The following is a 47,045-nucleotide window of genomic DNA, read 5'->3' on the forward strand; positions in this document are numbered from 1 at the left end:
GGGCGGGACGGTGGACGGGCCGCAGACGCCGAAGGCCGGGACCCCGCAGGGCCCCGGCCTCCTGGACAGCGGTTACGCGGTCAGCGCCGCCGCGAGCTTGTCGAACGTGTCGACGTACGCGTCGATCGCGGCGTCCGAGTGGACCACGGAGAGCGTCCACTCCTCCTCGCGGCCCGGCGTCATGAAGATGCCGTGGTTCATGTTCCACAGCCACGCCAGGTCGCACAGCTCGGCGTCCTGCGCGTTCTTGAAGCCCTCGTAGTCCGTGATCTTCTCGGTCGAGAACGTCACGCAGCCCTTCGAGCCGATGCCCACGGCGTAGCCCGGGAGGTCGTACTTCTCGATGACGGCCTGGCAGCCGGCGACGATGCGGTCGTTGAGCTCGCCGAGGCGCACGTAGGACTCGGGCGTGAGCACCTCGAGCAGCGAGGCCTTCGCGGCCGCCATCGACAGCGGGTTCCCGTTGTAGGTGCCCACCTGGTAGACCTTGCCGCTCTCGACGACCGACATGACCTCCTCGGAGCCGCCGATCGCGCCCGACGGCAGGCCGCCGCCCAGCACCTTGGCGAGCGTGACCAGGTCGGGCATGACGCCGAACTTCTCCGTCGCGCCGCCCGGGGCGATCGCGAGGCCGGTCTTGACCTCATCGAAGATCAGCACGATGCCGTGCTTCGCGGTGATCTCGCGCACGGCCTCGAGGTAGCCGGGCTCCGGCAGGACGACGCCGAGGTTCATCATGGCGGCCTCCATGATCACGCAGGCGGGCAGGCGGCCCTCCTCCGCGAGGCGCTCGATGCGGCGCTCCATGGCGCCGGCGTCGTTGAACGGCACGGCGACGGTCATGTCGACGGTCGCCTGCGGGATGCCCGCGCCGTAGGCCAGCGACGCGTAGTTCTCGCGGTCGCCGATCTTGTCGTACTCGACGCCGATCGACACCATGACCGTGTCGTGGTGGCCGTGGTACGAGCCGAAGATCTTCATCACGGTGTCGCGGCCGGTGTAGGCGCGCGCGATGCGGATCGCGTCCATGGTCGACTCGGAGCCCGAGTTGGTGAAGCGCCACTTGGGCAGGCCCCACCGGCGTGCGAGCTCGTCGGCGACGTCGATGACGTCCTCCGTGGCCGCGGCGAAGTGCGTGCCGAGCGGGTAGCGCTTCGCGAGCGCCTCGCCGATCGCGGGGTGCGCGTGCCCCTGGACCATCGAGCCGAAGCCGTTGTGGAAGTCGTAGTACTCGTTGCCGTCGACGTCCGTGATGCGGTCGCCCGCGCCCGACTCGATGTAGATCGGCCACGGGTCGCGGCCCTGGTAGCTGGACGCGACACCGCCGGAGAGGTGCTCCGAGGCGTGGCCGTACATGGCCTTGGACTTGGTGGTGCGCTCGTTCAGCAGCGCGGTCTGCTCCTCGATGAGCTGCGCGATACGGGCGCGGTCGAGCGTGACAGGCATGACTCCTCCACCCGACCGGCCTGGCGACGGGCATCTTCATGAGGTGGTTTCGCGACCGCCCGCCGGCCTGGCGCTGGGGTCGCACACCCGGGGAGTGCAACTACGACGATAGCCCAGGCCGTGTTTCAGTTCCATGACGACGGCCGGACGATGCGTCGCGCGCCCGAGCGCCGACGGGCGCCGTGTCCGGAACGGCCGCGACCGGGACCTCGGGCCTTGCGCGTCCCCGCGCGGGTGGGGTTCGATGCCGCTCAAGCACACCACCGTCAGGAGTGATACCCGTGGTCAGCACGGTCTTCGAGCGCCAGCCCGGCGCCGCATCGTCCATCGCCGCCATGCTCGAGGGCTCGACCCTGAGCCCCTTCTGGACGGACGATGCGCCCGGCCCCGCGCGCCCCGCGCTCGCGGGCAGCCACCGGGCCGACCTGGTGATCGTGGGCGGCGGCTACAGCGGGCTGTGGACCGCGGTGATGGCGAAGGAGCGCGACCCGGAGCGCTCGGTGATCCTGCTCGAGGCGCGCCGCGTGGGCTGGGCCGCGTCGGGCCGCAACGGCGGCTTCTGCGAGGCGAGCCTCACGCACGGCCACGAGAACGGCGCCTCGCGCTGGCCGGAGGAGATCGACGAGCTCGACCGCCTGGGGATGGAGAACCTCGACGAGATCGAGGCGACCGTCGCGCGCTACGGCATGGACGTGGACTTCCAGCGCACCGGCGCGCTCGCGGTCGCGGTCGAGCCGCACCAGGTGGAGTGGCTCGAGGGGGAGGGCGTGCTCGACGCCGAGGCGACCCGCGCGCTGGTGAACTCGCCCACCTACCTGGGCGGACAGCTGAGCCCGGACGACACCGCGCTCGTGCACCCCGCGAAGCTCGCCCGCGAGCTCGCGCGCGTCGCCGAGGAGCTGGGCGTGCAGATCTTCGAGGAGTCGCCGGTGGTGGCGCTCGAGGACGGGCCGGTGGTCCGGACGCGCGACGGCGTGGTGCGCGGCGGTCGCGTCGCGCTCGCGACCAACGTCTTCCCGTCGCTGCTCAAGCGCAACCGCCTCATGACGGTGCCGGTCTTCGACTACTCGCTCATGACCGAGCCGCTCACGGACGCGCAGCTCGCCGATATCGGCTGGGAGGGGCGCCAGGGCGTCGCCGACCTCGCCAACCAGTTCCACTACTACCGGCTCACGGCCGACAACCGCCTGCTGTTCGGCGGCTACGACGCGATCTACCACGCCGGCGGCCGGCTCAAGGCCTCGTACCAGGAGCGACCCGAGTCCTACGAGAAGCTCGCGAGCCACCTGCTCACGACCTTCCCGCAGCTCGACGGCATCACGGCCACCCACCGCTGGGCCGGCGCGATCGACACCAGCACCCGGTTCTGCGCGTTCTTCGGCTCGGCGCGCGGCGGCGACGTGGCGTACTCGCTCGGCTTCACCGGGCTGGGCGTGGGCGCGACCCGCTTCGGCGCGAACGTCATGCTCGACCTGCTGGCGGGCGAGGACACCCCGCGGACCCGCCTGCGCATGGTGCGGGAGCGGCCCCTGCCGTTCCCGCCCGAGCCGCTCGCGAGCCTCGGGATCAACGCCACGCGGTGGTCGCTCGACCAGGCCGATCACCGCGAGGGCCGCCGCAACGTCCTGCTGCGCACGCTCGACCGCCTGGGCCTGGGGTTCGACTCATGACCGCGATGCGGCCGTGATCCCGGCCGGCGCGGGCTGGGTGCTCGCGACCGGCGCCGCCCTCATCGCCGTGGAGCTCGCGCGCGCGGTGCCCGCGTGGCTGCGCGTGCGCCGCACGGGCCGCGTGTCCGGGCTGTCGGCGGTGTCGCTCGGGGTGCTGCTGGGCTCGGTGCCCGCGTGGCTGGCCGTCGCGGTGCTCGCGCAGGCGTGGGGCGTGCTCGTCGCGACCCTGGTGTGGGCGTTCTTCCACGCCCGGCTGTGCCGCGAGGCGGTGCGGATCGACCGGGGCTTCCGCGCGGTCATCCCGCGCGCTGCGGCGGCGACGCTCGCGGGCCTCGCGCTCATCGGCATCGTCGGCGAGGCGGTGGGCCTCCTGCGGGTGTCGATCGGCATGTCCCTCGTCGCGGTGACGGCCGCCTACTCGCTGCCCGCGCTGTGGTCCGGCATGCGCGCCGCCGACGTCGCCGGCATCTCCGTCCTCGCGACGGCGGTGAGCGCGCTCGAGGGCGCGATCTACGTCGTGGTGGGGATGGGCTGGACCGGCACCGCGGTCATCCCGAGCTACCTCGCGTTCGGGGCGCTCGCGATCGCGACCAACGTGCCGCGCTGCTGGCGCGCGGTCGCGCACCGCGCCCGCGAGCGCCGGCTCCCGCGCGCCGAGCCGCTCGGGCTAGGGTTCGAGCCATGAACCTCGAACCCGGCCTGCCCGTCGACCTCCTCGCGCTCCCGCTCGAGACCGAGCCCGTGCCCGCCGACATGGTCGAGCAGGGCGCGCCCGTCGCCGGCGCCGCCGCGCTCGCCGAGATCGCCGAGGTCGAGGTGGGCGTGTGGGAGATGACCGTCGGCGTCGCGACCGACGTCGAGGCCGACGAGGTCTTCGTGGTCCTCACCGGCCGCGCGACCATCGAGTACCTCGACCCCGCGCTGCCCACCGCCGAGGTCGGCCCCGGCTCGATGGTGTGGCTGACCGAGGGCATGAGCACCCGCTGGACCGTCACCGAGACGCTGCGCAAGGTCTACGTCGCGGGCTGACCCCTAGTCGCGGGAGCCGGGACGCGCGAGCAGCGCGATGTGCAGCGCGGTCTGCGTCTCCCCGTCCTCGAGGTCCACGCCCAGCAGCCCCTCGATGAGCTCGAGCCGCTGGTAGAACACCGAGCGCGACAGGTGCGCCGCGCGCGCCGCCGCGGTCCGGTTGCCCGGGTGCGCGAGCGCGGCCCGCAGCACCCGCTGCAGGTCGCCGCCGGTGCGCTGGTCGTGCTCGACGATGGGGGACAGCACCCGCTCGCCGTGGTCGAGCAGGCGGTGGTCGTCCCGCAGCCCGCTGAGGAGCCGCGCGAGTGGCCGGCGGTCGACCCACAGCACGGTGCCCGCGGCGGGCTCTCCCGCGTTGTCGATCGCCTCGTGCAGCGACAGCGTGGCCGCGTCGACCTCGTCGGCCTGGTGGCCCACGGTGATCGCGACCCGCGCGGAGTCCCGCAGCGCGCGCTGGAGCGCGGCCGTGAGGGCGTCGTCGAGGGGACGATGCGCGGGCATGGACAGCAGCACGACGGTCAGCGGGCCGCCGGTGCGGCCCGTCGTGGCGAGCGCGCGGGCGCGCCCGCCGATGCCGAGCGCCCACGCCTCGATCTCCGCGGGCGACGGCTCGCCGCCGCGCAGCGCGAGCCCGTACAGCAGCCGGTCCGTCACGGGCACGCCCGCGGCCTCGAGCCGCGCCGCCATCGCCTCGGGCGTCGCGAAGCGGCCCGCCAGCAGCGGGTCGAGCACGTGGCGGCGCGAGAGCGTCGCCCACTCGTCGCGGCCGCCGTCGGCGAGCCGGCCGAGCGCGAGCGCGATCGCGCCCTGGCTGAGGACGTTCGCCCGTCCGGCGGGGTGCGCGGGCCCGGGCAGCGCGACGAGCGAGCCCCAGCGCTTGCCGCGCGCGTCGACCGGCACGACGACCCAGCCGTCCTCGTCGGGCTCGCGGTGCGCGGCGCGCGAGCGCCGCTCCCAGTCGCCGAGCACGGCCTGCTCGGCACCCGTCGGGATCTCCGCGATGAGCGCCTCGTGCGCGAGGCTCTCGAGCACCACCGGAGCGCCCAGCGCGCGGGCGAGCTCGCGCACCACGTGGTCGGCGGGGGCGCCGCGCAGCGCGAGCGACGTGAAGGTCTCGCGGACCTCGTCGCGTGCCCGCAGCGCGGCCATCTGGCCCGCGATGATCCGGTGGTGGCCGGCCTCGGTCAGCGTGACGAAGCGCGTCTCGCGATGGAGCAGGACGAACGCGAGGCCGTGGCGGCGCGCCGCCTCGACCACGGCGGTGGGCGGCACTGTGTAGCGCGTGCCGAGCTCGAGCACGAGCGCGGCGATGCCGGCCTCGGCGAGGCTGTCGACCAGGCCCGTGAGCGACGCATCGTCCTCGGGCCAGGCCGTCCCCATCGACAGCAGCAGCTCGCGGCCCTCGAGCATGCGCGCGATGTCCGAGCGCTCGGAGGTGTGCACCCAGCGCACCGGGGCCTCGAGCGCGGGTCCGCCGACGACCACCTCGGGCAGCCCGGCGCGGAACGCCGGGTCCTCGAGAAGCTCGGCGACGGTGGGCAGCGCGGCGAGCGCGGCGCCAGCCGGACGATGTGTCGGACTGACGCCGTAATCGCGACGGTCGGAGGGGTCCATCGGCTCATCGTATGTGTGAATCTGAACCTCATCGCACCACCCCCGCGTCGGGCAGAGTGTCCGGCGCGCGTCGAGAGGAGAGCCGTGAGCCTGATCCGTCACCACGTCGCAGGCCAGGAGGCCGGCGCCGGCGAGCGCACCGGCCAGGTCTGGAACCCCGCCACGGGCGAGGTCGTGGGCGAGGTCGCCTTCGCCTCGGTGGCCGAGACCGAGGCGGCCATCGCCGCCGCGAAGGCCGCGCTGCCGGGCTGGCGCGCGACCGGCCTCGTGCGCCGCGCGGACGTGTTCTTCCGCATGCGCCACCTGCTGGTCGAGCGCCAGGACGAGCTCGCCGCGATCATCACGCGCGAGCACGGAAAGGTGCTGTCGGACGCGAAGGGCGAGATCAGCCGCGGCATCGAGAACATCGAGTTCGCCGCGGGCCTCGTGCACCACCTCAAGGGCGAGCACTCGGAGCAGGTCGCGCGCGGCGTCGACGTGCACTCGACCAAGCAGCCCGTCGGCGTGGTCGGCTGCATCACCCCGTTCAACTTCCCGGTCATGGTGCCGCTCTGGATGGCGGCCTCCGCCATCGCGTGCGGCAACACCGTGGTGCTCAAGCCCTCGGAGAAGGACCCGTCCGCGTCGCTGTTCCTCGCCGCCCTCTTCGAGGAGGCGGGCTTGCCTGCCGGCGTCCTCAACGTGGTCCACGGCGACAAGGTCGCGGTCGACACGATCCTCGACTCGCCCGACGTCAAGGCCGTGTCCTTCGTCGGCTCCACCCCCGTCGCCCGCGCGATCTACGAGCGCGGCACCGCGAACGGCAAGCGTGTCCAGGCCCTCGGCGGCGCGAAGAACCACATGATCGTCATGCCCGACGCGGACCTCGACGCCGCGGCCGACGCCGCCGTGTCCGCCGCGTACGGCTCGGCCGGCGAGCGCTGCATGGCGATCTCGGTGCTCGTGCCCGTGGGCGAGGAGACGGCCGACGCGCTCGTCGCGAAGGTCGCCGAGCGCATGGCCACCCTCACGATCGGCGACGGCACCGACCCGGCCTCCGAGATGGGCCCGCTCATCACCCGCGAGCACCGCGACCGCGTCGCGTCGTACGTCACGGGCGCCGAGGCCGAGGGCGCGAGCGTCGTCGTCGACGGCACCACGCAGGCGTTCGAGGGCGACGGCTTCTTCGTCGGCACGAGCCTCGTCGACCACGTCAAGCCGGGCATGAAGGTGTACGACGACGAGATCTTCGGCCCCGTGCTGTCGGTGACCCGCGCGTCGTCCTACGACGAGGCGGTCGCGCTGGTCAACGCCAACGCGTTCGCGAACGGCACCGCGATCTTCACCCGCGACGGCGGCACCGCCCGCGCGTTCGAGATGGACATCGAGGTCGGCATGGTGGGCGTCAACGTGCCGCTGCCGGTGCCGATCGGCGCGTACTCGTTCGGCGGCTGGAAGAGCTCGCTGTTCGGCGACTCGCACATCTACGGCCCCGAGTCGATCCACTTCTACACGCGATCCAAGGTCGTGACGACCCGCTGGCCCGACGCCAGCGAGTCGCAGATCGACCTCGGCTTCCCGAGCAACCACTAGGAGGCGCGATGACCATCGAGAACGACGCGATGACCGGTGCCGAGGCGCGCGTTCGCGCCGACGACCGCGGCCACGTGTTCCACTCGTGGAGCGCGCAGGGCCTCATCGACCCGCTGCCGGTCGCCGGCGGCGCGGGCTCGGAGTTCTGGGACTACGCGGGCAACCGCTACCTCGACTTCGGCTCGCAGCTGGTCAACCTCAACCTCGGCCACCAGCACCCCGACCTGGTCGCCGCGATCGAGAAGCAGGCCCGCAGCCTCGCGACCATCCAGCCGTCCTTCGCGAACGACGTGCGCGGCGAGCTCGCGCGCCTCATCACGGACGTCGCGGGCGACCGCTTCACCAAGGTGTTCTTCACCAACGGCGGCGCCGACGCGAACGAGAACGCGGTCCGCATGGCCCGCCTCGTCACGGGCAAGCGCAAGGTGCTCGCGATGTACCGCAGCTACCACGGCAACACCACGACCGCGATCTCGCTCACGGGCGACCCGCGTCGCTGGCCCAACGAGCCCGCCGACGGCTCGGTGGTGCACTTCTTCGGGCCGTACCTGTACCGCTCGGCCTTCCACGCGGAGACCGAGGAGCAGGAGACGCGGCGCGCGCTCGAGCACCTCGAGCAGACCATCGTCCTCGAGGGCGCATCGACGATCGGCGCGATCGTCATCGAGACCGTGGTGGGCACCAACGGGGTGCTCGTTCCGCCGCCCGGCTACCTCGCCGGCGTCCGCGAGCTGTGCGACCGCTACGGCATCGTCTACATCGCGGACGAGGTGATGGTCGGCTTCGGCCGCACCGGCGAGTGGTTCGCGTTCCAGGGCCACGGCGTGACCCCGGACCTCATCACCTTCGCGAAGGGCGTCAACTCGGGCTACGTGCCGCTCGGCGGCGTGGTGATCTCGGAGGAGATCGCGGCGGCGTTCGACGAGCGCGCCTTCCCCGGCGGCCTCACGTACTCGGGCCACCCGCTCGCGTGCGCCCCCGGCGTCGCCACGTTCGAGGTCTTCCGCCGTGACGGCATCCTCGAGCGGGTCCAGGACCTCGGCGAGCGCGTGGTGCGCCCCATCCTCGAGGGCTGGCTCGAGTCCCACCCGTGCGTGGGCGAGGTGCGCGGCACCGGCCTGTTCTGGGCGATCGAGCTGGTCCGCGACAAGGAGACCCGCGAGCCGCTCGTGCCGTTCAACGCGTCGGGCAAGGACGCCGCCCCCATGGGCGTCTTCGCGAAGGCGTGCAAGGACTCCGGGGTGTGGCCGTTCGTGCACTTCAACCGCACGCACGTCGCGCCGCCGCTCGTCATCACCGAGGACGAGCTGCGGCGCGGCCTCAAGGTGATCGACGAGGCGCTCAGCGAGGTCGACGCGCTCATCGCCTGAGCTCCGACCCCGCGTGCTGTGAGGGGCTCAGTGCCCGATCCGACCTCTTTCGGGCACTGAGCACCTCGCAGCGCCCACCGGGCGCCACGCGGGACGATGCGGCGGCTAGCTGAGCAGCCCCGCCGCGCGCAGCGCCGCCCACACCTGGGCACGGCCCGCCACGGTGGTGAGGTCCTGGCCCAGCAGCTCCTGCGCGGCCGCGAGCCGCGCCCGCACCGTGTGACGGTGCACCCCGAGCGCCCGCCCCGCCGCATCGTGCGCGCAGTCGGCCGCGAACCACGCGGCCACCGTCGCCACCAGCTCGGACCCGTGCTCGGCGTCGTGCCGGGCGAGCGGCTCGAGCGCGGCCCGCGCGACGGTGCGCGCCTCCGCGCCGTCGAGCAGCGCCAGCACGCCCGCGCCGGGCAGGTCCGCGAAGCGCGTCACCGGCGCGGTGCGCCGCTCGCGCGCCGTCCGCGCCTGCGCGAGCCCGGCCGCGACCTCGCCGAGGCCCACCGGGTCGGAGACGCCGGCCGCGCCGCCGTGGCGGAGCACCAGCTCGTCGATCAGCGCCGCGTCCGCCTCCTCCAGCACCATCACGAGGTCGCCGTCCTGCTCGGCGCGCAGCACCGGCACCCCGCGGGTGTCGAGCCAGCGGCCCACGCCGCCCACCGCGGCGAGGCGCTCGTCGGCGATCGCCACGACGACGGGGGAGGAGGGCAGCGGCGCGCCCGAGGCGCTCGCGACGTCGCCCGCGAAGGCGACGTCGCCGCGCACCAGGGTCGCCAGCACCCCCGCGGCGAGCGCGTCACGCGCCTGCTCGAGGTCCTGGCGCTGCTCGAGCGCGAGCGCGGCCATCGCGACCACCGTGGTGACGACCGCGCGGTGCTGCTCGTCGAGCTCCTCGGCGGCGATCGCGAGGACCGCGCGCAGGCGGCCGCGCTGGCCGAGCGTCTGCAGGTGGAAGGCCTGCTCGCCGACCGTCACGCCCGACGTCGCCTGCACGCCGCGGACCAGCAGGTCGCCGGCGTGGCGCTGCAGCGCGGCCACCGTGGCGGCGTCGATGCCGCCGCCGGGGTGCTCGTGCAGCAGCGCGCCCGCGTCGACGAGCCCCACCCACGTGCCCAGGCGTCGCGCCAGCTCGGCGAGCATCGAGCGCAGCCCGTCGGGGCGCAGCGCGGCGACCGCGACCGCGCGCTGCGCCTCGAGCGCCCACGTTCGCCGCTCGTAGGCGACCGCGGCGAGCGCCTCGGCGTTGGCGCGGGCGAGTGCGATGAAGGGAGTGTCGTAGGGCACCTCCCACAGCGGCAGGCGGGCCGCGACGCACGCGGCGAGCAGCGCCTCCGGGATGCCCTCGCGCGCCACCTCGGTGCCGAAGCCGAGCCCGAGCATCCCCGAGCGCGCGAGCCGGCGCACGTACGCGGCGTAGGGCTTGGGGTCGTCGCCCGCGTCGCGGAACTGCGTCCCGGTCGTGAGCAGCACCATGCCGCCCGCGAGGAACGGGGTCGGATCCGCGAGGTCCGAGCTGTGCACCCAGCGCACCGTCGCGTCGAGCGCGCCCGGCGCCACCGCGTCCTCGGGCGTCGCGAGGCGGAGCTTGAGCTCGGGACGCGCGAGCAGCGCGCGGATCGTCGGGGCGGCCATGAGGTGAGCCTGCCACCGTGGACAGTCCGCCGCAAGACGTTGTACGCAGCGGCGAGTGCCCGCGTCCCGCCCGCGCGCCTAGCGTCGACCACATGACCACCCTCGACACCGCCGCCTCCGCGACCACCGGCGGGCCCGCGCTCGCCCAGGAGCGACGCCTCGTCACCGCGATCCCCGGACCGCGCTCCCAGGAGCTGCTCGACCGCAAGGCCGCCGCCGTCGCGGCGGGCGTGGGCCACACGGCCCCGATCGCCGCGGTCGCCGCGGGCGGCGGCGTCGTCGTCGACGCCGACGGCAACTCGCTCATCGACCTCGGCTCCGGCATCGCCGTCACCAGCGTGGGCAACGCCCACCCCAAGGTGGTCGAGGCCGTCCAGCGCCAGGCCGCGTCCTTCACCCACACGTGCTTCATGGTGTCGCCCTACGAGGGCTACGTCGCCGTCGCGGAGGCTCTCAACCGCCTCACGCCGGGCGACTTCCCCAAGAAGTCCGCGCTGTTCAACTCGGGCGCCGAGGCCGTCGAGAACGCGGTGAAGATCGCGCGCAAGGCGACCGGCCGCCAGGCGGTCGTGGCCTTCGACCACGCGTACCACGGCCGCACCAACCTCACGATGGCGCTCACCGCGAAGTCGATGCCCTACAAGAGCGGCTTCGGGCCCTTCGCCTCCGAGGTCTACCGGGCGCCGATGTCCTACCCGTACCGCGACGGCCTCACCGGCCCCGAGGCGGCGGCCAGGGCGCTGTCGGTGATCGAGAAGCAGGTGGGCGCGGACAACCTCGCGGCCGTCATCATCGAGCCGATCCAGGGCGAGGGCGGCTTCATCGTCCCCGCCGAGGGCTTCCTCCCGGCCATCTCCGAGTGGTGCACCGCCAACGGCGTCGTGCTCATCGCGGACGAGGTGCAGTCCGGCTTCGCCCGCACCGGCGCGATGTTCGCGTCGGAGCACTTCGGCCTCGTGCCCGACCTCGTCACCACCGCCAAGGGCATCGCCGGCGGCCTCCCGCTCGCCGCGGTCACCGGCCGCGCCGAGATCATGGACGCCGCGCACGTGGGCGGCCTGGGCGGCACGTACGGCGGCAACCCGATCGCGTGCGCCGCGGCGCTCGCCAGCATCGACGCCTTCGAGACCGAGGGCTTCGTCGAGCGCGCCGCCGAGCTGGGGGAGATCATGCTCGGCCGCATGCGCGCGCTGCAGGCGGAGGACCCGCGCGTGGGCGACGTCCGCGGCCTCGGCGCGATGGTCGCCATCGAGCTCGTCGACCCCGCGACCCAGGCGCCCGCGCCCGCGCTCGCCGGCGCGGTCGCGAAGCGCTGCATCGCCGAGGGCGTCGTCGTCCTCACGTGCGGCACGTACGGCAACGTCCTGCGCTTCCTGCCGCCGCTCAGCATCGGGGACGACCTCCTGCACGAGGGCCTCGACGTCGTCGCGGCCGCGCTCGCCGCGGAGGTGGCCGCATGACCGCCGCCGCCGAGCGCACGCTGCTCGACTCCGTCCCCGGCGCCCTGTACATCGGCGGCGAGTGGACCGCCGCGTCGTCCGGCGCCACCTTCGACGTCCTCGACCCGTCGACCGGCGACGTGCTCGCGAGCATCGCCGACGCCACGCCGGACGATGCGCAGCGCGCCCTGGACGCGGCCGTCGCCGCGCAGGACGCGTGGGCCGCGACGGCCCCGCGCAAGCGCTCCGACATCCTCCGCCGCGCGTTCGACCTGGTGCGGGAGCGCACCGAGGACTTCGCGCTGCTGATGACGCTCGAGATGGGCAAGCCGCTCGCGGAGGCGCGCGGCGAGGTCGCGTACGGCAACGAGTTCCTGCGCTGGTTCTCCGAGGAGGCCGTGCGCATCACGGGCCGCTACGGCGACAACCCCGAAGGCACGGGCCGCATGGTCGTCTCGCAGCGCCCGGTGGGGCCGAGCTACCTCATCACGCCGTGGAACTTCCCGCTCGCGATGGCGACCCGCAAGATCGCGCCCGCGCTCGCGGCCGGCTGCACCGTCGTCGTGAAGCCCGCCGCCCTCACCCCGCTCACGACGCTGCTGCTCGCGAGCGTGCTCGAGGAGGCCGGCGTGCCCGCCGGCGTCGTGAACGTCATCACGACCACCTCGTCGCGTGCGGTGACCGAGCCGATCCTGGCCGACCCGCGCCTGCGCAAGCTGTCCTTCACGGGCTCGACCGAGGTGGGCCGCGCGCTCATGAAGCAGGCCGCCGACGGCGTCCTGCGGGTGTCGATGGAGCTCGGCGGCAACGCCCCGTTCCTCGTCTTCGAGGACGCGGACCTCGACGCCGCCGTCGAGGGCGCGCTGATGGCGAAGTTCCGCAACATCGGCCAGGCGTGCACGGCGGCCAACCGCTTCATCGTGCACGCATCCGTCGCCGACGAGTTCGCGCGCCGCGTCACCGCGCGCGTGTCCGCCATGAAGGTGGGCCGCGGCACCGAGGACGGCGTCCAGATCGGCCCGCTCATCGACGACCGCGCGGTCGCCACCTCGCTCGCGCTCGTGGACGATGCGGTGGCGCGCGGCGCCTCCGTCGCCACCGGCGGCTCCGCCGTCGAGGGCCCGGGCACGTTCGTCGAGCCCACCGTCGTCACCGGCGTGCGGCCCGGCTCCGAGATCCTCAGCACGGAGATCTTCGGCCCGGTCCTCGCGATCGCGACCTTCGAGACCGAGGACGAGGCGATCGCCCTCGCGAACTCGACCGAGTACGGGCTCGTCTCGTACGCCTACACCCGTGACCTCGCCCGCGGTCACCGCCTCATCGACCGGCTCGACACCGGCATGATGGGCCTCAACGCGGGCGTCGTCTCGAACGCCGCGGCGCCGTTCGGCGGCGTGAAGCAGTCCGGCATCGGCCGCGAGGGCGGTGCCGAGGGCATCCACGAGTACCTGTCGACCAAGTACACGCTGATCCCGCACGGCTGAGCGCGACGTTCCCCACCCACCCCACCGAAGGAGAGACATGAGCGGCTACGCAGTAGTGAATCCGGCCACGGGCGAGCGCCTGGCGGACTACCCGACCATGAGCGACGCGGAGGTCCAGGATGCGCTTGCCCTGGCCGACGGCGCCTACCGGGGGTGGTCGCGGACCTCGACGGTGCAGGAGCGCGCCGCGCTGGTGCGCCGTGTCGCCGAGCTCCACCGCGAGCGTCGCGACGAGCTCGCCGCGATCATCGTGCGCGAGATGGGCAAGCCGCTCGAGGCCGCGCTCGGCGAGGTCGACTTCGCCGCTGACATCACCGAGTTCTACGCGGACAACGCGGAGAAGGTCACGGGCGACACCCCGATCGACATCCTCGGCGAGGGCACCGCGGTGATCCGCCGCAGCCCGCTGGGCGCGCTGCTCGGCATCATGCCGTGGAACTTCCCCTACTACCAGGTGGCACGCTTCGCGGCGCCGAACATCGTGGTGGGCAACACCATCGTCCTCAAGCACGCGCCGCAGTGCCCCGAGTCGGCCGCGGCGATCGAGCAGATCTACCGCGACGCGGGCTTCCCCGAGGGCGTCTACGTCAACGTCTACGCCTCGAACGAGCAGGCCGCGGACATGATCGCGGACCGCCGCATCGCCGGCGTCTCCGTGACCGGCTCCGAGCGTGCCGGCTCCGCCGTCGCCTCGCTCGCCGGCTACCACCTCAAGAAGGTGGCGCTCGAGCTGGGCGGCTCGGACCCGTTCATCGTGCTGTCGACGGACGACATGGACGCCGTGGTCGAGGGCGCCGTCGAGGCCCGCATGGACAACACCGGCCAGTCCTGCAACGCCCCCAAGCGCTTCATCGTCATCGACTCGCTCTACGACGAGTTCCTCGAGAAGTTCACCGCCGCGATGACCGCGTGCACCGTGGGCGACCCGTTCGCCGAGGACACCGTGCTGGGCCCGCTGTCGTCGCTCGCGGCGGCCGAGCGCCTCGAGGCGCAGGTCAACGCCGCCGTCGAGCAGGGCGCGATCCTGCACGCGGGCGGCAAGCGCGACGGCGCCTTCTACTACCCGACGGTCCTCACCGGCGTCACGTCCGACATGGACGTGTACCGCGAGGAGCTGTTCGGCCCGGCGGCCGCGGTCTACAAGGTGGCGAGCGAGGAGGAGGCCATCGCCCTCGCGAACGACACCGCGTACGGCCTCGGCTCGTACGTCTACACGACCGACCCGGCGCAGGCCGAGCGCGTCGCCGACGCGATCGAGGCCGGCATGGTCTACGTCAACTGCGTGCTCGCGGACAGCCCCGAGCTTCCGTTCGGCGGGGTGAAGCGATCCGGCACCTCGCGCGAGATGGGTCTGCTCGCGGCGGACGAGTTCGTCAACAAGAAGCTCATCCGCGTCATCTGACCCGCCACGCCCGGCGCGCCCCCGAGACGTCTCTCCTCGGGCGCGCGCCGGGCGTCGTCGCGTTCGGACGTCTCCGCGCCCACGCCGAGCCACATACCCCCTGGGGTATAGTGTCCCGCATGAACCGACGCATCGTCCGTGGCGCCCTCGCCGGCGCCCTGCTCGCCCTCGTCCCCGCGATCTCCGCCTGCTCGACCGGCGTGGACGCACCCGCCGCCGAGGCCGCCGAGACCGTCGCCTTCGACGGCTCGCACGTCTCCGCCGCCTCGTTCGCCGTCGCCGCCGCGGAGGACGGCGTCACGATCGTCGACGTCCGCACGCCCGCCGAGTACGCCGAGGGCCACCTGCCCGGCGCCGTCAACATCGACGTGTCCGCCGCCGACTTCCAGACCCAGGTGGCGGCGCTCGACCCCGAGGCCGACTACGCCGTCTACTGCCGCTCGGGCAACCGCTCGCGCGCCGCGATCGACGTCATGACCGGCGAGGGCGTCGAGAACACGGTGGGCCTCGAGGGCGGCATCGGCGCCTGGACGGGCGACGTCGTCACCGACTGACCCGGGGGCTCACCCCTCGGCAGCCAGCAGCTCGCCCCGCGCGACCGCCACCGCGGTCCGCCAGCCCAGTCCCAGCACGAGCAGCGTCGCCACGGCGAGCGCCGCGACCCCGACCCAGGCCGCGAAGGCCGTCGCGCCGCTCTCGTGCGCCGCGAGCAGCGCCGAGGCCGACGCGGCGAGAGGGAACGTGTACGCCCACGCGCTCACCGCGAACGGCACCTTGCGCAGGTAGCCCGCCTGCGCGGTGAGGAGCGCGAGCTGGAAGATGACCACGCCGAGCAGCATCATCGCCAGCGGGTCGTCCCACGAGCCGCCCAGCCGCACCCACGACAGCGACGCGACCGCGGGCGGGGCCACGAGGACCGCGAGCGTGGGGGCGAGACGCCACGGCATCACGCCCTCCACGAACAGGCGGTTGAGCACCACAGGCAGCAGGCCCAGCCAGAACACGGCGCCGACGCCGTAGAAGTACCAGCTGATCTCCGCGGGCGCGTGCGCGACCCCGGCCAGCGGCGCCACGAGGTTGCCGACGACGGGGATGAACCACGCGGGGTGGACGTGCACGGACTGCACGCGCGCGTCCGCGATCCACGTGCGCATCACCAGCACCGTGATGACGAACTGCAGGGCAGCGCCGGGCCACCAGAGGATCGCGGACAGGGTCTCGGAGATCGGCAGGAACGCGATCGCCAGCACCATCATCGACACGGGGAGCGTCGCGACGAACGCCGCCTTCACGGGATGCGACCACTCCGCCACCGCGGCCCGCGGGTGGCGCGCGACCTTCGCCCCGTAGGCGACGACGGCCGCGGCGAGCACCGCGAGGCCGATCCACGCGAGCGCCTCGTCGACCGGCAGCGCGAGCCCGAAGGCCTCCCCGGCGCGGAACCACGCGACGGCGGTGCCGCCGATGCCCATCACCATGGCGAACACGCCCACGGGCAGGTGGGCGAGGCTGGGTGCGGGAGCGGGCGGCGGCGCGGACGATGCGGCGGTGGGCTCGGCGGTCATGGCTGCCTCCTCGGCGTCGACGGATACCCCGTGGCGTATGGCTTCAGTCTGGCACCGGGGTGCCGGGGGGCAGCCGGGGCCTATGGTCCCGGACTTTCGCGTCCCGCGCGCGGGACGCGGGCCCGGCGTGTCGCCCCGCGTGTCGCGATCGCGCGCGGAGCGGGTCGCCGGGGCGCCAGGCAAGCGTCCCCGGTGGCATTTCCGGGACCCGCGCACCGCCGCATCGTCCCCTATGCAGGTGTCAAATATACCTGATGGGCATACCCCGCGGGGTATAAAATGCCTGGTATTGGGCCCATAGTCCCCGGGACCTCTGCCCCGCGAGATCCCGGCGGCACGCGCCTACCGTGAGGGTCATGGGGATCGAGGCCCGGAGGGGGCCGGCACCCAAGTAAGAGGAGCCAGATCAAATGACCACCACTGCCCCGGAGAGCGCGGCCGCCACCGACGTGGCCGCTTCCATCGACGCGCTGGTCGCGAACGCGCAGGAGGCGCTCGACGCTTACTCCGTGTTCACGCAGGACGACGTCAACCTCCTGGTGAAGAAGGCCTCCGTGGCCGCCCTGAACCAGCACGGCGAGCTCGCCGTGCTCGCGGTCCAGGAGACCGGCCGCGGCGTGTTCGAGGACAAGGCCGTCAAGAACATCTTCGCGTGCGAGCACGTCACCCACTCGATGGGCCCGATGAAGACCGTCGGCATCATCCACGAGGACCCGATCAAGGGCATCACCGAGATCGCGGAGCCCGTCGGCGTCGTCGCCGGCGTGACCCCGGTCACCAACCCGACCTCGACCGCGATCTTCAAGTCGCTCATCGCGCTGAAGACCCGCAACCCGATCATCTTCGCGTTCCACCCGAGCGCGCAGCAGTCGTCGGTCGCCGCCGCCAAGATCGTCCGCGACGCGGCCATCGCCGCCGGCGCCCCCGAGCACTGCATCCAGTGGGTCGAGACCCCGTCGCTCGAGGCCACCAACCTGCTGATGAACCACGACGGCGTCGCGCTCATCCTCGCCACCGGCGGCAACGCCATGGTGAAGGCGGCGTACAGCTGCGGCAAGCCGGCCCTCGGCGTCGGCGCGGGCAACGTCCCCGCCTACGTCCACAAGTCGGCCGTGCTCGAGCGCTCGATCAACGACCTCGTGATCTCGAAGGCCTTCGACAACGGCATGGTGTGCGCCTCCGAGCAGGCCGTCATCCTCGACGAGGAGATCTACGACAAGGCGCTGTCGCTGTTCGACCGCCTCCACGCGTACAAGGTCACCCCGGCCGAGAAGGAGATGCTCGAGGAGTTCATCTTCGGCGTCACCGCCTCGGGCCAGAACTGCGCCGGCGCGAAGCTCAACCCGAACGTGGTGGGCAAGTCGCCGCAGTGGATCGCCGAGCAGGCCGGCTTCTCGGTCCCCGAGGAGACCTCGATCATCCTCGCCGAGGTCTCGACCGTCGGCGAGAGCGAGCCGCTCACCCGCGAGAAGCTGTGCCCCGTCCTCGCCGTCCTCAAGGCGGACTCCACCGAGCAGGGCCTCGACTACGCCGAGCGCATGGTCGAGTTCCACGGCCTCGGCCACTCGGCCGCGATCCACGCGACCGACGACGCCCTGATCAAGGACTTCGGCAAGCGCGTCAAGGCGATCCGCGTCATCGTGAACTCGCCCTCGAGCCACGGCGGCATCGGCGACATCTACAACGCCTTCATGCCCTCGCTGACCCTGGGCTGCGGCTCCTACGGCCACAACTCGGTGTCGAACAACGTCACCGCGGTGAACCTGATCAACGTCAAGCGCATCGGCCGGAGGAACAACAACATGCAGTGGTTCAAGGTGCCGGCGAAGACCTACTTCGAGCCGAACGCGATCCAGTACCTGCACGACATGAACGGCGTCAACCGCGTCACCATCGTCACCGACGCGACCATGACCCGCATCGGCATCGTGGACAAGGTCCTGGACGTCCTCAACCGCCGCGAGAACCCCGTCTCCGTCCAGATCATCGACAACGTCGAGCCCGAGCCGAGCGTCGCGACCGTCCGCAAGGGCGCCGAGACCCTCCGCGCGTTCAAGCCCGACACGATCATCGCGGTCGGCGGCGGCTCGCCGATGGACGCCGCGAAGGTCATGTGGCTGCTCTACGAGCACCCGCAGATCGACTTCGCGGACCTCAAGGAGAAGTTCTTCGACGTCCGCAAGCGCGCCTTCCAGTTCCCGAAGCTGGGCGAGCTCGCCAAGCTGGTCTGCATCCCGACCACGTCGGGCACCGGCTCCGAGGTGACGCCGTTCGCCGTGATCTCCGACCCGGAGAGCGGCCGCAAGTACCCGCTCGCGGACTACGCGCTCACGCCGACCGTCGCGATCGTGGACCCGGTCCTCACCGCGAACCTCCCGTCGCGCGTCGCCGCGGACTCCGGTCTCGACGCCCTGACCCACGCCACCGAGGCCTTCGTCTCGGTCTACGCGAACGACTACACCGACGGCCTGTGCCTCCAGGCCATCAAGATGGTCTTCGAGTACCTGCCCCAGTCGGTGCAGGAGGGCGGCCAGGCCGTCAAGGCCCGCGAGAAGATGCACAACGCCGCGACCATCGCGGGCATGGCCTTCGCCAACGCCTTCCTCGGCCTGGTGCACGCCATGTCGCATGTGACCGGCTCGACCTTCCACATCGCGCACGGCCGCACCAACTCGGTGTACCTGCCCCACGTGATCCGCTACAACGGCAAGGTTCCCACCAAGCCCGCGTCGTGGCCCAAGGCCGAGTCCTACGTCGCGCCGGAGCGCTACCAGGAGATCGCGAAGCACCTCGGTCTCCCGGCCTCGACCCCCGAGGAGGGCGTCGAGTCCTACGCGAAGGCCGTCGAGGACCTGCGCACGGCGTGCGGCGTCGAGCGCTCGTTCAAGGAGCTCGGTGTGGACGAGGCGGAGTTCATGGCCTCGCTCGACACCCTCGCGATGAACGCCTACGCGGACCAGTGCGCACCGGCCAACCCGCGCCTCCCGATCCTCGAGGACATGAAGGTGATGATGGAGGCCGCGTACTACGGCATCACCTGGGACGAGGTGAAGGCGAACCGCAAGGCCGAGGCCATCGTCGCCGACGCGAAGAAGGCCCCCGCGAAGAAGGCCGCCGCGAAGAAGGGCTGACACCAGCTGGCTCCTGGGGCTGATCGCCCCGGAAGTCCCTCCCTCAGGGCCCCGGCACCGATCTGGTGCCGGGGCCCTGTGCCGTCCCCCGGCGGGACGATGCGGCGGTCCGGCCACCCTCCCGGGTTTGCCATGATGGGGGCCATGAACCCGCGCATCGTCCGCACCGCCGTCTCCGCCGCCGTGCTCGCCGTCCTGCTCTCGGGCTGCGGCGACGCCGACCCGCGCGAGGCGATCGCGTCCGCGACCGCCGGCGTCAACGGCGCGATCGAGAAGGCCAACGAGCTCAAGGACGAGGCCGAGAAGCGCGCCGACGAGATCCAGGAGCAGGCCGAGGACGCCAAGCAGAAGGTCGACGACGCGAAGCAGTCGGTCGAGGACGCGGTGGGCTCCGCGAAGGACGCGCTCGACGCCGTCACCGGCGAGTAGGCCGCCCGCGGGCGAGGTCCCGCACTCGCGCCACTAGACTTGACGCTCGTGGCCACCGACTTCGCGACCGAGATCCAGGAGCTCCGCTCGACCTTCTCCCAGATCGAGGCGGTGACGGACCCCACCAAGCTCAAGGCGCGCATCGCCGAGCTCGAGGAGCAGGCCGCCGCGCCCGACCTCTGGGACGACCAGGAGAACGCGCAGGCCGTCACCAGCCAGCTGAGCCAGGCCAACGCCGAGCTCGAGCGCGTGGCGCGCATGGGCTCGCGCATCAACGACCTCGAGGTGCTGGTCGAGCTCGGCACCGAGGGCGAGGACGAGGACACCCTCGCCGAGGCCGAGGCCGACCTCGCGGGCATCAAGAAGGACCTCGCGGCGCTCGAGATCCGCACCCTGATGACGGGGGAGTGGGACGAGCGCAACGCCGTCGTCACGATCCGCTCGGGTGCGGGCGGCGACGACGCCACCGACTTCGCCGAGATGCTGCTGCGCATGTACCTGCGCTGGGCCGAGCGCCACGGCTACCAGACCAAGGTGCTCGACACCTCGTACGCGGAGGGCGCCGGCATCAAGTCCGCGACCTTCGAGCTCAACGCGCCGTACGCCTTCGGCACGCTGTCGGTCGAGGCGGGCACGCACCGCCTCGCGCGCATCAGCCCGTTCGGCTCGGCGGACAAGCGCCAGACCTCGTTCGCGGCGGTCGAGGTGATCCCGCAGATCGAGTCGACCGACCACATCGAGGTCCCCGAGTCGGAGATCAAGGTGGACGTGTTCCGCTCGTCCGGCCCCGGCGGCCAGTCGGTCAACACCACCGACTCCGCGGTGCGCCTCACCCACCTGCCCACCGGCATCGTCGTGTCGATGCAGGACGAGAAGTCGCAGATCCAGAACCGCGCCGCCGCCATGCGCGTCCTGCAGTCGCGCCTGCTGCTCCTCAAGAAGGAGGAGGAGGCCGCCCAGAAGAAGGAGCTCGCCGGCGACATCAAGGCGAGCTGGGGCGACCAGATGCGCTCGTACTTCCTCTACGGCCAGCAGCTCGTCAAGGACCTGCGCACCGGCTACGAGGTCGGCAACCCGCAGATCGTCTTCGACGGCGACCTCGACGGCTTCATCGACGCCGGCATCCGCTGGCGCCGCTCCGAGCAGAACGCCGACTGACCCCGGGCGCCTCTCCACACAGGCGCGCCCGAATCACGCCGCTTCCAGGCACGTTCCCGTTCACATCGGGGGGTTCGTGTGGAGCAGCGCCTCACCCGTGTGGAGAGGCGCACGGGACGATGCGGCAGGTGGTTGGCGTTTTGCGAACCTTTGGCGTGTGACGTACCGGACACGCCCGGAGCGGCGCGCCTCCCCGGGGGCCCCCGCAGGCGTTCCTACGATGCAGACGTGGTGCGGGTCCAACCCCTCGCGCCCGCGCACATCATGATTCGACTCGACAACGCCACCAAGGTCTATAAGCGGGGCGCCCGTCCCGCGCTCGACTCCGTCTCCGTGGAGATCGAGCGCGGCGACTTCGTGTTCCTCGTGGGCTCGTCCGGCTCGGGCAAGTCGACGTTCCTCAAGCTCATCCTGCGCGAGGAGCGCCCCACCGGGGGCGACGTGTACGTCGCGGGCCGCCACCTCAACAAGCTCTCCGCGTGGCGCGTGCCGCACCTGCGCCGCGAGATCGGCGCGGTCTTCCAGGACTTCCGCCTGCTGCCGAACAAGACCGTCTACCAGAACGTCGCGTTCGCGCTCCAGGTGATCGGCAAGAGCCGCCACCACATCCAGTCCACGGTGCCCGAGATGCTCGAGCTCGTCGGCCTGTCGGGCAAGGAGAAGCGCTTCCCGCACGAGCTGTCCGGCGGCGAGCAGCAGCGCGTCGCGATCGCGCGCGCCTTCGTCAACCACCCGCCGATCCTGCTGTGCGACGAGCCCACCGGAAACCTCGACCCGGGCACGTCGGTGGGCATCATGCGCCTGCTCGACCGCATCAACCGCACCGGCACCACGGTGCTCATGGCCACGCACGACGACGAGATCGTCGACCAGATGCGCAAGCGCGTCATCGAGCTGCGCGGCGGCCAGCTGGTCCGCGACCAGGACCGCGGCGTCTACGGGCTGGAGCGCGTATGAGGCTCCGGTTCATCCTCGGCGAGGTCGTCAACGGCCTGCGGCGCAACGGCACGATGGCGCTGTCCGTCGTGCTGGTCACGTTCGTGTCGCTCATGTTCGTGGGCGCCGCCGCGCTCACCCAGATGCAGATCGACCAGCTCAAGGACGACTGGTACGGCAAGGTCGAGATCTCGATCTTCCTGTGCCCCGAGAGCTCGCGCAACGAGCAGTGCGCCGAGGGTCCCGTGACGGTGGCCCAGGAGGACGCGATCCGGTCGGTCCTCGAGGACGGCGCGCTCAAGGACCTCGTCCAGGAGGTCTACTACGAGTCCCGCGAGCAGGCGTACGACAAGTTCGTCGCCAACGACGAGGACGGCATCTGGTCCTCGCTCACCGCGGAGCAGATGCAGCCCAGCTTCCGCGTCAAGCTCGCCGACCCCGAGCAGTACCAGGTGGTCGCCGACGCGACCGAGGGCCTGCCGGGCGTGGACGTCGTGCGCGACCAGCGCGAGATCTTCTCCGAGCTGTTCCGCTTCCTCAACGCCGCCACCGTGGTCGCCGCGGCGCTCGCGGCCGTCATGCTGCTGGCCGCGATGCTGCTCATCACCACCACCATCCGCCTGAGCGCGCTGAGCCGCCGCCGCGAGACCCAGATCATGCGCATGGTCGGCTCGTCGCGCTCGCTGATCCAGATGCCGTTCATGCTCGAGGGCGCGGTGGCCGCCACGGGCGGCGCGCTGCTCGCGGTCGCCGGCCTGTTCTTCGGCGTGCGCTACATGATCGACGACTGGCTGCGCAGCTCGGTGACCTGGGTCCAGTACATCGGCACGCAGGACGTGTGGTCGGTCGCGCCGTGGCTCCTTGTCATCGCCGTCGGCCTCGCCGCGATCGCCTCCCTCGTGACGCTCGGGAGGTACACGCGCGCATGATGGCCCGCCTCCGCCCGTCGTTCATCGCCGCCGTCGCGGTGTTCCTCGTCGCGCTCGCGACGGGCACCCTCGTGTCCGGCGCCGATGCGGTCGGCGGGTTCCAGACGGCGTCGAGCTACGACGACGACATCGACCGGGCGAAGGACAAGCAGTCCGACTACGAGGAGCAGCTCGACGACCTCGAGGCCGCCCTCGAGGACACGAGCGCCGCGATCGTCAAGGCGGCGCGACGCCTGCGCCAGACCGAGGCCAAGCTGCCCGCCGCGCAGGCCGAGCTCGACGAGGCCAAGGAGGCGGTCGCGCAGGCGATCGTCCAGCAGAAGCTCGTCGCCGACAAGCTCGCGGCCGCGCAGGCCCAGGACGAGGCGATCTCCGCGCAGATCGCCGCGGACGAGGACCGCATCGCCGAGCTCGAGGACATCGTCGCGGCGCTCGCCCGCGCGCAGTACCAGGGCGTGGGCGACGACGAGGCGCTCAGCCTCGTATTCGGCGCGAGCACGTCGCAGGAGTTCGTCGACAAGTTCGCGGAGGAGCACAACGCCTCCCGCGTGCAGTCCAACGCGCTCGCCGACGTCGAGGAGATCGCGGCCGTCAACCGCAACCGCGGCGCCCGCCAGGAGGCCGTCCGCGAGTACATCGTGGAGCTCAAGGCCGAGGCCGACGCGCTCGTGGTCAAGACCAAGAAGCTCCGCGAGAAGGCCGCCGAGAAGAAGGCGGCCCTCGACGCGCTCGTGAAGAAGCAGCAGGCGATCAAGGCCGAGCTCGAGGCGCAGAAGAAGCAGGAGCTCAAGCGCCAGAAGCAGATCGCCGCGAAGCAGGCGGCGGTCCGCGACGAGATCAAGAACCTCGTCAAGAAGAAGCTCGCCGAGGAGGAGGCCAAGCGCAAGGCCGCCGAGGAGGCCGCCCGCAAGGCCGCGCAGGCCAACGGCGGCTCGAGCTCGGGCGGCTCGAGCTCCAGCGCCGGCACCGGCAACGCGCTCGTCAAGGGCGTGCTCGCGTGGCCCGTGCCGAGCCACTACATCACCTCGAGCTACGGCATGCGCTTCCACCCGATCCTCCACTACTGGCGCCTCCACGCCGGCACGGACATGCGCGCCTACTGCGGCACGCCCGTGTACGCGGCACGCGAGGGACGCGTGCAGTGGGCGACCTACCGCCTGGGCCTGGGCAACTCGGTGCTGATCGACCACGGCTACGTGGGCGGCAAGTCGCTGATGTCGAGCTACAACCACCTCACGAGCTTCGCGGTCGGCTACGGCCAGTACGTCACCAGGGGCCAGCTCGTCGGCTACGCCGGCAACACCGGCACCTCCGCGGCGTGCCACCTCCACTTCGAGGTCTACGTCAACGGCAGCACCGTCGACCCGATGACCCTGGTGGGGTAGACGGGGCCGCTAGACTGGTGCGTCGCGCCCGGACCCGGGCGCATGGCCGGACACGCGCGAGGAGGTGAGCCATGGCCGAGAGCGGGATCAAGGTGGTGGCGACCAACCGCGCCGCGCGCCACGACTTCTTCATCGACGACGTGCTCGAGGCCGGCATCGTGCTGACCGGCACCGAGGTGAAGTCGCTGCGCCAGGGCCGCGCGGTCATCGGCGACGGCTACATCTACATCGACGGCGGCGAGGCCTGGGCGGAGAACATCCACATCCCGGAGTACTCGCAGGGCACCTGGACCAACCACGCGCCGCGCCGCAAGCGCAAGCTCCTGCTGCACGGGCACGAGATCGAGGACCTCCTGCAGCGCACGCGCGAGAAGGGGTACACGATCGTGCCCCTGCGCCTGTACTTCCTCGACGGCCGCGCCAAGCTCGAGATCGGCGTCGCGCGCGGCAAGAAGCAGCACGACAAGCGCCAGGCGCTGCGCGAGAAGCAGGACAAGCGCGAGGCCGAGCGCGCGTTCGGCACCCAGCGCGGCATCAACCGCTGACGCGGGGACGATGCGCGCCCCGGCCGGGCGCGTGGGGTCACCCGCGCATCGTCCAGCGGGCATGATGGGGCCATGGTCCGCATCGTCCTGTCCCTGCTGATCACCCTGGTAGCCGCGCTCACGCCGGCCGCCGCGCACGCCGCCGCGCCTGACGGCGGCCGCAGCGTCGAGCGCTGGGACGCCACCTACGACCTGCAGGAGGACGGCTCCGCGCGCGTCACCGTCGAGATCGACTTCGACTTCGGTGACGACCCGGGCCACGGCCCCTACTGGCAGCTGCCCATCCGCCAGGGCTACGACGACTCGTGGGACCGCGTCTACGCCATCACCGACGTGAGCGCCTCGTCGCCGTCGGGGGCGCCCGCGAAGGTCTACCTCGAGGAGGGGCAGTACTGGCTCGTGGTGCGCGTGGGCGACGAGAGCATCGGCGACGTCGACGGCGTGCAGACGTACGTGCTCGAGTACACGGTCCACGACGTGATGAACGAGACCACCGCCGACGAGACCGACTCGGGCGAGGCCGGCGACGAGCTCTACTGGAACGCGATCGGCGACGGCTGGCAGACGCCGATCCGCGACGCGAGCGTGACGGTCGTGGGTGCCGCGGACGTGATCGATGCGGCCTGCTGGGCCGGTCCGACGGGCGCCGACACCGCCTGCGACGGCGCGACGGTCGACGGCGCGGATGCGACGTTCACGCAGGCCTCGCTCGAGCCGGGGGAGCCCTTCACGATCGCGGTGCTGTACCCCGCGGGCACGTACGACACCGAGCCCGCGCTCACCGAGAGCAACGACCTCGCGCACGCGTTCCGCCTCAACGTGTGGACCGTGGGCGGCTTCCTGCTGATCCTGCTGGGCGGGCTCGCGATCCTGGTGCGGCGCATCCGCGGCGCCGGCGCGGACGTCGAGTACGCGGACTTCACGCCCGGCGTCGGGCCGGCCTCGGGGGAGGAGGCCGCGGTGCGCCGCCGCGACAAGCGCGCGCCCGTCGCGGTGGCCTTCGCCCCGCCGGACGGGCTGCGGCCCGGGCAGCTCGGCACGCTGATCGACGAGAAGGCGGACACCCGCGACGTCACCGCGACCATCGTCGACCTCGCGGTGCGCGGCTACCTGGTGGTCGAGGAGGCGGGGGAGAAGGACTACCGCTTCGTCAAGCAGCGCGAGGCGGACGCCGGCCTGTTCCCGTACGAGCAGATGCTCTTCGACGCGGTGTTCGAGGGGCGCTCCGCGGTGACGCTCAGCGAGCTCAAGACCACGTTCCACGCGGACATGCAGGCGGTGCAGAAGCAGCTCTACCGCAACGTGACGAACCACGGCTGGTTCCGCGGCAACCCCTCGCACGCGCGCGGCGCATGGGCCGGCGCCGGCATCGCGCTGCTCGTCGGCGGCGCCTTCGCGACCTTCGCGGCGGCGATGCTCGGCACCACCATCGCGCTCGTGCCGGTCGCGATCGCGCTGCTGGGCCTCGTGGTGCTGGCCACGACCAGCGTCGCGCCCGCGCGCACCGCGGAGGGCTCGCGGATCCTCGCGCAGACCCGTGGCTTCGAGCTCTACCTCGACAAGGCCGAGGCGAACCAGCTGCGCTTCGAGGAGGGGCAGGACATCTTCAGCCGCTACCTGCCCTACGCGATCGCGTTCGGCGTGACCGAGCAGTGGGCCAGGAAGTTCGAGCAGCTGGCCGCCCAGGGCGTGCGTCTCGCCGAGCCCACCTGGTACCGCGGCGCCGCGTACGGCATGTTCTGGATGCATGCCGCCGGCTTCGGGCACCGCATGGACCAGTTCGCCTCGCTCGCCGGCGCCGCGATGAGCGCCCCGACCCCCGGCTCGTCGGGCGGCTCGGGCTTCGGCGGTGGCGGCGGCTTCTCGGGTGGCGGCGGCGGAGGAGGCGGCGGTGGTGGCTGGTGACCCGCGCATCGTCGCCACCCAACCGCCACCGACCACCGACACCGCAAGTCACACATCTGACGACCGGTGGGCGGGGATCTCCGCACGATCGCGGTGCCACCGGTCGCGAGAGGTGTGACTTGCGATGGTGAGCGGCGCGTCGACCGTAGACGGCACGAGGCCCGCGCCCCCGGACGGGGACGCGGGCCTCGTGCGTGCGTCGGGCGTCAGGCCTTGGCGGCCTCCGCCTCCTGCTCCTCGTCGGCGTGCGGGACGGGGTGCTCGCGCTCGAGCGCCGCGCCCTCGACGTCCACGTTGGGGAGGATCCGGTCGAGCCAGGCGGGGAGCCACCACGCCTTCTCGCCCACGAGGTGCATGAGCGACGGCACGATGACCATGCGGACCACGAAGGCGTCGAAGAGGACGCCCATCGCGAGGCCCAGGCCCATCGGGCGGATCATCGCGATGTGCGAGAACACGAAGCCGCCGAACACCGAGATCATGATGATCGCGGCGGCGGTCACGACCGCGCGGCCGTGGCGCAGGCCCGCGACCACCGAGCGGCGGGCGTCCATGCCGTGCACGTACGCCTCGCGCATGCCGGTCGTGAGGAACAGCTGGTAGTCCATCGCGAGGCCGAACAGGATGCCCGTCAGGATGATGGGCAGGAAGCTCAGCACCGGGCCCGGGTCGTGGACGCCGAAGATCGAGCTCAGCCAGCCCCACTGGAACACCGCGGTCACCACGCCGAACGCCGCGAACAGCGACAGCACGAAGCCGAGCGTCGCGATGAGCGGCACGATCAGCGAGCGGAACACGATGATGAGGATGATCAGCGACAGGCCCACGACGATCGCGAGGTAGACCGGCAGCGCCTCGTCGAGCTTCTGCGAGACGTCGATGTTGCCGCTGGCCTCGCCCGCGACGCCGATGACGGTGCCGTCCTCGAGCGGGGAGATGTCGCGGAGGTCCTCGACGAGCTGCGCGGTCGACTCGCTCGACGGGCCCTCCTTCGGGATCACCTGGAAGGCGAGGAAGCCGTTGTCGTCGGAGACGCCGGCCGGGGCGACCGCGTAGACGTCCTCGTTCTCCATGAGCGTGTTGACGACGTCGACCTGGGTGGCGAGGAGGTCGTCGTCCGAGACCGCCTCGGGCAGGTCCGCGGTGACGAGCAGCGTGCCGTTGACGCCCTCGCCGAACTTCTGGTCGACCGCCTTGTAGGCGATGTACTGGGTCGAGTCCTCGGGCTCCTGGGTGCCGTCGGGCAGGCCCAGGCGCATCGACATCGCCGGGATGGCGACGATGAGGAGGCCGATCACCGCGGCGGTGAAGCGCAGCAGCGCGCGGCCGGTGCGCATCGGCTCGATCGGGGCCTCGGTGTGCTCGGCGGCGCCGCGGGACGCGCGTGCCTTCTTGCCGAGCACGCGGTGGCCGATGAGGCCGAGCGCTGCGGGGGTGAGGGTCACGGCGACGAGCACCGCGATGCCGACGCCGAAGGCGCCGACGGTGCCCATGATGCCGAGGAACGGGATGCCGGTGATGTTGAGCGCGAGCAGCGCGACGATGACGGTCGAGCCGGCGAACACGACGGCGTTGCCGGACGTGCCGTTGGCGAGCCCGATCGACTCGTGCAGGTCCATGCCGCGCTTGTACTGCTCACGGTGGCGGTTGACGATGAACAGCGAGTAGTCGATGCCGACCGCGAGCGCGAGCATCACGCCTAGCACCGGCGTGACGGAGGACATCTCGACGACGTCCGAGAAGGCGAGCGCGGTCGCGACGCCCACGCCGACGCCGAGCACCGAGGAGATGATCGGCAGCACGGCCGGCCAGATCGCGCGCATCATCACCATGAGGACGACGAACGCGAGCAGCACGCCGATGATCTCGCCGGCGCCCATGACGCCCTCGACGCTCGTGGCGATGTCTGCCGAGAAGTTGACGGTGACGCCGGCCGGGACGGCGGCGCTGACGAGCGCGATGACCTCGTCCTTGTCCTCCTGCACGACCTCGTAGACGTTGGTGTCGAACTGGATCATGCCCAGCGCGGTGGAACCGTCCTCGGACACGCTGCGGATGCCCGCGGTGGCGTCGGCGAGCTGCGAGCCGAGCTCGAGCTGGGCGGACTGAGCCTCGAGCTCCGCGAGCCCGTCGGTCAGCTGCGTCTGCTGCTCGTCGAGCTGGGCCTGCTGCTCGTCGAGCTGCGCCGCGGCGGCGTCGAGCTGCGCCTGCTGGTCGATGAAGGTCTGCTGCGCGAGCAGGTACGTGGCGTCGGCCTTGGCGGCCTCGATGGCCGCGTCCAGCTGCGCCTGGTTCGCGTCGAGCTGCTCGCGGGCGGCGTCGAGCTGGGCCTGGCCCGCGTCGAGCTGCTCCTGGCCGGCCTCGATCTGCGCGCGACCGTCCTCGATCTGCTGCGGGGCGGCCTCGAGCTGGGCGCGCTGCTCCTCGAGCTGCGCCTGCGTCGCGAAGGGGTCGATGACGCCCGTCACCGCGCCGACCTCCTGCGCCGCGGCGAGCGCCTCGGTCACGCCGGCGATCTGCTCGTCCGTGAAGGCCGAGCCGTCCTCCGTCTGGAACACCGCGCGCGAGGTCCCGCCCGCGAGATCGGGGATCTCCTCCTTGAGCTGGTCCGTGACCTCCTCGGTCTCGAGGCCCGGGATGGAGAAGCTGTCGGTCAGGGTGCCGCCGAAGGCGAGGAAGCCGCCGCCGGCGAGGCCGAGGGCGAGGATCCACGCGAGTATCGCGACGATCGGCCGCATGGCCGACGCGCGGCCGATGCGGTACAGGAGGTGCGCCACAGGGGGAGCCTTTCTCATGGGGTCCAGGGGGGACTGGCGACGATGCCGGGGCCGGCAGTCGGCCGCGCGGGCGGATGCTCCGGGACGGGCGGCTGGGCCTGCGGCCAGTGTAGGACAATTCGGCGAGTTCTACGACAGATGTTGGTTATCGCTTGGTGAACCCTGCCGCGAGGTGCCACAATCTCCGCGTGGACGCGCGCATCGTCAAGACCAGGAGACGCCTGCAGGAGGCGCTCTTCGCGCTCGCGCGCGAGCGCGGCGTCGACGAGGTGTCGGTGAGCGACATCGCCGCGCGCGCGGGTGTCAACCGCAGCACGTTCTACCAGCACTACTCCGACAAGGAGACGCTGCTGGCGGACGCGCTCGACCTGTTCGCGGAGGAGGCGGGGGCGCGGCTCGAGACCATCGAGTTCGGCTCCGACGAGCCGCCCGAGGCGCTCGTGGTGTTCCTCCGCCACATCGAGGAGAACGCCGACCTCTACGCACGCGTCTTCACCGAGCCCGGCTACGGCGCGGTGCTGTCGCGGCTGCGCGCGAACGCGCGGGACGCGATCCGCGACCTCGCACCGGTCGCCGAGCCGATCGTGCCGCGCTCGGTCCCGGTCGACGTGGTCGCGGCCGGCATCACCGGCCTCGTGCTCGGCGTGATCGGCGAGTGGCTCACCATGGCCGACCGTCCGCGCGCGGACGATGCGGCGACCTGGATCTGGCGCATCGTCGCCGGCTTCCCCTCGGCGCGCGCGGGCAACGCCCCCGAAACACCCGCGGGCTAGCATCGGGCGCACGCAGGCCCTCCGCTAGGGGCGGGCCCCGCCCCTCGGGTCCTGCGTCGGAGGCCGCTCATGACCGAGCCCACCATCGTCGACAAGTCCGCCGCGGGTCTCGACGCCCGCCAGTACCACGTGGGCCTCGCGCCGGGGGAGGTCGGCACCGTCGCCCTCCTCCCGGGCGACCCGTTCCGCGTCCCCATGATCGCCGAGCACCTCACGGACGTCACCGACGTCGCCCACAACCGCGAGCACCGCACCATGACCGGGTACTACAAGGGCCGGCTCATCACCGCGACCTCGACCGGCATGGGCTGCCCGTCCACCGCGATCGCGGTCGAGGAGCTCGCGCGCGTGGGCGTGACGTCGTTCATCCGGGTCGGCTCGAGCGCGGCGCTGCAGCCCGGCATCGAGCCCGGCGACCTGCTCGTGTCGGAGGGGTCGCTGCGCAACGACGGCACCACCGCCGCCTACGTGCACCCGGGCTTCCCCGCGGTGCCCGACCTGACCATCGCATCGTCCCTGCGCGAGGTCGCCGAGGAGCTGGTGGAGGGCACCGGCCGCGGCGTGTTCTCCGGGATCAACGCGACCGACGACGCGTTCTACGCCGAGGGCCCGGAGTGGATCGCCGAGCTGTCGCGCATGGGGATCCTCAACGTCGAGATGGAGAGCTCCGCGATGTACGTGGTCGCGCGGCTGCGGGGGCTGCGGGCGGGGATGATCTGCGCGTGCTCGTCGAACCTGGTCGCCGGCGCGAGCCTGTACTCGGAGAAGAACGCCGCGCTCAAGGACGGCTGGCACGCGTCGATCGAGGTCGCGCTCGAGACCGCCGTGCAGCTCGAGCTGTAGGCGCCCGGGGAGGGTCTTGGGCGCTGTCGGTCGTCCCGGTAGACTGGTGTCATAACTGCACAGGGGATGATCGGTTTCGACGTGTGTTTACTTCCGAAGGGAAGCGGGCCGAGAACGCTGAGTTATCTCGTAAACGACCTCAGCAAACCAATAGGTGCCGATTCCAAGCGCACCGACTTCGCCCTCGCTGCCTAAGCGAGCGCCATGAAGTCCGTCAGCCCGGGGGTGTTCCCGACCCGGATCCTGGCGTCGACTAGGGAACTTGCTTCAGCCCTTCGTCACCGGGGGCTGCGGGACTCTTAGATGACTGGGCCCGCTCACCACCTGCCTGATGGTGGGTGAGGGGCCGAGAAAACCTTCTTCAGGCTGCGCCCGGAGAAGACTTCGGTTTGGACATGCGGACCCGGGTTCGATTCCCGGCATCTCCACGGTTGGCGGAAGCCCCCGACGCCCTCGCGGCGCCGGGGGCTTCTGCGCGCCCGGGGGAGCGTCGCATCGTCCCTCCGTCGGCCGCGCCGGCCGCGCCGTGCCCGCGGGGCCCACGCGCTGAACGCGAGCCGACATCTCGATGAATGCGGCCTGAACGTCGGGTTTCTCAACTTTTGTCCGAAGCGCGAAGATAGTACGTTTCCTGAGAGACGCGGTGGTCGAAGGCTGACCGGCCCGCTCGCAGACTCTCCGTCCCCGGAGCCTACGAACAGGAGATCAACGCATGATTCACGCATCACGCCGCGTCGCCGGCCTCACCGCTGCGGCCGCCGCCGCGGCGCTTCTCGCCTTGGCCGCACCCAGTACGGCGCTCGCCGCCAAGGGCGGCAACGCGGAGCCGGGCAAGGGGAAGGGATCTGGCCCGCTTCAGAGCGTCCAGCTCCTGTCCTTCAACGACTATCACGGTCACCTCGAGTCCCCCGACACCGACGACTTCTACGACAGCGAGGCGGCCGGAGGTGGCGAGTACCTCGCGACGATGCTCGACCAGCTGCGCGAGGACGCGCCGAAGGGGCGCTCGCTCACCGTGGCCGCCGGCGACCTCATCGGCGGCTCGCCGTTCCTGTCGGGCCTCTTCCACGACGAGCCCTCGGTCGAGTCGCTCGAGACGATGGGCCTGGACGTCTCGAGCGTGGGCAACCACGAGTTCGACGAGGGCACCGACGAGCTCCTCCGCATGCAGTACGGCGGCTGCCACCCGGTCGACGGCTGCTACTTCGCGGACGACCCGTACGACGGGGCCGGGTTCTCCTGGCTCGCGGCGAACGTCGTGAACAAGGACGGCTCCGGCACGCTGCTGCCGGGCACCACGATCAAGAAGGTCGCCGGCATGAAGATCGGCTTCATCGGCATGACTCTCGAGGACACCCCGACGCTGGTCAGCCCCGTGGGCGTGGCGTCGGTCGACTTCCTCGACGAGGTCGAGACCGCCAACGCGGAGGCCGCGAAGCTGCAGAGGCGCGGGGTCGAGGCGATCGTCGTGCTGCTGCACGAGGGCGGCATCCCGGTCGACGGCGGGGTCAGCGACTGCGACCAGGTCTCCGACCCGATCGAGACGATCGCCGCGGGCATGGACCCGTCGATCGACATGCTCGTCACGGGCCACACCCACCAGCCGTACGTCTGCGCGTTCGACGACCCCGCCGGCGACCCGCGCCTGGTGACCTCGGCGGCGTCCTACGGGCGCGTGGTGACCGAGACGAACCTGGTCATCGACCGCCGCACCGGCGATGTGGACCGTGAGCGCACCACCGCGGTCAACCACATCGTCGAGGGCGTCGAGCCCGACCCCGAGATCACGGCCATCGTCGAGAAGTGGGACGCCCTGTCCGGCCCGCTCGCGGCTCGCGTCGTCGGGTCGGTCGACGAGGACATCACGGGCGATGAGAGCGGGGACCGCGGCATCGAGACGCCGATGGGTGACCTGGTCGCCGACGCCATCCTGTGGGGCACCGACGGCGCGGACGAGGGCGGCGCGGAGATCGCCTTCATGAACATCGGCGGCGTGCGTGCCAGTCTGCTGCTCGCACCGAAGTACGAGGAGGCCGACGGCGAGGTGACGTATGCCGAGGCGTACGACGTCAACCCGTTCGGCAACCTCATCGTCACGGTGGACATGACCGGGGCGGACATCGAGGCGGCGCTCGAGCAGCAGTACGTGGCCGACCGGCGTCGCCCGAACCTGGCGCTCGGCGTCTCCGAGGGCTTCTCCTACACGTGGGACGCCACCCAGCCCGAGGGCAGCAAGGTCGTCGAGGGCTCGATGATGCTGAACGGCGAGCCCATCGACCCCGCGGGCACCTACCGCGTCGCGATGTACAACTTCCTCGCGGGCGGCGGCGACAGCTTCACCGCCTTCACCAACGGCACGAACCTGCTCGGCGGTCCCGAGGACCTCGCGAACTTCGTCGCGTACCTCGAGGCCAACCCGGGCCTGATGGCGCCCGAGGACCGGGTCGCCGGGCTCTGACCCGCTGACACCACAGGGGGCGGTGCCGGGCCCGGGCTCGGCACCGCCTTCGTCGTGCCCCCATACGTCCTGCGGTCGCGTGGGTGCCCCGTTGACACTTGGCGGCACGATTCCGGCCGTCAACGTGTGCCCATGTGTCAACGGGAGACGCGGCGGCCCCGCGCGCGCCCCGTCACTAGGCTCGAAGCATGACGGCGGCGATCATCGCGACCCTCCTGGGCCTCGCCGCACTCGCGTGGAGCGCGGACCGCTTCGTGTCCGGCGCATCGGCCGTCGCGACCCACCTCGGCATGGCGCCGCTGCTGGTCGGCATGCTCGTCGTCGGCTTCGGCACGTCGGCCCCGGAGCTCGTGGTCTCGGCCTTCGCGGCGGCCGGCGGGAACCCCGAGATCGCGCTCGGCAACGCCATGGGCTCCAACATCGCGAACATCGGGCTCATCCTCGGCACGACCGCGATCCTCATCCCGGTGATCGTCCATCGCGGCGTCCTCAGCCGCGAGATGCCGGTGCTGCTCGGCATCACGCTGGTGCTCGGGCTGGTGATGCTGGACGGCAGCATCTCGCGCTTCGATGCGCTCATCCTGCTGCTCGTGCTCGGTGCGCAGCTCGCGTGGTCGATCGGCGCGAGCCGCCGGCGCCGGCCCGACGAGCCCGAGGACGAGCTCGCGCTCGAGGTCGAGGAGCGCGAACGCCGGGCCGGCATGACCAGGCGCGCCGCGTGGGCGTGGACGCTCGGCGGGATGGCGCTGCTCGTGGTGGCGTCGCGCCTGCTGGTGTGGGGCGCGGTGGGCATCGCCGAGCGCCTCGGCTGGTCGGACCTCGTCATCGGCCTCACGGTGGTCGCGATCGGCACGTCCGCCCCCGAGCTCGCGGCCGCGGTCGCCGCCGCGCGGCGCCGGGAGACGGAGCTCGTGCTCGGCAACGTGATCGGCTCGAACATCTTCAACACGCTCGCGGTCGTCGGTCTCGCCGCGCTCATCGCCCCCATGGCGGTCGACCAGGTGGCCGTCACGCGGGATCTGCCGGTCCTGCTGGCGATGACCGCCGCGCTGCTGCTCATGGGCTACCGGCCGGGCGACCACGGCCGGATCAGCCGCGGCGAGGGCGCCCTGCTGCTGACCGCGTGGGTCGTGTACACGGGGGCGCTCGTCGTCACCGCGGGCTGAACCGCGCGCCCCGCGCCCGGCCCGCGCGCGGCCCGCGCCGGGACCTCCGTACCTGCTCGGACGCTTCGCGCCCGCTTACCGTGGACGCGTGCTGACTCTCCCCGAAACCGTCGACGTCCACGCGAAGGCCGCGCACGCCAAGGCGACGCTGTCGCGCACCCCCCTGCGCCTCGTCGTGTCGGCGATGCTCGCCGGCATGTGGATCGGCGTCGGCGACGTCCTCATGTGGTCCGCCGCGGGCCCGCTCCACGTCGACGGCAACCCCTTCGAGAAGCTCGTCGCGGGCAGCGTCTTCGCGGCCGCGCTCACCATCGTCGTCTTCGCCGGATCCGAGCTCGCGACCAGCGCGATGATGATCCTGCCGCTCGGCGCCGTGCGGCGCACCATCTCGTGGCTCCGCGCCGGCGGGGTGCTGCTCGGCATCTTCTTCGCCAACATGCTCGGCGCCTTCGCGTTCGCGTGGGTGATCATCCAGACCGGGATCCTCGCGCACGGCCCGGCGGGGGAGTTCGCCGTCGACACGCTCGCCGGCAAGATCTCCCACACGCCCGCCGAGCTGTTCTGGCGCGGCGTCATGTGCAACGTGCTCGTGTGCGTCGCGATCTGGGCCGCCGCGCGCCTCAAGAACGAGGTCGCGAAGGCCGTCATCATCTTCTGGGGTGTGCTCGCCTTCATCGCCGCCGGCTTCGAGCACGTCGTGGCGAACATGACCACGTTCGCGATCGGCCTGCTGAGCGGCGGCGACGTCACGTGGGGCGACTTCGCCACCAACATGACGTTCGTGGGCCTGGGCAACCTCGTGGGCGGCGCGATCGTGATCGGCTTCGCCTACGCGTACGTGGCCGGCAAGCTCTCGCGGGACGATGCGGCGGGCGCCGAGGCCCTCGTCGAGGAGCCCGAGCCCGTGGTCGCCAACGCGGAGGCCGACTTCGCCTCCGCCGCCAGCCGCTGAGCGTCCGGGCTCAGCGGCCCATCGCGACGCGCTCGGGGCAGTCGAACGGGTCGCGCGCCGCGAGCCCGACCCGGTTGAGGTACGCGATCACGATCCCGTAGGACTCGAGCAGCGTGGTCTCCGTGTAGGGGATGCCGAGCGTCGCGCAGTGCTCGCGGACGATCTCCCGCGCGCGTCCGAGGTGCGGCCGCGCCATCGACGGGAACAGGTGGTGCTCGATCTGGAAGTTGAGCCCGCCCATGAGGATCGACATGACCCAGCCGCCGCGGATGTTGCGGCTCGTGAGCACCTGCTTGGACAGGAAGTCGAGGCGCTCGTCGCGGCCGACGATCGCCATGCCCTTGTGGTTGGGCGCGAACGACGCGCCCATGTACACGCCGAACACCGCCATCTGGACGCCGACGAACGCGAACGCCATGCCCAGCGGCAGGTACAGGAAGATCGGCACGAGGTACAGCCCGAAGTGCAGCGCGATCGACGGCAGCTCGATCCAGCGCTGGCGGCGGGTGCCGCCGGTGATGAGCGAGGCGATCGACCGGTAGTGGAGGTTGAGCCCCTCGAGCGTGAGCAGCGGGAAGAACAGCCAGCCCTGGTGCCGCGTCAGCCAGCGCAGCGGGCCCCGGGCGCGCGCCGCATCGTCCTCGATGAACGAGATCGTGTCGCGCTCGATGTCGGGGTCCTTGCCGACGCGGTTGGGGTTGCCGTGGTGGCGCGTGTGCTTGGTCATCCACCACTGGTGGCTGATGCCCACGACCACGGTCGACAGGAGGCGGCCCAGGCGGTCGTTCGCGGGGCCCGACGCGAGCACGGTGCGGTGCGAGGCCTCGTGGCCCAGGAAGGCGACCTGGGTGAGCACGATGCCGAGCGCCGCGGCCATGAGCAGCTGGAACCACGAGTCGCCGAGCAGGACGATGCCGGTGATCACGCCGCCCAGCGCGAGCGCGAGCGCCGCGCCGAAGACCGAGTAGAAGCCGTACGCGCGACGCATGAGGCCGGTGTCGCGGACGGTCGCGGACAGCTCGGCGAACGACGAGGTCATGCGGTTGAGGGGGAACGATGCGGGCAGGCGCGGTGCGTCTGTCATGGGTCTCCAGGCTCGTGCGGCGACTCCCCAGCCGGGGTGAGCACGGGCGACCGTGCCGTCGATGCGGCAACCCTACGCGACCGTAGGTTAGGTGTCACGACGACGCGCCCGATCGCCCGTCACCCTGGGATGACGCTGTCAGGCCGACGCGTTACGGCGCGACGGTGACGCGGATCTCGGAGCCCCACGGATCGCGCACGGCGACCGTCCGGCCGTCGTCGGCCACCGCCGCGCCGCGATGCGCGAGGCGCTCGCGGAGGGCGCCCAGGTCGTCCGCCGTGGGAAGGACGATGTCCATCGTCCCGAGGCCGAGCGACGCCGCGCGCGGGCCGGCGCCGCGCGAGTTCCACGTGTTCAGGCCGACGTGGTGGTGGTAGCCGCCCGCCGAGACGAACAGCGCCGAGCCCATGTCGAGCACCTCGTCGAAGCCGAGCGTGCCCACGTAGAAGTCCTTGGCCGTGGGGATGTCGCCCACCTGGAGGTGCACGTGGCCCACGCTCGCGGCCGTGGCGGGTGCCGCGACCTCGCCCTCCGTGAGGTGGGTGCGCAGGAAGCCGTTGACGTCGATGTGCTCGGTGCCCATGAGCGGACGCCCGGCCGCGTCGCGCGCCCACGAGCCGCGCGGGCGATCGAAGTACAGCTCGACGCCGTTGCCCTCCGGGTCGTCGAAGTAGAAGGCCTCGCTGACCAGGTGGTCCGCCGCGCCGGTGTACGAGCCGGGCGCGGCCTGCGCGACGCGCACCACCGCGGCCGCGAGGCCCTCGCGCGAGTCGAACAGCACCGCGGTGTGGAACAGCCCGGCACCGCGGCGGTCGAAGCGCGGCAGGCCCCGGGTGGGGGTGAGGGTGACGGCCTCGACCCCGCCGCGGCCGAGCACGTGCCGCTCGCCCTCGACGCGGATCTCGTCGAGCGCCAGCACGTCGCGGTAGTACGCGAGCATCATCTCGAGGTCGTCGACCCGCAGCTCGACGGGGCCCATGCGGGTGCCCGACGCGATCCGGTCCTGCTCCGACGTGCTCATGCCTGCTCCTCGTGCTCGCTGCGTCCCGTTTGGTTGTAGCGTTAACTATATCCGATGCGCGGGCATTCCCGCAGCCCGCCTGGCCGTTCCCGGGCAACGCGCCTGGAATCGCGGCGATACGCTGACGGGGTGACCACCGTCCCCGCGCTGGCCCTGCGAGGGCTCACCAAGCGCTTCGGCTCCACGCTGGCGGTCGACCGCGTCGACCTGGACATCCCGGCGGGGTCCTTCTACGGCGTCGTGGGGCCCAACGGGGCGGGCAAGACGACCACCCTGTCGATGGCGACCGGCCTGCTCGAGCCGGACGCGGGCTCGGTGGCGGTGCTCGGCGTGGACCTGTGGGCCGCGCCCGAGGTCGCCAAGCCGCTGCTCGGGGTCCTGCCCGACGGCCTGCACACCTTCGACCGGCTCACCGGTGCCGAGCTCATCTCGTACGCGGGCCGCCTGCGCGGCCTCGACCGCGACACGGTGCGCGCGCGCCGCGACGACCTGCTCGCGGCGCTCGACCTCGAGGACGCCGGCTCGGTGCTCGTCATGGACTACAGCGCCGGCATGACCAAGAAGGTCGGGCTCGCGTGCGCGCTCGTGCATGCTCCGCGGGTGCTCGTCCTCGACGAGCCCTTCGAGGCGGTCGACCCCGTTTCCGCGGGCGCCATCCGCCGCATCCTGGCGGCCTTCGTCGAGTCCGGCGGCACCGTCGTCATGTCCTCGCACGTGATGGCGCTCGTCGAGCGCCTGTGCGACCACGTCGCCGTCGTGGGCGCCGGACGTGTCCTCGACGCGGGCCCGCTCGGCGACGTGCGCGGCGGCGGCGACCTCGAGGAGCGCTTCGTCGCGCTCGTGGGCGACGTCCGCGACCAGCGGGACCTCACGTGGTTGCGACAGTCGTAGGCATCCGCCTGCGCACCACGCGCCACCTGCTGCGGCGCGACTGGTGGCGCGCGGTGGTGCTCGCGCTCGGCCTGCTGTGGGGGCTCGCGATGCTGCCGACGCTGCTCATCGCGCAGGCCGCGCTCGCGGGCCAGGACGCCGGCATCCGGGCCGATGCGCTGGTCGCCCTGTGCTCCGTGCTGTGCGTGGGCTGGGCGACCGTGCCGCTCGTGGTCGCGGGCCTCGACGACACGCTCGAGCCCGCCCGCTTCCGCTCGCTCGGCGTCCCCGCGCGGACGATCATGCCCGGGCTCGTCGCGGCGGCCTTCCTCACGCTCCCCGCGCTGTTCTTCGCGCTGCTCATGGTGATCCTCGGCGCCTCGTGGCGAGGCGAGGGCGCCGCCGTGCTGCTCGTCGCGCTCGCCGGCCTGGGCCTCATGCTCGCCTCGATGGTGATGGGCGCGCGGGTCAGCGCCGCGTGGGCGGCCCGGCTGCTGTCCTCGCGCCGGGCCAAGCTCGCGACCGTGGCCGCGATGGTCGTGGGTCTCGCGGCGATCGCCCCGGTCGCGCTCGCGCTGTTCCGGGACGGCCTCACCTCGGTGCTGGCCGAGGACGTGGAGATCCTGCTGAGCCGCCTCGCGGACTCGCCGCTCGGCGCCGGCGCCGCGGCTCCCCGTGCCGCCGCCGAGGGCGACTGGCTGGGCGCCGCCTGGCGGCTCGCGCTGCAGGCCGGATGGGCGCTCGCGCTGCTCGCGGTGTGGCACGAGAACGTAGCCCGGAGCCTCGTCGCGCCGCTCGGGCGCGGGGGAGGCGCCCGGCGCCACCACGACCGCGTGCTCGACCCCACCCGCACCCCCGCGACGCCGCGCGACCCCGCGGCCGGCGCGGTGCACGCGCGGCTCGCGCGGGCGTGGACGTCCGACCCGCGCTACCTCGCCTCGCTCGCGGGCGTGCTGCTCCTGCCCGCGTTCTTCTTCGCGCTCGTCATGCCCGTCTTCGACCTCGACCGCCGGTGGGCGTACGTGGTGCCCCTCATGCTCGCGGCGACCATCGGCTGGGGCCGCCACAACGACGTCGCGTTCGACTCGACGGGCCTGTGGCTCGACGTGGTGTCGGGGCGGCTGGGCCGCGCGGTCATGGGCGGGCGCCTCGCGGCCGCCGCCGGGTGGGCGCTGCCGCTCGTGCTCGCCGCGGCCGTCGGCACCGTCGTCTGGACCGGCCGGTGGCACGATGCGCCGGGCCTGCTGGGCGCGTGCGTCGGCGTGCTCGGGGTGAGCCTCGCGGTCGCGGCGGTGAGCGCCGTGCTGCTGCCGTACCGGGCGCCGGCCCCCGGTGCGAGCCCGTTCGGCGCCGAGGTGGGCGCCGTGGGCGCCGGCCTGGCGGCGCAGCTCGCGTCGTCTCTCGTGGCGCTCGGCCTCGTGCCGTTCGTGGTGGTCCCGTTCGTGCTGTCCCTCACCCTCGCCCCGGCGTGGGGCTGGCTCGCGTGCGTCGCGGGCCTCGTCGCCGGCATCGGCGCGTACGTGGGGGCGCTGCGGCTCGCGGGGATGCTCTACGACCGCCGGTCGGGGCGCCTGCTCGCCGCCGTCGCGTGACCGTCCCGCCGCATCGTCCCCGGGCCCTGGCCACGGCCCCCGGCGCGCGTACCATGGTGCGCATGAGCGAGACCCTTGAGCCGATGACGCAGCCCCAGGGCGGCACCGCCACGATCGAGCGGACCGACACCCGCGAGCTCGTCGAGCCCGGCGACGCGGAGCGCTTCGCGCACTACGTCAAGAAGGAGAAGATCCTCGAGTCCGCGATGTCCGGCGAGCCGGTCATCGCGCTGTGCGGCAAGGTGTGGGTGCCCGGCCGCGACCCGAACCGCTTCCCCGTGTGCCCCGCGTGCAAGGAGATCCTCGACGCGGCGTTCGGCTCCGACGACGACGAGTAAAGGCCCGTCGGCTGGTCCCGGCCGTACTCTTGAGCCATGGGGACCCGGGAGCAGCTCGACGCGCAGGCGGGCGTGGGCACGCGCGTGCAAGATCCCTGGGTCACGATCGTGTGGAACGACCCGGTCAACCTCATGAGCTACGTCACGCGCGTGTTCCAGGAGTACTTCCACCTGCCCCGTCACGAGGCGGAGGCGCGCATGCGCGAGGTGCATGAGAACGGGCGCTCGATCCTGAGCGCGGGCAGCCGCGAGCAGATGGAGGTGCACGTGCAGGCGATGCACTCCTACGGCCTGTGGGCGACCCTCGAGCGGAGCGGCAAGTGAAGGGATTCGCCGAGCGGGACGGCGCCGCCGTCGCGACGCTCGACGACGACGAGCGCCTCGTGATCGCCCGCATCGTCGCGGACGTGGGCCTGCTGCTGGGCGGCGAGGACTTCGGCGCCGAGCGCCAGTCGAGCCTGCCGCACCGCGAGGACCTCGCCGAGGCGCTGGCCTTCCTCGACGCGCTCGCGGACTCGCCGGCCGAGCCCGACGACCCCGCGCTGCTGCGCCTGCTGCCCAACGCGGCGCCCGAGGACCGCGAGGTGGCGGAGGAGTTCCGCCGCCTCACGCAGGACGACCTGCGCGCGTCGAAGCTCGCGCGCCTGCGCCGCATCTGGGACGAGCTCAGCACGGAGGGCGGCGAGTGGGTGGTCCCCGAGGCCGACGTCATGGCGACCGCCGCGGCGCTCACCGACGTGCGGCTCGTGCTCGCGTCCCGCCTCGGTCTCGAGCGCGACGAGGACGCCGAGGCGCTCCACGAGGAGATCGCCCGCGCCACCGCGGCGCTCGAGCAGGCGTCGCCCGCCGAGGTGGGGATCGACCCCGAGCGGCTGTGGCTCGGCATGGTCTACGACGCCCTCACGTGGCTCCAGGAGTCCCTGGTGTCGCTCACGCTAGGAGGACAGCGATGAACGACGCGCCGATCGGCGTGTTCGACTCGGGCGTGGGCGGCCTCACCGTCGCCCGCGCGATCATGGACACCATGCCGCACGAGTCCGTGCACTACGTGGGCGACACCGCCCACGGCCCCTACGGGCCCCTTCCCATCGCGGACGTCCGTCGTCACGCGCTGGACATCATGGACGCGCTCGTCGCCGACGGCGTGAAGACCCTGGTGATCGCGTGCAACACGGCCTCCGCGGCGGTGCTCCGCGACGCGCGCGAGCGCTTCTCGAAGGAGCGCGGCGTACCCGTGGTGGAGGTCATCATCCCCGCGGCCCGGCGCGCCGCGTCGCTGTCCCGCACCCGGCACGTGGGCGTCATCGGCACGCGCGCGACCGTGACGTCGGGCGCGTACGAGGACGCGCTTGCCGCGGCCCCCGACATCCAGGTCACCAGCCAGGCGTGCCCGCGCTTCGTCGAGCTCGTCGAGGCGGGGGAGACCTCCGGCCCCGAGGTGCTGCGCGTCGCGCACGAGTACCTCGAGCCGCTGCAGGAGGCCGGCGTCGACACGCTCATCCTCGGCTGCACGCACTATCCGCTGCTCGCCGGCGCGATCGGCTACGTCATGGGCCCCGACGTCACGCTCGTCGACTCGGCGTCCGAGACCGCGCGCGACGTCTACCGCGTGCTCGCGGCGAATGGCCTCGAGAACTCCGGCACCACGCCGCCCACCCACCGCTTCTACGCCACCGGCCCGCGCGACCGCTTCGAGGCGCTCGCGCAGCGCTTCCTCGGGCCCGTCGTGACGCAGGTCGAGCCGCTCCGCGACGCGAAGGCGCTGTCATGAGGCTCACCGTCGTCGGCTCCGCCGGCTCCACCGCGGGCCCCGAGTCGCCCGCGTCCTGCTACCTCGTCGAGGCGGAGGACGCCGACGGCCGCACGTGGCGCATCGTCCTCGACCTCGGCTCGGGCGCGATCGGCCCGCTCCAGCGGCACTGCGACCCCGCGCGCGTCGACGCCCTGGTCGTGTCGCACGGCCACCCGGACCACTGCGCGGACCTCGCCGCGCTGTCCGTGCTGCGCCGCTACGGCCCGTCCAAGGACGACGCGCTGCCGCCGCTGCCGCTGTACGGTCCCGTCGGCATCGACGACCGCATCGTCGAGATCGCCGGCGGCGGCGACCGCAACGACCTCGAGCCGTTCGCGTTCATGCCCGTCGACGGGGACGATGCGGTCGAGGTCGGGCCCTTCACCCTCACCTTCGCGCGCGCCTGGCATCCGGTTCCTGCGAACGCGGTGCGCGTGGCCGGCCCGTCCGCCGCGAACGGCGAGGCGACGCTCGTGTTCACGGGCGACACCGACCGCTGCGACGAGGTGCTCGAGCTGGCGCGCGACTGCGACGTGCTGCTCGCCGAGGCCGGCTGGGCGCACTCGCGGGTCAACCCCGAGGGCGTCCACATGAACGGCACGCAGGCGGGCACGCTCGCGCGCGACGCCGGCGTGGGCGAGCTCGTGGTGACCCACGTCGCGTCGTGGGTGGAGCCCGCGCCGACGCTCGAGCTCGCGGCCGTCGCCTACGGCGCCCCGGTCTCGCTCGCGGTCCCTGGCCGCACCGTGGTGCTCTGACCGCGACGTTAGGCTCGTCACCATGACGATCACCCGCGCCGACGGCCGCACCCCCGACCAGCTCCGCCCCATCGCCTTCGAGCGCGGCTTCCAGAAGAACGCCGAGGGCTCGTGCCTCGTGACGTTCGGCGGGACGCGCGTGCTCTGCTCCGCCTCGTTCACCGAGGGCGTGCCGCGGTGGAAGAAGGGCTCCGGCGAGGGCTGGGTCACCGCCGAGTACGCGATGCTCCCGCGCGCGACCAACACCCGCAACGACCGCGAGTCCGTGCGCGGCAAGATCGGCGGCCGCACGCACGAGATCAGCCGGCTGATCGGACGCTCGCTGCGCGCGATCATCGACGTCAAGGCGCTGGGGGAGAACACCATCGTGCTCGACTGCGACGTGCTCGACGCAGACGGCGGCACCCGCACCGCCGCGATCACCGGCGCGTACGTGGCGCTCGCGGACGCGATCGAGTGGGGCCGCAAGCACGGCGCGATCAAGCCCGGCGCGCAGCCGCTGACCGGCTCCGTGTCGGCGGTGTCGGTGGGCATCATCGACGGCACCCCCATGCTCGACCTGCCGTACGTCGAGGACGTGCGCGCGGAGACCGACATGAACGTCGTCATGACGGGCGTGGGCGGCTTCGTCGAGGTGCAGGGCACCGCCGAGGGAGCGCCGTTCTCCAAGGACGAGCTCGACGCGCTGCTCGCGCTCGCGACGCAGGGCAACGCGGACCTCGCGGTGCTCCAGGCGCTCGCCCTCGAGCCCGCGCAGGCCTGATCGTGGCGCGCCTCGCGATCGCGACCCACAACGCGCACAAGGTCGGGGAGATCTGGGGCATCCTCGCCCCGGCCGTGCCCGGCCTGGCGCGCGAGGACGTGGCCTCCGCCGGCGAGCTCGGCGCCCCGTCGCCCGTCGAGGACGGCGTCACGTTCGAGCAGAACGCGCTCATCAAGGCCCGGGCGCTCGCCGCATCGTCCGGCCTGCCCGCCATCGCGGACGACTCGGGCATCGCCGTCGACGTGATGGGCGGCGCGCCCGGCATCTTCTCGGCGCTGTGGTCGGGCCGGCACGGCGCGGACCGCGAGAACCTCGAGCTGCTGCTCGCGCAGATGGCCGACATCCCCGACGAGCACCGCGGCGCGGCCTTCGTGTGCGCCGCCGCGCTCGTCACGCCGGACGGCGGCGAGCTCGTCGTGATCGGCCGCATGCCCGGGCGCCTCACGCGCGAGCCCGCGGGCGAGGCGGGCTTCGGCTACGACCCGATCTTCGTCGCGGAGGGCGAGCCCGTCACCAACGCGGAGCTCGACCCGGCGCGCAAGAACGAGATCTCGCACCGCGGCCGCGCGTTCCGCGAGCTCGCGCCGCACGTGGCGGCGGTGCTCGGGGCCTGACGATGCCCGCCTCGGGCGGCCCAGTCCTCCCGGACCACCTGGCGCCGGGCCTGCGGGCCGTGTTCTGCGGCACCGCACCCGGGCTCGCGTCGGCGGCCCGCGGCCACTACTACGCCGGCCCCGGCAACCGGTTCTGGGAGTACCTGGCCGCCGCGCGCATCGTCCCCGCGCCGCTCACGGCGGAGGACGATGCGCGGGTCACCGCGTTCGGGATCGGCCTCACCGACCTGGTCAAGACCATGGCGCAGAGCCACGACCGCGGTCTGCCGTACGACGTGCCCGCGCTCGCCGCGAAGCTGGACGCGCATCGTCCCGCGTGGATCGCGTTCACCTCGAAGGAGGCCGGCACGCAGGCCGCCCGCTGGCTGGGGCGGCCGCGCCCCGGCCTGGGCGCGCAGGACTGGGACCTCGCGGGCTCACGCGTGTTCGTGCTGCCCAGCCCGAGCGGCCGCAACCAGGGCCGTGCCTCCTACGACGGACGCCCGACCCGCCTCGCGTGGTGGGAGGAGCTGGGGGAGCGGCTGCGCGAGACCTGAGTCAGGACAGCGCGCCGCAGTGCGCGAGCGCCTGGCGCAGCAGCACGTGCTGGCCGCCGGCCATCTCGCCCGCGACGTCGTCGCTCGCGGCCTCCTCGGGCGACAGCCACGTGAGATCCAGCGCGTCCTGCTGCGGCTCGCAGTGCCCCTCGACCGGGACCACGTAGACGAGCGCGGTCGCGTGCTGCCGCGAGTCGTGGAACGGGGTGACGCCCTTCGTGGGGAAGTACTCGGCGACCGCGACGGGCACCGGCGACACCGGCACCTGCGGCATCGCACCGAGGCCCAGGTCCTTCTCGAGGTTGCGCACGATCGCGTCGCGGATGCGCTCGTGGTAGAGCACGCGGCCCGCCACGATCGCGCGGGAGATCACGCCGTCGTAGGCGCGCAGCAGCAGGCCCACCTCGGTGATCTCGCCCATGGGATTAATCCGGACGGGGATCACGTTCACATACAGCATCGGGAGCTGAGAGCGCACGTGCTGCAGCTCCCGGTCGGAGAGCCAGCCAATCGGCTCGTCGGGCAGCTCGGCCATGTCGGTCATGAGTCTTTTCTACCTTGTGGCCGCGCGTGGTCCGACAACCGCGCCGAGACGTGACAACCTGGATACCGAAACACCGTACTGAGGGGAATGGTAGGATACCCCCCGGGGTATACGCCGAAGAGAGGAACCCATGGCAACGATCGACCTGACCACCGAGACCTTCGATGAGACCGTGAGCAAGGACGGCATCGTCCTCGTCGACTTCTGGGCGGACTGGTGCGGCCCCTGCAAGCGCTTCGCGCCCATCTTCGAGCAGTCGTCGGACGCCAAGCCCGAGATCGTGCACGCCAAGGTCGACACCGAGGCCCAGCAGGAGCTCGGCATCAAGTACGGCGTCACCGCGATCCCCACGCTGATGGCCTTCCGCGACGGCATCATGGTCTTCAACCAGGCCGGCGCGCTGCCCGGCCCGGCCCTGCAGCAGCTGGTCGACGCGGTCGAGGGTCTCGACATGGACGAGGTCCGCGCGAAGATCGCCGAGCACGAGGCCTCGCAGCACTAAGCCTTCACGCACGCGGGCCCGGTCCTCCCTCGGGAGGGCCGGGCCCTCGTCGTCTCCGGGGTGGCACGGCCCGCGCCCGCCGACTCGTCGCAACCGGCGGGCGGCCGACCGCCGACTCGTCGCAACCGGCGTACGTCGCCGGGGTGGCGCCGCGCGACCAGGGACGATGCCCGCGAGCCTCGATCTGTACGCCGGTTCGGTCGCGCCTGCAGGCGGGTCAGGCGGTCGCGGCGACGATGGCCACGACCCCGAGCGCGATGACCGCGACGGCGGCGGCGATGCCGAGCCCGCGGACGATGCGCGGCGACACCCGGGCGCCGATCACGGCACCGACGATCGCGAGCCCGGCCTGCCACAGCAGCGACGCGAGCCCGGCCGCGACGACGAAGACCGCGGGGCCGTAGGCGGCGGTGGTGACGGTGGTGACCACCGCGGCAAGAGCGAGGAAGTAGACGACCGTCGCCGGGTTGAGCGCCGTGAGCCCCACGAACCGCACGTAGACGTGCCACGGCCGGCCGGTGACCGCCTCGCCCGGCGTCGGGGGCGGACGCAGCGCGCCTCGCAGCAGCACCACGCCCACGCCGATGATGACGATTCCGGACGCGACCCCGATGGTCGTCATCCACGGCTGGAGGGCATCGACGAAGTACGCCCCCACGCCCACCGCGACCGCGCAGTAGACGAGGTCGACGGACGCCACCCCGGACGCCGCGGCGAGGCCCGAGCGCAGGCCCTGCACCATCGACTCGCGCAGGATGAGCAGCCCCACCGCGCCCAGCGGCATCGCGACCGCGAGGCCCGCGACGAAGCCCGCCGCGGCGAGGGTGAGGAGGTCATGGGTCACTGCGCCATTGTGGTGCTGACCAGCGCGGATGCGGAAGACCCCGTGCCGGGATGTCCGGCACGGGGTTCATGGTGCGCGAGGGGGGACTTGAACCCCCACGCCCGAAGACACTGGAACCTAAATCCAGCGCGTCTGCCAATTCCGCCACTCGCGCGCGCGGTCAAGGATACGGGGCCGGACGTCGCT

42 protein-coding genes, 1 tRNA gene and 1 other RNA gene are annotated in these 47,045 nt (G+C 72.4%); 34 read left to right on the forward strand and 10 right to left on the reverse strand.

The features are described 5' to 3' along the window. Positions 1–72: 72 nt before the first annotated feature. Positions 73–1,446 (reverse strand): aspartate aminotransferase family protein, encoded by a 1,374-nt coding sequence (locus AOM02_RS03770; protein WP_062296795.1) that lies wholly within the window; start codon positions 1,444–1,446, stop codon positions 73–75. Between the two features lie 281 nt (positions 1,447–1,727). Here AOM02_RS03770 and AOM02_RS03775 point away from each other — a divergent pair, with 281 nt between their 5' ends. From AOM02_RS03775 to AOM02_RS03785, 3 genes are read left to right on the forward strand one after another with little or no spacing between them, the layout of a single operon-like run. Continuing rightward, a complete protein-coding gene (locus AOM02_RS03775; RefSeq protein ID WP_062296797.1) occupies positions 1,728–3,116 on the forward strand; it encodes an NAD(P)/FAD-dependent oxidoreductase in 1,389 nt (462 codons plus the stop codon). 13 nt (positions 3,117–3,129) lie between these two features. Further along, positions 3,130–3,801 (forward strand): hypothetical protein, encoded by a 672-nt coding sequence (locus AOM02_RS03780; RefSeq protein WP_062296799.1) that lies wholly within the window; start codon positions 3,130–3,132, stop codon positions 3,799–3,801. Further along, positions 3,798–4,145 carry a cupin domain-containing protein gene (locus AOM02_RS03785; protein ID WP_062296802.1) on the forward strand — a complete coding sequence of 116 codons (348 nt, stop codon included), beginning with the start codon at positions 3,798–3,800 and terminating at the stop codon, positions 4,143–4,145. Before AOM02_RS03780 ends, AOM02_RS03785 begins: the two co-directional genes overlap by 4 nt. A gap of 3 nt (positions 4,146–4,148) precedes the next feature. Here AOM02_RS03785 and AOM02_RS03790 read toward each other — a convergent pair whose 3' ends face one another. Next, positions 4,149–5,759 carry a PucR family transcriptional regulator gene (locus tag AOM02_RS03790; protein ID WP_082099602.1) on the reverse strand — a complete coding sequence of 537 codons (1,611 nt, stop codon included), beginning with the start codon at positions 5,757–5,759 and terminating at the stop codon, positions 4,149–4,151. Between the two features lie 84 nt (positions 5,760–5,843). Between AOM02_RS03790 and AOM02_RS03795 the strand changes: the two genes are divergently transcribed. Then, positions 5,844–7,331, forward strand: a complete 1,488-nt coding sequence (locus tag AOM02_RS03795) for a CoA-acylating methylmalonate-semialdehyde dehydrogenase (protein WP_062296804.1) — start codon at positions 5,844–5,846, stop codon at positions 7,329–7,331. An 8-nt stretch (positions 7,332–7,339) separates the two neighbouring features. Continuing rightward, positions 7,340–8,701 carry an aspartate aminotransferase family protein gene (locus AOM02_RS03800; RefSeq protein WP_062296806.1) on the forward strand — a complete coding sequence of 454 codons (1,362 nt, stop codon included), beginning with the start codon at positions 7,340–7,342 and terminating at the stop codon, positions 8,699–8,701. Positions 8,702–8,806: 105 nt separating this feature from the next. Here the strand turns inward: AOM02_RS03800 and AOM02_RS03805 are convergent, their stop codons facing one another. After that, positions 8,807–10,324, reverse strand: a complete 1,518-nt coding sequence (locus tag AOM02_RS03805) for a PucR family transcriptional regulator (protein ID WP_062296808.1) — start codon at positions 10,322–10,324, stop codon at positions 8,807–8,809. Between the two features lie 92 nt (positions 10,325–10,416). Between AOM02_RS03805 and gabT the strand changes: the two genes are divergently transcribed. The 4 genes from gabT to AOM02_RS03825 all read left to right on the forward strand — a co-directional run bounded on the left by gabT (position 10,417) and on the right by AOM02_RS03825 (position 15,203). Further along, positions 10,417–11,784: a 4-aminobutyrate--2-oxoglutarate transaminase gene (gene gabT, locus AOM02_RS03810; protein ID WP_062296810.1), complete on the forward strand. Its 1,368-nt coding sequence runs from the start codon at positions 10,417–10,419 to the stop codon at positions 11,782–11,784. Next, positions 11,781–13,247 (forward strand): NAD-dependent succinate-semialdehyde dehydrogenase, encoded by a 1,467-nt coding sequence (locus tag AOM02_RS03815; RefSeq protein ID WP_062296812.1) that lies wholly within the window; start codon positions 11,781–11,783, stop codon positions 13,245–13,247. Before gabT ends, AOM02_RS03815 begins: the two co-directional genes overlap by 4 nt. 37 nt (positions 13,248–13,284) lie before the next feature. Then, positions 13,285–14,649, forward strand: coding sequence for an NAD-dependent succinate-semialdehyde dehydrogenase (locus AOM02_RS03820; protein ID WP_062296815.1), 1,365 nt, complete (start codon positions 13,285–13,287; stop codon positions 14,647–14,649). 119 nt (positions 14,650–14,768) lie between these two features. Continuing rightward, the gene (locus AOM02_RS03825; protein WP_062296816.1) at positions 14,769–15,203 is read left to right on the forward strand and encodes a rhodanese-like domain-containing protein; all 435 of its coding nucleotides are present in this window, start codon (positions 14,769–14,771) and stop codon (positions 15,201–15,203) included. Between the two features lie 9 nt (positions 15,204–15,212). Here AOM02_RS03825 and AOM02_RS03830 read toward each other — a convergent pair whose 3' ends face one another. Next, positions 15,213–16,214, reverse strand: a complete 1,002-nt coding sequence (locus AOM02_RS03830; RefSeq protein WP_062296818.1) for an SLAC1 anion channel family protein — start codon at positions 16,212–16,214, stop codon at positions 15,213–15,215. 410 nt (positions 16,215–16,624) lie between these two features. Here AOM02_RS03830 and adhE point away from each other — a divergent pair, with 410 nt between their 5' ends. The 8 genes from adhE to AOM02_RS14540 all read left to right on the forward strand — a co-directional run bounded on the left by adhE (position 16,625) and on the right by AOM02_RS14540 (position 26,632). Further along, on the forward strand, positions 16,625–19,345 hold the full coding sequence (adhE, locus tag AOM02_RS03835) for a bifunctional acetaldehyde-CoA/alcohol dehydrogenase (protein ID WP_172657615.1): 2,721 nt from the start codon (positions 16,625–16,627) through the stop codon (positions 19,343–19,345). Positions 19,346–19,489: 144 nt separating this feature from the next. Then, complete coding sequence (locus AOM02_RS03840) at positions 19,490–19,774, forward strand: hypothetical protein (RefSeq protein WP_062296820.1); 285 nt, start codon at positions 19,490–19,492, stop codon at positions 19,772–19,774. A gap of 48 nt (positions 19,775–19,822) precedes the next feature. Next, positions 19,823–20,932, forward strand: a complete 1,110-nt coding sequence (gene prfB / locus AOM02_RS03845; RefSeq protein ID WP_062296917.1) for a peptide chain release factor 2 — start codon at positions 19,823–19,825, stop codon at positions 20,930–20,932. Between the two features lie 264 nt (positions 20,933–21,196). After that, positions 21,197–21,889, forward strand: coding sequence for a cell division ATP-binding protein FtsE (gene ftsE, locus AOM02_RS03850; protein WP_062296920.1), 693 nt, complete (start codon positions 21,197–21,199; stop codon positions 21,887–21,889). Then, positions 21,886–22,797 carry a permease-like cell division protein FtsX gene (gene ftsX / locus AOM02_RS03855; protein WP_062296822.1) on the forward strand — a complete coding sequence of 304 codons (912 nt, stop codon included), beginning with the start codon at positions 21,886–21,888 and terminating at the stop codon, positions 22,795–22,797. The genes ftsE and ftsX overlap by 4 nt, the downstream gene beginning before the upstream one ends. Beyond that, positions 22,794–24,182, forward strand: coding sequence for a M23 family metallopeptidase (locus tag AOM02_RS03860; protein WP_169746590.1), 1,389 nt, complete (start codon positions 22,794–22,796; stop codon positions 24,180–24,182). Before ftsX ends, AOM02_RS03860 begins: the two co-directional genes overlap by 4 nt. A 71-nt stretch (positions 24,183–24,253) precedes the next feature. Next, entirely contained in the window at positions 24,254–24,727 is a 474-nt protein-coding gene (smpB, locus tag AOM02_RS03865) for an SsrA-binding protein SmpB (protein ID WP_062296827.1), read from the forward strand. Positions 24,728–24,799: 72 nt separating this feature from the next. Next, positions 24,800–26,632, forward strand: coding sequence for a DUF2207 domain-containing protein (locus AOM02_RS14540; RefSeq protein WP_062296829.1), 1,833 nt, complete (start codon positions 24,800–24,802; stop codon positions 26,630–26,632). A gap of 206 nt (positions 26,633–26,838) precedes the next feature. Here the strand turns inward: AOM02_RS14540 and AOM02_RS03875 are convergent, their stop codons facing one another. Next, the gene (locus AOM02_RS03875; RefSeq protein WP_062296831.1) at positions 26,839–29,409 is read right to left on the reverse strand and encodes an MMPL family transporter; all 2,571 of its coding nucleotides are present in this window, start codon (positions 29,407–29,409) and stop codon (positions 26,839–26,841) included. Between the two features lie 188 nt (positions 29,410–29,597). Here AOM02_RS03875 and AOM02_RS03880 point away from each other — a divergent pair, with 188 nt between their 5' ends. The 6 genes from AOM02_RS03880 (at position 29,598) to AOM02_RS03905 (ending at position 35,601) form a co-directional block, all read left to right on the forward strand. After that, positions 29,598–30,182 carry a TetR/AcrR family transcriptional regulator gene (locus AOM02_RS03880; protein ID WP_062296833.1) on the forward strand — a complete coding sequence of 195 codons (585 nt, stop codon included), beginning with the start codon at positions 29,598–29,600 and terminating at the stop codon, positions 30,180–30,182. 69 nt (positions 30,183–30,251) lie between these two features. Continuing rightward, positions 30,252–31,025, forward strand: a complete 774-nt coding sequence (locus tag AOM02_RS03885) for a nucleoside phosphorylase (RefSeq protein ID WP_062296835.1) — start codon at positions 30,252–30,254, stop codon at positions 31,023–31,025. 62 nt (positions 31,026–31,087) lie between these two features. Further along, positions 31,088–31,456, forward strand: a transfer-messenger RNA (tmRNA) gene (gene ssrA, locus AOM02_RS03890). A 281-nt stretch (positions 31,457–31,737) separates the two neighbouring features. Beyond that, the gene (locus AOM02_RS03895; RefSeq protein WP_062296837.1) at positions 31,738–33,483 is read left to right on the forward strand and encodes a bifunctional metallophosphatase/5'-nucleotidase; all 1,746 of its coding nucleotides are present in this window, start codon (positions 31,738–31,740) and stop codon (positions 33,481–33,483) included. A 188-nt stretch (positions 33,484–33,671) separates the two neighbouring features. After that, a complete protein-coding gene (locus AOM02_RS03900; RefSeq protein WP_062296839.1) occupies positions 33,672–34,649 on the forward strand; it encodes a calcium/sodium antiporter in 978 nt (325 codons plus the stop codon). Positions 34,650–34,737: 88 nt separating this feature from the next. Further along, positions 34,738–35,601, forward strand: coding sequence for a formate/nitrite transporter family protein (locus AOM02_RS03905; RefSeq protein ID WP_082104855.1), 864 nt, complete (start codon positions 34,738–34,740; stop codon positions 35,599–35,601). Between the two features lie 10 nt (positions 35,602–35,611). On the opposite strand, the gene AOM02_RS03910 is transcribed toward AOM02_RS03905, so the two are convergent. Both AOM02_RS03910 and AOM02_RS03915 read right to left on the reverse strand, forming a co-directional pair. Further along, positions 35,612–36,685 (reverse strand): fatty acid desaturase family protein, encoded by a 1,074-nt coding sequence (locus tag AOM02_RS03910; protein ID WP_228373765.1) that lies wholly within the window; start codon positions 36,683–36,685, stop codon positions 35,612–35,614. Between the two features lie 151 nt (positions 36,686–36,836). Then, positions 36,837–37,706 (reverse strand): VOC family protein, encoded by an 870-nt coding sequence (locus tag AOM02_RS03915; RefSeq protein WP_062296842.1) that lies wholly within the window; start codon positions 37,704–37,706, stop codon positions 36,837–36,839. Between the two features lie 129 nt (positions 37,707–37,835). Here AOM02_RS03915 and AOM02_RS03920 point away from each other — a divergent pair, with 129 nt between their 5' ends. From AOM02_RS03920 to AOM02_RS03965, 10 genes are all read left to right on the forward strand, one after another. After that, on the forward strand, positions 37,836–38,597 hold the full coding sequence (locus AOM02_RS03920) for an ABC transporter ATP-binding protein (protein WP_062296844.1): 762 nt from the start codon (positions 37,836–37,838) through the stop codon (positions 38,595–38,597). Continuing rightward, positions 38,579–40,168 carry a hypothetical protein gene (locus AOM02_RS03925; protein WP_062296846.1) on the forward strand — a complete coding sequence of 530 codons (1,590 nt, stop codon included), beginning with the start codon at positions 38,579–38,581 and terminating at the stop codon, positions 40,166–40,168. The genes AOM02_RS03920 and AOM02_RS03925 overlap by 19 nt, the downstream gene beginning before the upstream one ends. 62 nt (positions 40,169–40,230) lie before the next feature. Further along, the gene (locus AOM02_RS03930; protein ID WP_082099607.1) at positions 40,231–40,506 is read left to right on the forward strand and encodes a DUF3039 domain-containing protein; all 276 of its coding nucleotides are present in this window, start codon (positions 40,231–40,233) and stop codon (positions 40,504–40,506) included. Between the two features lie 36 nt (positions 40,507–40,542). Next, positions 40,543–40,830 (forward strand): ATP-dependent Clp protease adapter ClpS, encoded by a 288-nt coding sequence (gene clpS, locus AOM02_RS03935; protein WP_062296857.1) that lies wholly within the window; start codon positions 40,543–40,545, stop codon positions 40,828–40,830. Beyond that, positions 40,827–41,459, forward strand: a complete 633-nt coding sequence (locus AOM02_RS03940) for a DUF2017 family protein (RefSeq protein ID WP_062296859.1) — start codon at positions 40,827–40,829, stop codon at positions 41,457–41,459. Before clpS ends, AOM02_RS03940 begins: the two co-directional genes overlap by 4 nt. Continuing rightward, the gene (gene murI / locus AOM02_RS03945) at positions 41,456–42,277 is read left to right on the forward strand and encodes a glutamate racemase (protein WP_062296861.1); all 822 of its coding nucleotides are present in this window, start codon (positions 41,456–41,458) and stop codon (positions 42,275–42,277) included. The genes AOM02_RS03940 and murI overlap by 4 nt, the downstream gene beginning before the upstream one ends. Continuing rightward, a complete protein-coding gene (locus AOM02_RS03950; protein ID WP_062296863.1) occupies positions 42,274–43,056 on the forward strand; it encodes an MBL fold metallo-hydrolase in 783 nt (260 codons plus the stop codon). Before murI ends, AOM02_RS03950 begins: the two co-directional genes overlap by 4 nt. A gap of 22 nt (positions 43,057–43,078) precedes the next feature. After that, positions 43,079–43,819 (forward strand): ribonuclease PH, encoded by a 741-nt coding sequence (rph, locus tag AOM02_RS03955; RefSeq protein WP_062296865.1) that lies wholly within the window; start codon positions 43,079–43,081, stop codon positions 43,817–43,819. A gap of 2 nt (positions 43,820–43,821) precedes the next feature. Further along, positions 43,822–44,433 carry an RdgB/HAM1 family non-canonical purine NTP pyrophosphatase gene (rdgB, locus tag AOM02_RS03960; protein WP_439645390.1) on the forward strand — a complete coding sequence of 204 codons (612 nt, stop codon included), beginning with the start codon at positions 43,822–43,824 and terminating at the stop codon, positions 44,431–44,433. A gap of 2 nt (positions 44,434–44,435) precedes the next feature. After that, positions 44,436–44,969 (forward strand): mismatch-specific DNA-glycosylase, encoded by a 534-nt coding sequence (locus AOM02_RS03965; RefSeq protein ID WP_062296867.1) that lies wholly within the window; start codon positions 44,436–44,438, stop codon positions 44,967–44,969. 1 nt (position 44,970) lies between these two features. On the opposite strand, the gene AOM02_RS03970 is transcribed toward AOM02_RS03965, so the two are convergent. Next, positions 44,971–45,513: a DUF4916 domain-containing protein gene (locus AOM02_RS03970; RefSeq protein WP_156156065.1), complete on the reverse strand. Its 543-nt coding sequence runs from the start codon at positions 45,511–45,513 to the stop codon at positions 44,971–44,973. A gap of 130 nt (positions 45,514–45,643) precedes the next feature. Here AOM02_RS03970 and trxA point away from each other — a divergent pair, with 130 nt between their 5' ends. Continuing rightward, the gene (gene trxA, locus AOM02_RS03975; RefSeq protein ID WP_062296869.1) at positions 45,644–46,015 is read left to right on the forward strand and encodes a thioredoxin; all 372 of its coding nucleotides are present in this window, start codon (positions 45,644–45,646) and stop codon (positions 46,013–46,015) included. Between the two features lie 217 nt (positions 46,016–46,232). On the opposite strand, the gene AOM02_RS03980 is transcribed toward trxA, so the two are convergent. Both AOM02_RS03980 and AOM02_RS03985 read right to left on the reverse strand, forming a co-directional pair. After that, positions 46,233–46,859: a LysE family transporter gene (locus tag AOM02_RS03980; protein ID WP_062296871.1), complete on the reverse strand. Its 627-nt coding sequence runs from the start codon at positions 46,857–46,859 to the stop codon at positions 46,233–46,235. A 69-nt stretch (positions 46,860–46,928) separates the two neighbouring features. Next, positions 46,929–47,013 (reverse strand) — tRNA-Leu (locus AOM02_RS03985). Positions 47,014–47,045: the final 32 nt, after the last annotated feature.

The organism is Demequina maris (assembly GCF_000971155.1).
GTDB classification, from domain to species: Bacteria; Actinomycetota; Actinomycetes; order Actinomycetales; family Demequinaceae; genus Demequina; species Demequina maris.

Bases quoted from the DNA above. Each gene is read 5' to 3' on its own strand.
- AOM02_RS03770 (WP_062296795.1), bottom strand. From the start codon at position 1,446: ATGCCTGTCACGCTCGACCGCGCCCGTATCGCGCAGCTCATCGAGGAG.
- AOM02_RS03785 (WP_062296802.1), top strand. From the start codon at position 3,798: ATGAACCTCGAACCCGGCCTGCCCGTCGACCTCCTCGCGCTCCCGCTC.
- AOM02_RS03790 (WP_082099602.1), bottom strand. From the start codon at position 5,759: ATGGACCCCTCCGACCGTCGCGATTACGGCGTCAGTCCGACACATCGT.
- AOM02_RS03800 (WP_062296806.1), top strand. From the start codon at position 7,340: ATGACCATCGAGAACGACGCGATGACCGGTGCCGAGGCGCGCGTTCGC.
- AOM02_RS03805 (WP_062296808.1), bottom strand. From the start codon at position 10,324: ATGGCCGCCCCGACGATCCGCGCGCTGCTCGCGCGTCCCGAGCTCAAG.
- gabT (WP_062296810.1), top strand. From the start codon at position 10,417: ATGACCACCCTCGACACCGCCGCCTCCGCGACCACCGGCGGGCCCGCG.
- AOM02_RS03815 (WP_062296812.1), top strand. From the start codon at position 11,781: ATGACCGCCGCCGCCGAGCGCACGCTGCTCGACTCCGTCCCCGGCGCC.
- AOM02_RS03820 (WP_062296815.1), top strand. From the start codon at position 13,285: ATGAGCGGCTACGCAGTAGTGAATCCGGCCACGGGCGAGCGCCTGGCG.
- AOM02_RS03825 (WP_062296816.1), top strand. From the start codon at position 14,769: ATGAACCGACGCATCGTCCGTGGCGCCCTCGCCGGCGCCCTGCTCGCC.
- AOM02_RS03830 (WP_062296818.1), bottom strand. From the start codon at position 16,214: ATGACCGCCGAGCCCACCGCCGCATCGTCCGCGCCGCCGCCCGCTCCC.
- adhE (WP_172657615.1), top strand. From the start codon at position 16,625: ATGACCACCACTGCCCCGGAGAGCGCGGCCGCCACCGACGTGGCCGCT.
- AOM02_RS03840 (WP_062296820.1), top strand. From the start codon at position 19,490: ATGAACCCGCGCATCGTCCGCACCGCCGTCTCCGCCGCCGTGCTCGCC.
- ftsE (WP_062296920.1), top strand. From the start codon at position 21,197: ATGATTCGACTCGACAACGCCACCAAGGTCTATAAGCGGGGCGCCCGT.
- ftsX (WP_062296822.1), top strand. From the start codon at position 21,886: ATGAGGCTCCGGTTCATCCTCGGCGAGGTCGTCAACGGCCTGCGGCGC.
- AOM02_RS03860 (WP_169746590.1), top strand. From the start codon at position 22,794: ATGATGGCCCGCCTCCGCCCGTCGTTCATCGCCGCCGTCGCGGTGTTC.
- smpB (WP_062296827.1), top strand. From the start codon at position 24,254: ATGGCCGAGAGCGGGATCAAGGTGGTGGCGACCAACCGCGCCGCGCGC.
- AOM02_RS14540 (WP_062296829.1), top strand. From the start codon at position 24,800: ATGGTCCGCATCGTCCTGTCCCTGCTGATCACCCTGGTAGCCGCGCTC.
- AOM02_RS03885 (WP_062296835.1), top strand. From the start codon at position 30,252: ATGACCGAGCCCACCATCGTCGACAAGTCCGCCGCGGGTCTCGACGCC.
- AOM02_RS03895 (WP_062296837.1), top strand. From the start codon at position 31,738: ATGATTCACGCATCACGCCGCGTCGCCGGCCTCACCGCTGCGGCCGCC.
- AOM02_RS03900 (WP_062296839.1), top strand. From the start codon at position 33,672: ATGACGGCGGCGATCATCGCGACCCTCCTGGGCCTCGCCGCACTCGCG.
- AOM02_RS03910 (WP_228373765.1), bottom strand. From the start codon at position 36,685: ATGACAGACGCACCGCGCCTGCCCGCATCGTTCCCCCTCAACCGCATG.
- AOM02_RS03915 (WP_062296842.1), bottom strand. From the start codon at position 37,706: ATGAGCACGTCGGAGCAGGACCGGATCGCGTCGGGCACCCGCATGGGC.
- AOM02_RS03930 (WP_082099607.1), top strand. From the start codon at position 40,231: ATGAGCGAGACCCTTGAGCCGATGACGCAGCCCCAGGGCGGCACCGCC.
- clpS (WP_062296857.1), top strand. From the start codon at position 40,543: ATGGGGACCCGGGAGCAGCTCGACGCGCAGGCGGGCGTGGGCACGCGC.
- murI (WP_062296861.1), top strand. From the start codon at position 41,456: ATGAACGACGCGCCGATCGGCGTGTTCGACTCGGGCGTGGGCGGCCTC.
- AOM02_RS03950 (WP_062296863.1), top strand. From the start codon at position 42,274: ATGAGGCTCACCGTCGTCGGCTCCGCCGGCTCCACCGCGGGCCCCGAG.
- rph (WP_062296865.1), top strand. From the start codon at position 43,079: ATGACGATCACCCGCGCCGACGGCCGCACCCCCGACCAGCTCCGCCCC.
- AOM02_RS03965 (WP_062296867.1), top strand. From the start codon at position 44,436: ATGCCCGCCTCGGGCGGCCCAGTCCTCCCGGACCACCTGGCGCCGGGC.
- AOM02_RS03970 (WP_156156065.1), bottom strand. From the start codon at position 45,513: ATGACCGACATGGCCGAGCTGCCCGACGAGCCGATTGGCTGGCTCTCC.
- trxA (WP_062296869.1), top strand. From the start codon at position 45,644: ATGGCAACGATCGACCTGACCACCGAGACCTTCGATGAGACCGTGAGC.